53 protein-coding genes, 3 tRNA genes and 2 pseudogenes (1 of these 58 running past the window's edge) are annotated in these 57,497 nt (G+C 69.5%); 22 read left to right on the forward strand and 36 right to left on the reverse strand.

What is annotated here, in order from left to right; all coding sequences use genetic code 11:
- Positions 1–136 precede the first annotated feature (136 nt).
- Entirely contained in the window at positions 137–550 is a 414-nt protein-coding gene (locus GEV10_09405) for an acyl-CoA thioesterase (GenBank protein ID MQA78679.1), read from the reverse strand.
- Between the two features lie 3 nt (positions 551–553).
- Positions 554–2,230: an energy-dependent translational throttle protein EttA gene (ettA, locus tag GEV10_09410; GenBank protein ID MQA78680.1), complete on the reverse strand. Its 1,677-nt coding sequence runs from the start codon at positions 2,228–2,230 to the stop codon at positions 554–556.
- Between the two features lie 60 nt (positions 2,231–2,290).
- Here ettA and GEV10_09415 point away from each other — a divergent pair, with 60 nt between their 5' ends.
- Complete coding sequence (locus GEV10_09415; GenBank protein MQA78681.1) at positions 2,291–3,418, forward strand: isomerase; 1,128 nt, start codon at positions 2,291–2,293, stop codon at positions 3,416–3,418.
- Between the two features lie 71 nt (positions 3,419–3,489).
- Here the strand turns inward: GEV10_09415 and GEV10_09420 are convergent, their stop codons facing one another.
- The 6 genes from GEV10_09420 to GEV10_09445 form a co-directional block, all read right to left on the reverse strand.
- On the reverse strand, positions 3,490–5,763 hold the full coding sequence (locus GEV10_09420; GenBank protein ID MQA78682.1) for a M6 family metalloprotease domain-containing protein: 2,274 nt from the start codon (positions 5,761–5,763) through the stop codon (positions 3,490–3,492).
- Between the two features lie 179 nt (positions 5,764–5,942).
- Positions 5,943–7,601, reverse strand: a complete 1,659-nt coding sequence (locus tag GEV10_09425; protein MQA78683.1) for an ABC transporter — start codon at positions 7,599–7,601, stop codon at positions 5,943–5,945.
- Positions 7,598–9,268, reverse strand: a complete 1,671-nt coding sequence (locus GEV10_09430; GenBank protein MQA78684.1) for an ABC transporter — start codon at positions 9,266–9,268, stop codon at positions 7,598–7,600. The genes GEV10_09425 and GEV10_09430 overlap by 4 nt, the downstream gene beginning before the upstream one ends.
- Before the next feature lie 86 nt (positions 9,269–9,354).
- Positions 9,355–10,908, reverse strand: coding sequence for an ATP-dependent DNA ligase (locus GEV10_09435; GenBank protein MQA78685.1), 1,554 nt, complete (start codon positions 10,906–10,908; stop codon positions 9,355–9,357).
- A 145-nt stretch (positions 10,909–11,053) separates the two neighbouring features.
- Positions 11,054–12,082, reverse strand: coding sequence for a gfo/Idh/MocA family oxidoreductase (locus GEV10_09440; GenBank protein ID MQA78686.1), 1,029 nt, complete (start codon positions 12,080–12,082; stop codon positions 11,054–11,056).
- Between the two features lie 22 nt (positions 12,083–12,104).
- Positions 12,105–13,217 carry a gfo/Idh/MocA family oxidoreductase gene (locus GEV10_09445; protein ID MQA78687.1) on the reverse strand — a complete coding sequence of 371 codons (1,113 nt, stop codon included), beginning with the start codon at positions 13,215–13,217 and terminating at the stop codon, positions 12,105–12,107.
- Between the two features lie 64 nt (positions 13,218–13,281).
- Here GEV10_09445 and GEV10_09450 point away from each other — a divergent pair, with 64 nt between their 5' ends.
- Positions 13,282–14,439 (forward strand): transporter substrate-binding domain-containing protein, encoded by a 1,158-nt coding sequence (locus tag GEV10_09450; GenBank protein MQA78688.1) that lies wholly within the window; start codon positions 13,282–13,284, stop codon positions 14,437–14,439.
- 203 nt (positions 14,440–14,642) lie between these two features.
- Here GEV10_09450 and GEV10_09455 read toward each other — a convergent pair whose 3' ends face one another.
- The 12 genes and pseudogenes from GEV10_09455 to GEV10_09510 form a co-directional block, all read right to left on the reverse strand.
- The gene (locus GEV10_09455; GenBank protein ID MQA78689.1) at positions 14,643–15,974 is read right to left on the reverse strand and encodes a hypothetical protein; all 1,332 of its coding nucleotides are present in this window, start codon (positions 15,972–15,974) and stop codon (positions 14,643–14,645) included.
- Positions 15,974–17,029 carry an amidohydrolase family protein gene (locus GEV10_09460; GenBank protein ID MQA78690.1) on the reverse strand — a complete coding sequence of 352 codons (1,056 nt, stop codon included), beginning with the start codon at positions 17,027–17,029 and terminating at the stop codon, positions 15,974–15,976. The genes GEV10_09455 and GEV10_09460 overlap by 1 nt, the downstream gene beginning before the upstream one ends.
- A 114-nt stretch (positions 17,030–17,143) precedes the next feature.
- The gene (locus GEV10_09465) at positions 17,144–17,863 is read right to left on the reverse strand and encodes an FCD domain-containing protein (GenBank protein MQA78691.1); all 720 of its coding nucleotides are present in this window, start codon (positions 17,861–17,863) and stop codon (positions 17,144–17,146) included.
- Between the two features lie 147 nt (positions 17,864–18,010).
- On the reverse strand, positions 18,011–19,720 hold the full coding sequence (locus GEV10_09470; GenBank protein MQA78692.1) for a CocE/NonD family hydrolase: 1,710 nt from the start codon (positions 19,718–19,720) through the stop codon (positions 18,011–18,013).
- A gap of 28 nt (positions 19,721–19,748) precedes the next feature.
- The gene (locus GEV10_09475) at positions 19,749–21,125 is read right to left on the reverse strand and encodes an amidohydrolase family protein (protein MQA78693.1); all 1,377 of its coding nucleotides are present in this window, start codon (positions 21,123–21,125) and stop codon (positions 19,749–19,751) included.
- Positions 21,122–22,402, reverse strand: coding sequence for an ABC transporter substrate-binding protein (locus GEV10_09480; protein ID MQA78694.1), 1,281 nt, complete (start codon positions 22,400–22,402; stop codon positions 21,122–21,124). The genes GEV10_09475 and GEV10_09480 overlap by 4 nt, the downstream gene beginning before the upstream one ends.
- Before the next feature lie 14 nt (positions 22,403–22,416).
- Positions 22,417–23,897: pseudogene (locus GEV10_09485) on the reverse strand (ATP-binding cassette domain-containing protein).
- A gap of 27 nt (positions 23,898–23,924) precedes the next feature.
- Positions 23,925–25,205 carry an ABC transporter substrate-binding protein gene (locus GEV10_09490; protein ID MQA78695.1) on the reverse strand — a complete coding sequence of 427 codons (1,281 nt, stop codon included), beginning with the start codon at positions 25,203–25,205 and terminating at the stop codon, positions 23,925–23,927.
- Positions 25,202–26,314, reverse strand: a complete 1,113-nt coding sequence (locus GEV10_09495) for a branched-chain amino acid ABC transporter permease (GenBank protein MQA78696.1) — start codon at positions 26,312–26,314, stop codon at positions 25,202–25,204. The genes GEV10_09490 and GEV10_09495 overlap by 4 nt, the downstream gene beginning before the upstream one ends.
- Positions 26,311–27,174 carry a branched-chain amino acid ABC transporter permease gene (locus GEV10_09500; protein MQA78697.1) on the reverse strand — a complete coding sequence of 288 codons (864 nt, stop codon included), beginning with the start codon at positions 27,172–27,174 and terminating at the stop codon, positions 26,311–26,313. Before GEV10_09500 ends, GEV10_09495 begins: the two co-directional genes overlap by 4 nt.
- Before the next feature lie 36 nt (positions 27,175–27,210).
- Positions 27,211–28,215: an alcohol dehydrogenase catalytic domain-containing protein gene (locus GEV10_09505; GenBank protein MQA78698.1), complete on the reverse strand. Its 1,005-nt coding sequence runs from the start codon at positions 28,213–28,215 to the stop codon at positions 27,211–27,213.
- 193 nt (positions 28,216–28,408) lie between these two features.
- Positions 28,409–29,359 (reverse strand): acyl-CoA desaturase, encoded by a 951-nt coding sequence (locus GEV10_09510; protein MQA78699.1) that lies wholly within the window; start codon positions 29,357–29,359, stop codon positions 28,409–28,411.
- Between the two features lie 399 nt (positions 29,360–29,758).
- Here GEV10_09510 and GEV10_09515 point away from each other — a divergent pair, with 399 nt between their 5' ends.
- Complete coding sequence (locus tag GEV10_09515; protein ID MQA78700.1) at positions 29,759–30,154, forward strand: STAS domain-containing protein; 396 nt, start codon at positions 29,759–29,761, stop codon at positions 30,152–30,154.
- 25 nt (positions 30,155–30,179) lie between these two features.
- Here the strand turns inward: GEV10_09515 and GEV10_09520 are convergent, their stop codons facing one another.
- The 11 genes from GEV10_09520 to GEV10_09570 form a co-directional block, all read right to left on the reverse strand.
- On the reverse strand, positions 30,180–30,518 hold the full coding sequence (locus GEV10_09520; GenBank protein ID MQA78701.1) for a hypothetical protein: 339 nt from the start codon (positions 30,516–30,518) through the stop codon (positions 30,180–30,182).
- A gap of 16 nt (positions 30,519–30,534) precedes the next feature.
- A complete protein-coding gene (locus GEV10_09525; protein ID MQA78702.1) occupies positions 30,535–31,356 on the reverse strand; it encodes an ABC transporter permease subunit in 822 nt (273 codons plus the stop codon).
- 133 nt (positions 31,357–31,489) lie between these two features.
- On the reverse strand, positions 31,490–32,314 hold the full coding sequence (locus GEV10_09530; GenBank protein ID MQA78703.1) for an ABC transporter permease subunit: 825 nt from the start codon (positions 32,312–32,314) through the stop codon (positions 31,490–31,492).
- 1 nt (position 32,315) lies between these two features.
- Complete coding sequence (locus tag GEV10_09535) at positions 32,316–33,146, reverse strand: ATP-binding cassette domain-containing protein (protein MQA78704.1); 831 nt, start codon at positions 33,144–33,146, stop codon at positions 32,316–32,318.
- On the reverse strand, positions 33,101–34,168 hold the full coding sequence (locus GEV10_09540) for a transporter substrate-binding domain-containing protein (GenBank protein MQA78705.1): 1,068 nt from the start codon (positions 34,166–34,168) through the stop codon (positions 33,101–33,103). Before GEV10_09540 ends, GEV10_09535 begins: the two co-directional genes overlap by 46 nt.
- 19 nt (positions 34,169–34,187) lie before the next feature.
- Complete coding sequence (locus GEV10_09545; protein MQA78706.1) at positions 34,188–34,565, reverse strand: cupin domain-containing protein; 378 nt, start codon at positions 34,563–34,565, stop codon at positions 34,188–34,190.
- A 13-nt stretch (positions 34,566–34,578) separates the two neighbouring features.
- Positions 34,579–34,932, reverse strand: coding sequence for a cupin domain-containing protein (locus GEV10_09550; GenBank protein MQA78707.1), 354 nt, complete (start codon positions 34,930–34,932; stop codon positions 34,579–34,581).
- A gap of 21 nt (positions 34,933–34,953) precedes the next feature.
- A complete protein-coding gene (locus tag GEV10_09555) occupies positions 34,954–35,694 on the reverse strand; it encodes an ATP-binding cassette domain-containing protein (GenBank protein ID MQA78708.1) in 741 nt (246 codons plus the stop codon).
- A gap of 1 nt (position 35,695) precedes the next feature.
- Positions 35,696–36,577, reverse strand: coding sequence for an ABC transporter permease subunit (locus tag GEV10_09560; GenBank protein ID MQA78709.1), 882 nt, complete (start codon positions 36,575–36,577; stop codon positions 35,696–35,698).
- Positions 36,574–37,383, reverse strand: a complete 810-nt coding sequence (locus GEV10_09565) for an ABC transporter permease subunit (protein MQA78710.1) — start codon at positions 37,381–37,383, stop codon at positions 36,574–36,576. The genes GEV10_09560 and GEV10_09565 overlap by 4 nt, the downstream gene beginning before the upstream one ends.
- Positions 37,384–37,415: 32 nt before the next feature.
- Entirely contained in the window at positions 37,416–38,507 is a 1,092-nt protein-coding gene (locus GEV10_09570; protein MQA78711.1) for an ABC transporter substrate-binding protein, read from the reverse strand.
- Positions 38,508–38,699: 192 nt separating this feature from the next.
- Here GEV10_09570 and GEV10_09575 point away from each other — a divergent pair.
- The 7 genes from GEV10_09575 (at position 38,700) to GEV10_09605 (ending at position 44,985) form a co-directional block, all read left to right on the forward strand.
- Positions 38,700–38,776: transfer RNA gene (locus GEV10_09575), tRNA-Arg, on the forward strand.
- Between the two features lie 144 nt (positions 38,777–38,920).
- Positions 38,921–39,307: a hypothetical protein gene (locus GEV10_09580; protein ID MQA78712.1), complete on the forward strand. Its 387-nt coding sequence runs from the start codon at positions 38,921–38,923 to the stop codon at positions 39,305–39,307.
- A gap of 11 nt (positions 39,308–39,318) precedes the next feature.
- Positions 39,319–40,548: a sigma-70 family RNA polymerase sigma factor gene (locus tag GEV10_09585; GenBank protein MQA78713.1), complete on the forward strand. Its 1,230-nt coding sequence runs from the start codon at positions 39,319–39,321 to the stop codon at positions 40,546–40,548.
- 166 nt (positions 40,549–40,714) lie between these two features.
- Positions 40,715–42,196, forward strand: coding sequence for a sulfatase-like hydrolase/transferase (locus tag GEV10_09590; protein MQA78714.1), 1,482 nt, complete (start codon positions 40,715–40,717; stop codon positions 42,194–42,196).
- Between the two features lie 163 nt (positions 42,197–42,359).
- Entirely contained in the window at positions 42,360–43,628 is a 1,269-nt protein-coding gene (locus GEV10_09595) for an MFS transporter (protein MQA78715.1), read from the forward strand.
- A 67-nt stretch (positions 43,629–43,695) separates the two neighbouring features.
- The gene (locus GEV10_09600) at positions 43,696–44,271 is read left to right on the forward strand and encodes a riboflavin biosynthesis protein RibD (protein MQA78716.1); all 576 of its coding nucleotides are present in this window, start codon (positions 43,696–43,698) and stop codon (positions 44,269–44,271) included.
- A 132-nt stretch (positions 44,272–44,403) separates the two neighbouring features.
- On the forward strand, positions 44,404–44,985 hold the full coding sequence (locus tag GEV10_09605) for a dihydrofolate reductase (GenBank protein ID MQA78717.1): 582 nt from the start codon (positions 44,404–44,406) through the stop codon (positions 44,983–44,985).
- A 19-nt stretch (positions 44,986–45,004) separates the two neighbouring features.
- Here GEV10_09605 and GEV10_09610 read toward each other — a convergent pair whose 3' ends face one another.
- The gene (locus tag GEV10_09610; protein MQA78718.1) at positions 45,005–45,874 is read right to left on the reverse strand and encodes an aldo/keto reductase; all 870 of its coding nucleotides are present in this window, start codon (positions 45,872–45,874) and stop codon (positions 45,005–45,007) included.
- Between the two features lie 110 nt (positions 45,875–45,984).
- On the opposite strand from GEV10_09610, the gene GEV10_09615 reads away from it, so the two are divergent.
- From GEV10_09615 to GEV10_09625, 3 genes are read left to right on the forward strand one after another with little or no spacing between them, the layout of a single operon-like run.
- Entirely contained in the window at positions 45,985–46,329 is a 345-nt protein-coding gene (locus GEV10_09615; protein MQA78719.1) for a metalloregulator ArsR/SmtB family transcription factor, read from the forward strand.
- Complete coding sequence (locus tag GEV10_09620; GenBank protein MQA78720.1) at positions 46,326–46,820, forward strand: ATPase; 495 nt, start codon at positions 46,326–46,328, stop codon at positions 46,818–46,820. Before GEV10_09615 ends, GEV10_09620 begins: the two co-directional genes overlap by 4 nt.
- Complete coding sequence (locus GEV10_09625) at positions 46,820–47,413, forward strand: hypothetical protein (GenBank protein ID MQA78721.1); 594 nt, start codon at positions 46,820–46,822, stop codon at positions 47,411–47,413. The genes GEV10_09620 and GEV10_09625 overlap by 1 nt, the downstream gene beginning before the upstream one ends.
- Positions 47,414–47,501: 88 nt before the next feature.
- On the opposite strand, the gene GEV10_09630 is transcribed toward GEV10_09625, so the two are convergent.
- The gene (locus GEV10_09630) at positions 47,502–48,440 is read right to left on the reverse strand and encodes a sigma-70 family RNA polymerase sigma factor (protein MQA78722.1); all 939 of its coding nucleotides are present in this window, start codon (positions 48,438–48,440) and stop codon (positions 47,502–47,504) included.
- Positions 48,441–48,773: 333 nt separating this feature from the next.
- Between GEV10_09630 and sppA the strand changes: the two genes are divergently transcribed.
- The 9 genes from sppA (at position 48,774) to GEV10_09675 (ending at position 55,717) form a co-directional block, all read left to right on the forward strand.
- Positions 48,774–50,495: a signal peptide peptidase SppA gene (sppA, locus tag GEV10_09635; protein ID MQA78723.1), complete on the forward strand. Its 1,722-nt coding sequence runs from the start codon at positions 48,774–48,776 to the stop codon at positions 50,493–50,495.
- A gap of 70 nt (positions 50,496–50,565) precedes the next feature.
- Positions 50,566–51,894 carry a DUF2510 domain-containing protein gene (locus tag GEV10_09640; protein MQA78724.1) on the forward strand — a complete coding sequence of 443 codons (1,329 nt, stop codon included), beginning with the start codon at positions 50,566–50,568 and terminating at the stop codon, positions 51,892–51,894.
- A gap of 32 nt (positions 51,895–51,926) precedes the next feature.
- On the forward strand, positions 51,927–52,583 hold the full coding sequence (locus GEV10_09645) for an oligoribonuclease (GenBank protein ID MQA78725.1): 657 nt from the start codon (positions 51,927–51,929) through the stop codon (positions 52,581–52,583).
- 47 nt (positions 52,584–52,630) lie between these two features.
- Positions 52,631–52,703: transfer RNA gene (locus GEV10_09650), tRNA-His, on the forward strand.
- A 75-nt stretch (positions 52,704–52,778) separates the two neighbouring features.
- Positions 52,779–53,255 carry a nitroreductase family deazaflavin-dependent oxidoreductase gene (locus GEV10_09655; protein ID MQA78726.1) on the forward strand — a complete coding sequence of 159 codons (477 nt, stop codon included), beginning with the start codon at positions 52,779–52,781 and terminating at the stop codon, positions 53,253–53,255.
- 163 nt (positions 53,256–53,418) lie between these two features.
- Entirely contained in the window at positions 53,419–54,027 is a 609-nt protein-coding gene (locus GEV10_09660) for a hypothetical protein (GenBank protein MQA78727.1), read from the forward strand.
- A 114-nt stretch (positions 54,028–54,141) separates the two neighbouring features.
- On the forward strand, positions 54,142–54,546 hold the full coding sequence (locus GEV10_09665) for an OmpA family protein (protein MQA78728.1): 405 nt from the start codon (positions 54,142–54,144) through the stop codon (positions 54,544–54,546).
- 172 nt (positions 54,547–54,718) lie between these two features.
- Complete coding sequence (locus GEV10_09670) at positions 54,719–55,570, forward strand: hydrolase (GenBank protein ID MQA78729.1); 852 nt, start codon at positions 54,719–54,721, stop codon at positions 55,568–55,570.
- 71 nt (positions 55,571–55,641) lie between these two features.
- Positions 55,642–55,717: transfer RNA gene (locus GEV10_09675), tRNA-Lys, on the forward strand.
- A gap of 46 nt (positions 55,718–55,763) precedes the next feature.
- On the opposite strand, the pseudogene GEV10_09680 reads toward GEV10_09675, so the two are convergent.
- The 3 genes and pseudogenes from GEV10_09680 to GEV10_09690 all read right to left on the reverse strand — a co-directional run.
- Positions 55,764–56,964: pseudogene (locus GEV10_09680) on the reverse strand (tyrosine-type recombinase/integrase).
- Positions 56,965–56,979: 15 nt separating this feature from the next.
- Positions 56,980–57,156 (reverse strand): helix-turn-helix domain-containing protein, encoded by a 177-nt coding sequence (locus GEV10_09685; protein ID MQA78730.1) that lies wholly within the window; start codon positions 57,154–57,156, stop codon positions 56,980–56,982.
- 47 nt (positions 57,157–57,203) lie between these two features.
- Positions 57,204–57,497, reverse strand: the 3' portion of a protein-coding gene (locus GEV10_09690) for a plasmid replication initiator protein (protein ID MQA78731.1). It continues 1,278 nt past the right edge of the window; the window shows 294 of its 1,572 coding nt (coding positions 1,279–1,572); the start codon falls outside the window, past its right edge — the gene reads right to left on this strand; the stop codon is at positions 57,204–57,206.

A 57,497-nucleotide genomic window follows, 5' to 3' on the forward strand; every position in this document is an offset into this window, starting at 1 on the left:
AGGACTTCGCCCGCCGAGACCAGCCGATCAGTTGCTCCCGCTCGGCACCGGTCAACACCAACTCCGCCTTCGGACGCCCAGTTCTCGGCATGCCACCACCATACCGACTTAACCTACGAATTAACGACGGGACACACTAGCTCTCCGCGCCAAACGCGCCGAGGCGGGCCTTCTCGTCCGCGGTCAGCCGGCGGGGGCGGGCGGCGGCGAAGTCGTACGGCACCAGCGTCGTGGAGGCGGTCGCGTAGACCGCATGGTCGCCGTCGTGGATCTCGTACGCCACGTCGAACGCCGCCGCGCCGATCCTGGTCACCCACACGTCGATCGGGACCGGCGCGGACCGGTGCTCCAGCGGCCGCCGGTACCTGATCTCGTGGCCCGCGACCAGGACGCCTGTGGTGAGCATGTCCCACGGGCCGTCCTGCGCGAGGCGCTCGAAGAGGTCGACGCGCGCCTCCTCGAGGTACTGCACGAACACCACGTTGTTGACGTGCCCGTACCTGTCCATGTCTCCCCAGCGGAGTGGACAGCGGAACCGGTGCCGCGCCACGCGTCAGTCGCGGGTGAGCTTGCGGTACGTCACCCGGTGCGGGCGCGCCGCCTCGGCACCCAGACGCTCGACCTTGTTGCGCTCGTAGTCGTCGAAGTTGCCCTCGAACCAGAACCAGCGGGACGGGTCGTCGGCGTCGCCCTCCCACGCGAGGATGTGGGTCGCGACACGGTCGAGGAACCACCGGTCGTGGCTCGTGATCACCGCGCAGCCGGGGAACTCGAGCAGGGCGTTCTCGAGCGACTGGAGCGTCTCGACGTCGAGGTCGTTCGTCGGCTCGTCGAGCAGCAGCAGGTTGCCGCCGATCTTGAGCGTGAGCGCGAGGTTGAGCCGGTTACGCTCGCCGCCGGACAGGATGCCGGCCGGCTTCTGCTGCTCCGGACCCTTGAACCCGAAGCCGGCGACGTACGCCCGGCTCGGGATCTCGACCTGGCCCACCTTGATGTGGTCGAGGCCGTCGGAGACCACCTGCCACACCGTCTTGCTGCCGTCGATGCCGGCGCGGTTCTGGTCGACGTACGAGAGCTTCACCGTGTCGCCGAGCCTCAGCTTGCCGCTGTCGGGCTGCTCGTCGCCCACGATCATCTTGAACAGCGTGGTCTTGCCGACGCCGTTCGGCCCGATGACGCCGACGATGCCGTTCGGCGGCAGGGTGAAGTTGACGTCGCCAAGCAGCGTGCGATCGTCGAAGCCCTTGGTGAGCCCCTGCGCCTCCACCACCACCGAGCCCAGGCGGGGACCCGGCGGGATCTGGATCTCCTCGAAGTTGAGCCGCCGGGTCGACTCGGCCTCGCGGGCCATCTCGTCGTAGCGCTGCAGGCGTGCCTTCTGCTTGGTCTGCCGCGCCTTGGCACCCGACCGCACCCACTCGAGCTCGGAGGTCAGGCGGCGCTTGAGCTTGGCGTCGCGCTGGCCCTCGACCTTGAGACGTGCGGACTTCTTCTCCAGGTAGGTCTGGTAGTTCCCCTCGTACACGTGCGTGCGGCCGCGGTCGAGCTCGAGGATCCAGCCGGCCACGTGGTCGAGGAAGTACCTGTCGTGGGTGACGGCGACGACGGTGCCGGGGTACTTCTCCAGGTGCTGCTCGAGCCACTGCACGCTCTCGGCGTCGAGGTGGTTCGTCGGCTCGTCGAGCAGCAACAGGTCGGGCTGTTCGAGCAGCAGCTTGCACAGCGCCACGCGGCGCCGTTCACCGCCGGACAGGGTGCTGACGTCGGCGTCGCCCGGCGGGCAGCGCAGCGCGTCCATCGCCATGTCGAGCTGCGAGTCGAGGTCCCACGCGTCGCGGTGGTCGAGCTGCTCCTGCAGCTTGCCCATCTGCGCGAGCAGCTCGTCGGAGTAGTCGGTGGCCATCTTCTCGGCGATCGCGTTGTACTCGTCGAGCAGGCGCCTGGTCTCCCGGACGCTCTGCTGGACGTTGCCCAGCACGTCCTCGGTCTCGTCGAGCTGCGGCTCCTGCGACAGCATGCCGACAGACGAGCCCGGGCTCAGGGTGGCCTCGCCGTTGCTGACGTCCTCCACGCCGGCCATGACCTTGAGGAGCGTCGACTTGCCGGCGCCGTTGGGACCGACGACGCCGATCTTGGCGCCAGGGAGGAACGCGAGCGTCACCTCGTCGAGGATGACCTTCTCGCCGTGCGCCTTGCGGGCGCGCTTGAAGACGTAGATGTACTCGGGCATGTCTCCAGGCTACAGGGCATGCCTCGCACCTGAGTCGTCAGCGCGGCATAGGCTTCCTCCGTGCGGGTCACCGATGTCGAGGTCCACGTCGTCAACGTTCCCTTGCGCAACCCGTTCGCCAGCTCCTTCGAGACCAAGACCGGCAACACCAGGACGGTGGTGCGGCTGCGCACCGACGACGGCCTGGAGGGCTGGGGCGAGACGATGGCCGGCCGGCCGGTTGCCGCGCTCGTCGGGGAGCTCGCGGCCGAGCTGCTCGACCGGAGCCCGTTCGACCTCGAGGCGTTCCACCGGCGCGTGCACATGGTGCCGTTCTTCCACGGGTACCTGGGCTACGCGGCGATCGCGGCGCTCGACGTCGCCTGCTGGGACCTCATCGGCAAGGCCACCGGCCGGCCGCTCGTCGACCTGCTCGGCGGACGGTTCCGCGAGACCGTGCCGCTCACCGCACTGGTCACCCGCGCCGACACCGGCGACGCCGCCCCCGAGCGGCTGCCGGAGACCCTCGCACAGCACGCGGCGCGCGTCGTGGAGTCCACCGGGTTCCGCGCGGTCAAGCTGAAGGGCACGTCCGACGTACGCGGCGACGTCGCGATCCTGCGGGCGCTGCGCACCGCCCTCCCCGACATCGCGCTGCGCGTCGACCCCAACGCCGCGTGGTCGGTGCAGGACACCGTCAGCGCGGCCGCGGCCATCGAGGAGCTCGACCTGGAGTACCTCGAAGACCCGTGTGCGGGCATCGAGGGCATGAGCGCCGTCCACGAACGCGTGCGGGTGCCCCTCTGCACGAACATGTGCGTGGTGCGGTTCGAGGACTTCGCGCCCGCGGTCCGCGCCCGTGCGGTCGACATCGTGCACGGCGACGTCTTCAAGTGGGGCGGCGTTGCCGTCACCAAGGCGCTCGCTGCCCACTGCGAGACGTTCTCCCTCGGCATGAACATGCACAGCGGCGGCGAGCTCGGCGTCGCGACCGCGGCCCATCTCGCCCTGGTCGGCAGCACGCCGGTGCTCGACCGGTCCATCGACAGCATGTACTACCTGCACAGCGACGACATCGTCACCGAGCCGTTCACCGTCGCCGGCGGCGCGCTCGCGGTGCCGCACGCGCCGGGCCTCGGGGTCACCGTCGACGAGGACAAGCTGGGTCACTACGCCGAGCTCAACCGCACCCAGGGCGACCTCGCCTGACGCCGGACGACGAAGAAGGGCGCCCGCCCCGCCGACCGGCGGGTGCGAGCGCCCTCTCCTCGGGCTGATACCTACTTCGCGGGCACGACCCGCACCTTCATGGTGTTGCCACCACCGGTCTGCCCCGTGACCTGGATCTTGACGCCGACGCCGGCGACCTTCACCGAGTGCTGCGGGTTCTTGCCCGACCAGTAGGCGTTCGGCTTGCTGTCGTCGAACGTCCTGACGGCCGGCTGCGCCTTGACGTTGGCCACGACCACCTGCCAGTGCTCGCCCTTCTGGACCTCGTTGCTCAGCCTGATCGGGTCGGTGCGCTCGACGCCGAAGGTCGCGTCGAACGGCTGCCTGCGGTTGCTCAGCAGCGACCCGTCGCTGAAGGTGATCGGCTTGTAGTGCGCGTCGACCGGGAGGACCAGGCCCTTGCCCGGATGGACGCTGGTGTTGTTGTCGGCCTGGGTCTCGTCCCAGTAGGTGATCAGCAGGCCGTTCTGGTACGGGAACTGCTGCACCCAGTCGGGCTTGGAGTTCGCGTGACCGTACAGGTACGGACCGGTCTTCAGGGTCCTGTCGTAGTCGACGTACTGCCGGTTCTCGGCGAGGTAGTAGCGACCCTTCATCTCGGTGTTCGTCCCGGTCATCCGGGTGAATCCCCGAGCCGTCCAGCCGTTGGTGCCGCTCTCGACGTCGTCGGAGAAGACCGTCTCGTCACCGGCCTTGACCGCGAAGTCGTCGAGGAAGATGCCCGCGCCGTGGGTGTTGGCGTCGGAGGCGTAGCGGAACCTGACCTCGACCTCCTTGCCGGCGTACGCCGAGAGGTCGTACGAGAGGTCGGTCCACTTCTCGTCGGACGAGCCGTCGATCGGGTCGCCGACCTTCTCCCACGAGGCGCCGCCGTCGGTGGACGCCTCGACGTAGCCGAAGTCGTAACCCTCCTCGGTGTCGTACCAGGCCTTGGCCGACAGCGTCGCCCCGGTGGCACCGGTCAGGTCGACGGACCTGGCGAGCGTGTTGTTCAGCTCGTCGCCCTCACCGCTCCACCACTCGTACTCGCCCGAGGCTGGTTTGTTGTAGTCGGTGACGACCTTCTTCTCCGGCAGCACCACCACGAGGGCCTGCGGGTTGGCTGTCGTGCGTTCGGCCACGCCGAGCGTGTGCTTCGACGTGTCGTCGTGCACCGCGACCTCGTAGTCGAGCCAGCCGAGCTGCAGCTTCTCCCACGCGCCCATGTAGCCCGGCGTCGTGCCGATGGTGCCCTTTCCGTGGCCCAGCCACGAGCCCGCCGACATCAGCGACCAGAACCCGGTGCCGTTCTCGCCGCCCTGGGTGTCGTACAGGTCGGGCAGGCCGAGGTCGTGGCCGTACTCGTGCGCGAACACGCCGAGACCGCCGTTCTCCGGCTCGGTCGTGTAGTCGCGGACGAAGATGCCGCTGTCGCCGATCGGCGTGCCGCCGCTCTGGTTGAACTCGGGGCCGGTCGCGTCGTTGGGGAACGCGGACCAGCGGTGCGACCAGATCGCGTCCTCACCCTGGGCGCCGCCGCCTGCCTCCTCGCCCTCACCCGCGTGGATCAGCTGGATGTGGTCGATGTAGCCGTCGGCCTCGTCGAAGTTGCCGTCGGCGTCGAAGTCGAAGCGGTCCCACTTGTCGAACGTGGCGAGGTACTGCTTGATCTCCTCGTCGGTCTTGCCCTGGGCCTTCTCGTTGTCGAACCAGGCGGTGCTGCAGTCCTTGACGAAGTTCCAGTAGGCGTCGGACTCGGGGATCTCGTTGGAGCCGTAGCGGGCCTCGTTGTACGGCACCTTCACCCAGGCGCTCACGTCGCCGTCGACGGTGTACTTGCCCGAGGACTGCTTGAGGTAGAAGTCGGCGAAGGACTCGCCGGTCTTGCCGAAGAACATCTTCTTGAAGTGGTCCTGGCTGAAGTCCTTCTCCCAGTACGTCGAGTTGTCGACCTTCTGGTCGGGCGCCGGGATCTCGTTACGCACCGGGCCGGCCTCGCCACCGGTACGCGGGTCGGTCTGGTCGCCGAACTCGCACAGGATGGTGAAGAGCTGGTCGGTCTTCGGTGCGGACATCTGGGCGTACCGGCCCTTGCCCAGCTTGACGACGTTGGACTCGCCGCGGCGTTCGGTCTTCACCTCGCCGCGCAGCACCTTCTCCAGTGCCTCCCGCTTGTTAGCGCGGCGCTTCGACTCCTTGGGGTCCGGGAGGTCGTCGTGCCGATGTTTGGCCGACGTGCCCTGGTTGCCGTCGTGCGCGGGCGGCGGCGACGCGGACGCCGTCCCCTGCAGCAACGCACCGCCGAGCGTGGCGACGGCCGCAGCGGCCACCACACCCCTCGTCAGGTTCCTCACCCGGGAACTCCTTCTCTGCCGGACATGTCGTCACGCGTTCGTGCGCGCGACGCTACAGCGAGACCAACGGCACGGTAGAACCCCCCGAGCGGGTTGTCACGCCACCACGCAACGTACCGACCGACGGTGACCGTCGCCACGCGGCCACGGGTGACGGGAGCGTGAGGGGGTCACGCCCGGACGGCGACGGCGAGCTCGCGACGGATCTCGGCGTGGGCGTCGAGCTCGTTCTCGACGGGCCCGACGACGTGCTCTCGCACACTGCGTGAGACCTCGTCACGCAGTGACGTGACGAGGCCTTCGCGGCGGTGCCGCGCGGTCGAGCGCACGCCCAGCCGGGAGAGCAGGTCGATGCCCAGGCCAAGGACGATCGCCCCGCCCGCGAGCACGGCGGCCACCAGCGACCAGGCGCCGTTGCCGAGGACGAGGCCGGCGACGGCCACCACCGGTGCGGCGCAGAGCGCGCACAGCAGCAGCAGCAGCTGGGCCAGCCACGCCAGCCGCCACCAGACCGGGATGCGCCCGATACCGACGTCGGCGTCGGCGAGCACCCGGTCGACGACGTCGACGAGCTCGTCGGCGCGCGAGCGGCTCGCGTCGCGCAGCAGGCCCGGCCACGGGACCGGCAGGCCGGCCGAGGCCGACGCCGAGACCACGCGCAGCGCCCCGTCGACCTGCGCCAGCTGGATCGGCGCGCCGGACGGCGTGTGGTCGCCGGAGAGGCCGGTGAGCGCCTCGCCGCCCGGCAGCCGCAGCGTCGGCGTGCGGCGGAGCCTGCGGGCGAGGCGGAACGGCGGCCAGCCCGTGACGCGAAGGCCGTGCCGGCGGGTGCCCTCGGCGACCGCGGTCGCCAGGGTGCCGACGCCGGCGGCGTCGCTGATCGTCGTCACGAGCTCGTCGCGTGCCCGCGACCCGACGGTCTCGGTCCCGGAGAACACGGACTCGGTCACCCCGAGCCCGTCCGGCTCCTGCTCCTCGTCGGGCTCGACGGGGCGTTCGGAGTCGCAGTACGCGTCGAGGCGGCTGCCGATGCTCGCGATGTCGGCGGTGAGCCGGTCGGCGGCGGCCCGCTTCTCGCGGACGGTCTGCTCGAGCAGGGTCCGCAGCCCCTCCGCTCCCGCCTCGGCCGTGGCGGACGTCGGGACGACGCGGACCCCCTCGAGCCCGTCCTCCTCGACGAGCAGCCGGCGCAGGTCGGCCTCGCAGGCGGCGACCTCGTCGGCCTCGAGCCGGTCGACCTGGTTGAGCGCGACGATGACGACGTTGCCGTGTCCCGCCATCGGCTGGAGGAACTCCTCGTGGACGACGCGGTCGGCGTACTTCTGCGGGTCCATCACCCAGACGAGGGCGTCGACGAGGTCGACGAGGCGCTTGACCTCGTGCAGGTGCGACGGGTCGTCGGAGTCGTGGTCGGGCAGGTCGAGCAGGACCAGCCCCGCCAGCGGGGACGGTGCGGTGTCGAGCACGGTGTCTCTCGCGACCCGGTGCTGCGCGGGGACGCCGAGCCAGTCGAGGAGGGCGGCGGCGCCGTCGAGTCCCCAGACGCAGGCGTGGACCGCGCCGGTGGTCGGGCGGCGGACGCCCACCGCCGAGAGGTCGATGCCGGACAGGGCGTTGAACAGCGACGACTTGCCGCTGCCCGTCGACCCCGCGAGCGCGACGACGGTGTGGTCGGCGGAGAGCCGCTGCCGGTCCCTGGCCCGCTCGAGGACGCGGACGGCGGCCGCCAGCTCGGCGGCGGGCAGGCGCCCCTCGCCGAGGTCGACCGCGCGAGTAAGGGCGTCTATCCGCTCCGCCAGCTCGCCCGACGGCGGCGGGTGCTCAGTCACCGGCGAGCCGCGTCGAGGCCGAACTGCACCTCGCGCAGGCGATCGGCACCGTTGTCCGGCACCTGGGTACGGCGGAGTAGATCCCGGTATCGCTCCGCTTCGGCCTCGAGTAGCCCATGCGTCTCCCCCTGCAGGTCCCTTCGGACGGTCGCCGCGTGCCGGCGTACCGCCTCCCCCCCGAAGATCGACTCGAGCAGCTTCCTTGACGCCCGGGTCGCACTGCGCGCCACCGCGACCTCGGTGCCCGTGGCGGCACCCACCGGTGTCACGGTGACAAGCACGAGGATAAGGCCAAGGACCACCGCGTCGTAGTCCGGAGTGGGCGAACCGTCGTCGGACGACGCCTCGTGCACGAGCTGTGTCACTCGGTCCTGCCAGCCATTCACGACGTCACGGACAGAAGCAGTCAGCTCGGCGGATACGCGACGCGGGTCATCCGGCGCGCCCGCCAGCACGGCCTCGCCGGCGGATCCCTGTGCCCACCGCCCGCTCACGTGTTCGACGAGTTGCGCGGCGTGAGCGAGCAGCATCGCCTGGACACCCTCGGCGAACGCGGCACGGAGCTCGGTGACCTGGGTCGAGGTGGCACCAGCGTGCACCGCCCGCACCATCTCGCCGGAGCCGACGAGCTCGCGCCACCGGGTGAGCACGTCACCGCGGACCAGCGAGCCGTCGAGCGTCGCGTTGTCGACGCCCTGGCCCGCCACCGCGGACGCCTCGTCGACGACAGACAGGAGCTCGGCGACGATCTCGTCCTGCTGCTCGGCGACCCGCGTCACCGGGATGAGCCGTTCGCCGAAGCTGTCGATCGCGCCGTCGAGCGTCTCGCGGACGAGGGTCTGCCTGGCCTCGTCGTCCGAGGCGACGTGCGCGAGCCAGCCGCGCAATGACGCGATGGCCTCCTCACCGAGCAGCTCGCCCCGCTCGACCTCGGGGAGGACGAAGAACGGCGCGTCACCGAGCCCCCGCGCGTGGAGCAACTGCGCCAGGTGCTCGCTCGCCTCCTGCCTGCTGCCCTCGGGACAGCGGTCGATGACGACGGCGACCGCCACGCCGCGGTCGCGGGCGGTGTGGAGGAACGACCACGGCACCGCATCGGCGTAGCGTGCTGCGGTGGTGACGAACAACCACAGGTCGGCCGCGGCGAGCAGCTGGACGGCGAGCTCGCGGTTGGGTTCGACGACGGAGTCGAAGTCGGGCGCGTCGACGACCGCGAGGCCGACCGGCAAGGTGTCGCACCTGACGAGGTGCAGGATCCCCTCGTCCTCGGTGGCGTCGGTCACCTCGCCCCTCGACCTGGGCAGGGACGGCAGCACCCGGTCGTCGGCGAACCACGCCTCGTCACCCTCGCCGCAGATCAGCACCGGCGACCTGGTGGTCGGGCGGAGCACGCCCGCCGGGCTCACGGTGCGGCCGGCCAGCGCGTTGACGAGGGTGGACTTGCCCGAGCCGGTCGACCCGCCCACGACGGCGAGCAGCGGGGCGTCGAGCCGGGCGAGGCGGGGGAGCACGTAGTCGTCGATCTGCCGCGAGATCTCCGAACAGGCGCGCTGGGCGTCGTCGGCGCCCGGGATGCGGAGCGGGAACAGAGGTTCGGCGAGCCGATCGCGGAGGCGCCTCAACGCCTCCCCCATCTTGGCCCCGCCATGATCCACGCTGGGTAGCATGCCCGGTTCGCGTGGCCTGCGGCACGCCGGGGGCGGGTAAAGGGCAGGAAAACGCACGGTTGCTCGGACGGAGGGTGCGCGCGCGCCTACTCGTCCGCCGCGGCGGAGGCGTGGGCGGCCGTGTAGATGGCACGGACCGTGTCGACCGTGTCCGCTTCCGTAGCGGGCTTGTCCTCGCGATAGCGGAGCACCCGTGCGAAGCGCAGTGCCATGCCACCGGGATACCTGGTGCTGTGCTGCACGCCGTCGAACGCGATCTCGACCACCAGCTCCGGGCGGACGTGGACGACCCAGTCGCCCCGCTCGGTGGCGAGGGCGAGCAGTCGCTCGGTCTGCCAGGCGAGCATCTCGTCGGTGAGCCCCTTGAACGTCTTGCCGAGCATCACCCAGCCGCCGTCGGGGTCGCGGGCGCCGAGATGAAGGTTGGACAGCCTGCCCCTGCGGCGGCCGTGTCCCCACTCCACCGCGAGCACCACGAGGTCGAGGGTGTGGCGCGGCTTCACCTTCAGCCACGCCGCGCCGCGCCGGCCGGCGTCGTACGGCGAGGCGGGCGACTTGACCACGACGCCCTCGTGCCCTGCGGCGATCGCGGACTCGAAGAACGCCGCCGCCTCGTCCGCGGACCCGGTGACGGTGCGCGGCACGAGGAAGCGCTCGGGCACACGTTCGCGCAGCGCCGCCCACCTCGTCTCCGCCGGCTCGTCGAGGAGGTCGGTGCCGTCGACGTGGAGGACGTCGAAGAAGAACACGGTCACCGGGAGCTCGGCGCGCAACGTGTCGGCGTCGCCCCGTGACCCGGTGCGGCTCGCCGTGACCCCGAACGGCTCCGGCGTGCGGTCGGGCCGCAGCACGATCGCCTCACCGTCGAGCACGACCTCGGAGACCGGGAACCGCGCCACGGCCTCGACGATCTCGGGCAGCCGCGCAGTGACGTCGTCGAGGCTGCGGGTGTAGACGCCGATCCGGTCGCCGGACTTGTGCACCTGCACCCTGATGCCGTCGAGCTTCCACTCGAGCGCGGGCACGGGCACCCGCACCTTGGCCAGCGCGTCGGTCAGGTCGGTCGCGGGCTGCGCCAGCATCGGCGCGAGCGGCCTGCCGACCTCCAGGCGGAACGCGGCGAGCCCGTCGGCGCCCTCGGTCAACGCGACCGCGCCGACGACGCGCAGGTCGCCGCGGAGCAGCAGCGCCCGGCGCACCTCGCCGACCGGGATGCCGGCCGCCTTGCCGATCGCGTCGGCGGCGATCCCGGCCAGCGCGCCCTGACGTACCTCGCCGGTCAGCAGGCCGCGCAGGTAGTCCTGCTCCTGCGCCGTGGCGCGGGCGAACAGGTCGCCGAGCAGTGCGGCACGGCGCGCCTTCGACCCCGGCCCGCTCGTGCCGCCGACGGTCTCCAGGAGGGCGTCGACCTCGGCGACGGTGAGGCTCGCCGTGCCGGCGGGCGCCGGTATCTCGCGCAGGCTCGCCCACCCGACGCCGATCTGCCGCTGCCTGAGCATGCCGGCGAGGTACGCCACGGCCGCCTCCGCCTCGTCCGCCTCGGCGGTGCCCAGGCACGCGGCGATGAGGTCGATCTTGGCGCGGCGTGACGACGTGGCGGCGACCGCCGCCGACGTCCGCGCGATCTCTGCGAAGAGCACGGGAGCAGCATGCCACCGGTCGCCGACACCCAACCCTCGTTGGGGTCCCCGGCGGGGGTGCCCACCACGACCGGGGTCCCCAACGGGTGCGGGCACCACGACCGGGGACCCCAGCGGGTGTGGCCGGCGGCGAGGCGACGCGGTGTCAGGTGGTCAGGTCGACGGGAAGGCCGGTCTCGGCCGACGCGTCGGCGGCCTGGTAGACGCGCATCACCGTGCGGGCCTGCCGTGCCGTGGCGAGCACGGGACGGTCGTACGCCACCGCCTCCAGGAAGTGCACGGTCTCGGCGGCCATCGGGCCGGCGTACACGTGGCCGACCCGCTCGCCCGGCATCGTCGACAGCGGCAGCGAGATGCCGCCGTCCATCCGGTTGAGCAGGACGTCGCGGTGGCTGTCGTCGACGAGCAGCGCCGCGTCGGAGCCGACGAGCTCGATGGTCGTCGTCGAGAAGTTGGGGTACCCGGGCGGCAGGATCCAGCCGGCGCCGATGACGACCACGACGCCGTCGTCCATCGTGATCGTGATCCAGGTGCAGTCGGCGACGTCGTGGGCGTCGCGCATGACCTGGTAGACCGACTGCGCGTAGACCCGCACCGGACGCGCCGGCTCGAGGCACCACAGCACGAAGTCGATGTCGTGCGTGGCCTCCATCGCCGCGGGCGACAGCTTGATCCTGCCGCCGATCTTGTTGCCGAGGCTCCGCGTGACGTGACGGCTGACGAGCGCGCTCACCGGACGACCGATCGTGCCGTCGTCGACGCACTGCTTCACGTACGCCTGTTTCGGGTTGAACCGCTGCGAGTACCCGATGGCCAGCTTGAGGCCGGACGCCTCGGCGAGCGCGATGAGCTCGTCGGCCTCGTCGAGGGTGAGCGCCAGCGGCTTCTCCAGCAGGACGTGCTTGCCGGCGTGCAGGGCGTCGCGCGTCATCGGGAAGTGCGTCGTCTCCGGCGTCGCGGAGATGATGACCGCGTCGACGCCCTCGTCGGCGAGGATCTCGTGGTAGTCGTCGGTCAGCAGCTTGGCGTCGGTCTGGTCCGCCACCTCGCTGAGCCGGTCGGGGCGGATCTCGGCGAGGTGCACCCGGTCGACCAGCGGGCTCGCCGCGCAGACGTTCGCCCTGATGCCGCCACACCAGCCGGGGCCGATGATCCCTACGTCGATCGTTCGCATCCGGTCTCCTGGAAGGTCGGTGTCACAGGTCCACGGAGATCTCTGCGCCCTTCGCGGCCGCCTCGTCCATCGCCAGGCACATCAGCAGCGCGCGGTGTCCGTCGGCGGCCGTGGCGTGCGGCGTGACCGCGCCGGACGCGACGCGCACGAACCACGCGTTGGTCTCCTCGCGCATCGGGCCCCACAACTGGCCCTGGTACTCGTCTCCCGGCGGGTAGCTGGTGAGGAAGTCGACGTGGCGTGGCGCCTCCGGCGCGAACCCCTCCGGTTGGTAACCCGCCCCCTGCGGCGCCTCAGATGCGAGAACGAGGTCGCGGTGCGTGTCCTCGATGTCGAGCACGCCTGTCGTCCCGACGATGCCGATCTCGAGGCCGTACACCGATCCCGGCCAGATCGTCGGCAGCGCCCAACTGATGTTCATGCTCCACACGGTGCCGTCGGCCATCGTGACGATGGCCAGCGTCGCGTCCTTCGTGCCGAGTGCGCCGAGCACCTTGTCGACGGACCGCGCGTAGACGTGCGCGGGGGTCTTGTCGCTCATCAGCCACAGGCAGAGGTCGACGGAGTGGGTGCCGGAGACCACGATCGGCGTGAGCGCCTCGCGATCCTCCGCACGAGGTAGCGTCGCCAGCGGCACCATCCGGTTCATGAAGGCCCGGGTGACGACCGTGGTGACGTCACCCACCGCCCCGGCCTCGAGCCGGGCCTTCGCTGCGAGGAAGCGGCGCCGGAACCGTTGCGTGTAGCCGACGACGGCGTCCACGCCCGCAGCGTCGATCGCGTCGAGCACCCGGCGCGACGCGTCCTTCCGGGTGGCGAGCGGCTTCTCGATGAACAGGTCCCTGCCCGCGTTCGCGGCCTCGACGACGGGACGCTCGTGCTCGTTCTCGTCGGTGGCGACGATCACCGCGGCGACCTCGGGGCGCCGCACCAGCTCCGCCGCGTCGGTCGTGAAGAAGTCCGCGCCGACGTCCGCCGCGAGCCGCCTGCCGACGGCCTCGTCGCGGTCGCAGAGCCCGAGCCAGCCCACGGCCGGATGCTGTCGCGCCAGGACCGCGCGGATCCTGCCGATCGTCCCGCATCCCACGACGGCGAGGCCGAAGCCGCCGCCCTTCTCCCGACTCGAGTCCGGCATGAGCAGCCGCCTTCCGCCCGCAACGTTGACAGTGGGTAAAACGACAGTACATGATACATGATCGATGATGCCTCCAGACGCTTCATCGTCACCGACCGCCACCGGGGGTCACGACAGGAGGCGAAGACCGATGCGCCAGGTCCTCCGAAACAGGGTTCTCGCCAGCACCGTCCTCGCCGGGTTCGCGGCGACGACCGTCGCCGCGTGCGGCGCCGGGCCGCAGGACACCCCGACCGAGGCGACGGGCAGTTCGTCGATCCGCACCGTGCACCTCGCGACGGTGCAGAACATGCTGCACGTGCCGGAGTTCGTCGCCGCGCAACGCGGCATCTACGTCAAGCACGGGCTCGACGTGAAGCTCGACATCCTGCAGGGAGGTGCCGACGTCGGCAAGGCGCTGGAGTCGGGCACCGCCCAGTTCGGCAGCATCGGCTCGTCGACGGTACCGACCCAGCGCGCGTCCGGGCTGATGGTCAAGGTCGTCGCGCCGGTCATGAACGACGCGACGACCGACACGTACGCGGGACCGCTCGGCATCGTCGGCCGCAAGGACAGCGGGGTGAAGGCGAACGACGTCGGCTCGCTGGTCGGCAAGCGCGTCGGCTTCCAGGAGGCCAGTACCAACCACGACTACCTGCTGTTCCTGCTGAAGGAGAAGGGCATCGACCCCAAGCGGCTCGACCTGGTGCCGCTGACGACGACCGACCATCCCGTCAGCCTGAAGCAGGGAGACATCGACGCCGTGGCCTCCTGGGAACCGTTCGTCTCCCAGGAGATCCGCGACCTCGGCGACAACGCGGTCGTGGTCTCCCGGGGCGAGCCCACGCTGGGCTACGTCATCGGCGTCGTGGCCACCGACGAGGAGATCGAGAAGGATCCGGAGCTGATGACCCGCTTCGCCAGCGCGACCGCCGAGGCCATGCAGTGGACGCGGAAGAACCGGGACGGGGCCGCGAAGATCAGCACCAACTACATCAACGGCCTCGAGCTCCCCGTCGCGAAGGACGCGATGAAGCACCTGCGGTTCGACCCGCGGCTGAGCAGGTGCACCCAGGACGCGCTGGACAAGACCGGCGTCGACCTCGTCCGCTCCGGCCAGCTCAAGAAGTCGGCCAAAGGCCCGGCGATGGTGGCGCCGGACCACATGACCGAGGTCGAGAAGAAGCACCCCGAGTGGTTCTCAGACCTCCCCGAGCTGCCCGAGAAGTGCCGCTTCTCCTGAACCGGCCGCGGGTACGCCATAGCGTCCAGCAGCGAACCCGTGAGGGGCACCCTCACCGTGCCAGAGCACGGTGAGGGTGCCCCTCACGGGTTCAGCGGCGGTAGCCTCCGCCGGCGAGGACCGCGGCCGCGGGTACGCCGTTGCGTCCGAGGTACTGGTGGCCATGGCCACCAGTACCTCGGACGCAACAGTAAGCGTGCCGGCTACCGGTCCTGCGTCACCGGGGAACGCATGACGTACAGGCCGCCGGCGAACCTGTCGACACTGAAGATCAGGCCGCGGTCGTCGACGTAGACGTCGTTGATCTGCACCGAGCCCGCGGGCGAGCCCTCGGGCGCCGGCGGGATGTTGTATGCCACCTCGCGCGGGTTCCGGGGATCGCTGATGTCGTACGCGCGCACACCTCCGTTGAAGAAGCTGGTGAAGATGACGTCGTCGGAACGGAACGTCGGCTCGTCGGCGGCGTGCTCGAACACGTTGTGCGCGCCGAACCGTCCGCCCCGCTGGCACAGCTCCGCGGCGTTCTCCGGCAACGGGATCACCGACACCTGACGGAGGCCGGAGGCACGGTTGGACCAGATGGTGTTGCGCTTCGGGTAGTCCTCGCACGAGTCCATGTTGCTCTCGTGGGTCGCGACGAGGTAGCGCCCGCCGCGCACCGGCCACAGCGTGTGCAGGAAGCCGACCTCGGGGGGCGAGTCGTCCATGCTCGCGACCAGACGCGGGCTCTTCTTGTTCGCGATGTCGAGCACCACGCCGCCGCAGTCCATGTAGCCGAGGTAGGCGCGATTCGGCGTCGCCTGGTCGAAGTCGACGTTGTGCAGCCGGCAGCCCTCGTCGAAGCCCTCGTTGGGCGGCGGCAAGGGTTCCTGGTCGCCCTCACGGGTGCCCGGGTACCACCATCGGCCCGCCTCCTTCGGCTTCGTCGCGTCGAGCAGGTCGACGATGACGTAGATCTGGTCGTCGTTGCCGGGCCGCCGGGGGACGAAGTCCGGCATGCCCGAGGAGATGTGCGCGTACCGGCCGTCGGTGATCCAGACGTAGTGCACGCCCCTCGAGTAGCCCCCCGAGGTGTCGAAGAAGCCGATCTCGCGCGGGGCGGTCGGCTCCGCGATGTCGAACACACGCAGGCCGGCGTTCGGCTGCCCGGCCTCGAGCACCTGGTTGGCCACGGTGAGCAGGTGGCCGGAGACGTCGAGGGAGTTGCACCTGGTGTTCTCGTCGGGCACATCGGTCTGCGACAGCAGGACCGGGTCGGTCGCCTTGGTGACGTCGAGGACGCTGAAGCAGGTCGGCCCGCTCTCGTGCGCGACGTAGAGGATCCGCCTGCCGTCGGGCGTCTTCACCTCCCCGAAGCCCTCGCCGCCGTTACCGTTGCCGCCGAGGTCGTTCTGCGCGATGACGCGCATCGCCTTCTGTTCCGGCATCGCGCCGCGCGCGTCGTCGCCCGCGTCCGCCGACGCCGAGCCGGCGAGCCCGAGCGTCATGAGCGTGGCCGCCGCGATCGCCAGCGACCGTCCGCCTGTGGTCCTCATCACGCCTCCTCGATCTTGAGGCCGAACAGATCGGCCGCGTTGCCGCCGCGGATGGCGGCGTCGTCTGCTGGGTCGAGCTCGATGCCGGCCAGCTGCTCCGCGTACGGACCGCCGGCCATGTCGAACGGGAAGTCGCTGCCGTAGACCACCCGGCTCGCGCCGACGAGCCCGATCAGGTAGCGCAGCGGCTCGGTCGCGTGGGTGATGGTGTCGTACCAGAACCTCGTCAGGTAGCTGGACGGGTCGTGCGCGCAGTCACGCGCCTCGGGACGCACGTGGTGCCCGTGGTCGAGCCGACCGAACTGGTACGGCAGGTAGCCGCCGCCGTGCATGAGCACGATGCGCAGGCCGGGCAGCTCGTCGAGCACGCCGCCGAAGATGAGGCGCGCGGCGCAGATCGTCGACTCCAACGGGTTGCCGACGAGGTTGGTGAGGTAGAAGTCGCCGAGCCCTCGCCGGACGCCGACATTCGACGGATGGACGATGAGCGGCACGTCGAGCTCCGCCGCCGCAGCGAGGAGCGGACGGAAGCTCGAGTCGTCGAGCGACAGGTCCCCGACGACGGGACCGATCTGGGCGCCGCACATGCCGAGGTCGGCCACCGCGCGGCGCAGCTCGGCGACCGCCGCGTCGGGGTCCTGCATCGCGAGGTTCGCGACGGGCCGGATGCGACCGTCCGCCTCGGCGGCGAAGGCGGCCAGCGCGTCGTTGGTCCGGCGCGCGAAGTCGGCGGCGCCGCTCGCCTCGGTCCAGTACATGAAGAGCGTGGGAGCGATCGAGAGCACGCCGACGTCGACGCCTCGCTCGTCCATCGCCGCGAGCCTGGTCTCGTGGTCGTGGAACGCGGGCAGGAGCGGGTACCGGTAGCCCTGCCGGTGCACCACCCACTCCTGACCGTCGACGACCTCCGTCCGCATCCCGTCGAACCCGTCACCCCGTCGCGCGTCGTCGGCGACCTCCGGAGGGACGTAGTGGTTGTGCACGTCGATGGTCAGCACGGGGCGCCTCCAAGGGTCAGCGGGCAGTGCAGCAGCAGAATATATTGCAACCTGCATTGTGCGCACTAAGAAAGAGACGCCGTCTCACAACGTGACGACGGGAACTGGTGCGTGAAGGGCGCCGCGATGTCACCCTGACCGCGTCAAGGTGCCCATCACGGGGTCGAGGCGCTAGCGGCGGGAGGACCTCGTGCGCTTGGTCGCCTGCTCCGGCTCAGCTTGGTCCTCGGTGCTGTTGGCCGTCACGATGGTCTCGAGCGTGGCGTCGAGGTGCGACTCCAGAATGGTGGCGGCCTTCTCGCCGTCACGCTTGCGCAGGGCCTGGATCAGGCTGCGGTGCTCGCGGTTGCCCTCCTTGATACGCCCCGGCGACACCGCGAGCGAGTGCGCGACGTAGATGGTCGCGGCGTCCTGCACGCTCTCGACGAGCGAGAAGAGCCGCGGCGACACGGCGGCGCGGTAGAGGAGCGAGTGGAACTCGCTGTTGAGCTGGACCCAGAGACCCACGTCGGACTCGCGGTCCATGCGGTCCTGCAGCTCGGTCGCCGACTTCAGCTGCGCCTCGGTGATCTCGCCCGCGGCCTTGCGGACGGCGAGCGACTCGAGGGCCTTGCGGATGTCGTAGAGCTCGACGAGCTCGGTCATGTCGAGCTCGCGGACGATCGCACCGCGGTGCGGGTCGAAGTGGATCAGGCCGTCGGCGGCGAGGTCACGCAGTGCCTCGCGTACCGGGGTGGTACTCACCTCGAGCTGCGCCGCGATGTCGGCCTGCACGAGACGGGTGCCACCGTCGAGCGCACCGGTGAGGATGGCACGCCGAAGCGTCTCGCGGACGAACTGATGGGCGGTCCGTCGTGGCTGCGAGAACTCGAGGAGAGCGCTGTCCGGCATGGCCCCTTCCGCTCATCTGAGTCGATCGTTGCTAGCTGATATAATGCAAAGTCGTTGCTATCCTATCGTACTTTCCCGGAGGCACGAATACTGCGCCAGCCGCCGGAGGCAGCACATACTGTACGACTCGCCGGCCGGGCGCACGCCTCAGACCGGGGGGATCACGGGGAGCACCAGGTACGACGCGTGCGCGCCGCCCGTGTGCACCGTGGTCGTGCCCGCGAACGGGTCGGCCGGACGGTCGCGCGGGTCGTCGTGCAGGAACGGACCGCAGCCGGTGAGCTCGTTCTTGAAGTTCGAGAGATGTCCCCCACCACCACCTGGATACACGTAGTCCACGCCGCGGACGCTGAGCGACAGCCGGTAGCCGGCCGGCATCACCAGGCAGGTCGGCCAGATCTCGACGTCGACCTCGTACACGGTGCCGGGAGTCAGCGGCTGCGGGGAGTCGTGGCGGTGGTACGGCCGGTACGGCTCCGACAGCTCCTCGTCGAGCGCGCGGTGCGACGCGCGCAGCCATCCCTGGGCCACCGGCGTGTGCGGGTCGATCGCGCCCTGGAAGGTGACCTCCTCGCCGTCCGGCGCGAACACGCGGACGACGAGGAACAGGTCGGCGTCGGCCGTGGTCGAGCTGACGAACAGCCTGGCCGCGACCGGTCCGGTCACCTCGGTCTCGGTCGTGAACGCCGGGGCGTCGAACGTCACGCCCTCCCCCGCGGCGTCGAACGCGACGGAGCCCACGCCCGGTGCCTCGGAGGTCAGCGAGCCCGACCCCGCGTCGAGGTACGCACGGGTCCACCGCGTGCGCGGGATCGGCCAGGCCGTCTCCATCCGTTGTGTGAAGGCGCCGTCGACGTGCCGGATCTGCAGCTGCAGCGCGGGCTGGTCGGCCCAGCCGTTGTCCTCGCCCTTCAGGAAATGGTCGAAGAACCGCTTCTGCAGCGCGACCCCGTAGTCGGTGTAGAACGGTGTCCAGTGCGAGTGGCCGTGCATCTCCAGCCACTTCTGCGGCGTCGCGGCACGCACGTACCCCTCGACGTTGCCGCGCAGGTGCAGCCCCTGGCCGCCCCAGTTGCCCGCCGACAGCAGCGGGACCGTCAGCCTGCTCCAGTCCGGAGAACGTTCCCTGTGGTACGTGTCGTCGAGCGGGTGCGCGAGGATCTCGGCGCCGAAGTCGACCCTGGACTTCGCGAGCTCGTCGTCGTCGCGGGTCTCGTCGCCGCAGACGAGCTGCCCCGTGTTCGGGTTGCGCGCGCCGCGCTCCCCCAGGCCGTACTGCACGGTCTTGACCTGCATGTCGTACCAGTTGGCCCAGAACGTCGACACCATGCCGCCGTGGTGCGTCGCGTCGCGGTACCAGTCCGACGAGCCCTCCCACGGGCAGATGGCGGCGAGGTGCGGCGGCTGGCGCGACGCCACCTGCCACTGGTTCATCGCGTAGTACGAGATGCCGGTGAGACCGACCCTGCCGTTGCTCCAGTCCCGCGTGCCCGCCCACTCGATCGACTCGTAGAGGTCCCGCGTCTCGCGGTCGGAGAAGTGGTCGATCAGGCCAGGCGAACGCCCGCAGCCCCGCGAGTCGACCCGGACGCACACGTAGCCGTCGGGAATCCACTTCTCCGGGTCGACGACCTCCCAGTTCTGGTACTTGTTCGTCGTGCCCGCGACCGTGTCGGGGTGGCTCGCCGCCATCGACTCCCACGCGCTCGGGTAACCCTCCTCGAACGGCAGGCCCTTCGCGTAGGGGCCGTAGCTCACCAGAACGGGGTACCGCCCGTCCCCCGGCGGCCGGAAGACGTCGGCACGCAGGACGGCGCCGTCGTCCATCAGGACGGGCACATCCCAGTCGATCCGCATGCCGTCGGCGATCTCGCTGCGGTACGGCTCACCGGTCGCCATCGTCGCTCACCTCCGTGTGTCCCTGGCCGGGCAGGAACCGCCCCGGCAGCTCCTCGGTCGGGCGTCCGTCCTCGGCGACCAGGTCGCCACGCAGGTACGTCGCGACGACCCGTCCGCGCACCGTGCGTCCGGCGTACGGTGTCCAGCCGGCACGGGAGATCACGACGTCGTCTGAGAGCGTCCACGACGCCTCGGGGTCGACGAGCGCGAGGTCGGCGTCGCCGCCCGGTTGGAGGGAACCCTTGCGCGGGTGGAGCCCGTACCTCTTCGCCGGGGCCTCGGCGTAGACCCGGACGACGTCCTCGACCGACAGCAGTCCGGCGGCCGCGGCGTCGAGCATCAGGGGCAGCGTCGTGTCGAGGCCGGGCAGGCCGAAGTGGACGTCCCAGAATCCGCCGGACTCCTTCTGCTCCCTGGTAGCGGGCGCGTGGTCGGTCGACAGGTGGTGGAACACGCCGGTACGCAGTAGTCGCCACATCTCCGCCTGGTCCGCATCGCTGCGCGCCCTGGCGGGCGGGGTGAACTTGCGCAGCGCGCCGTGCTCGATCACCTCGTCCTCGCGCAGCAGGAAGTACTGCGGGCACGCCTCGGCGACCACGTCGGCCCCGTCGAGCCGCGCACGGCGGACGACCTCGGCGACGTGCGGGTCGCTCACGTGTGCGACGTTCACGCGTGCGCCCGTCAGGCGGGCGAGCAGGCACACCGTCTGTACCGCGACGAGCTCGGCCTCGCGCGACCGCCAGCGCGGCAGCAGCGACCCGTCGCGCCATCCCTCCGCGCGCAGGTCGCGCTCGGCGGCGGCCGTGATGCTCTCGTCCTCGCCGTGTACGAGGCAGACGCCGCCGAACGACGCCAACGCCGTCATCGCCGCACGGAGGTCGGCGGGTGTCAGGCCGGGCACGCCGTGCGTGGTGCAGGTGAACGCCTTGAAGTACGTGATGCCCGCCCGCCACAACGCGGCGAGCTCACCGATGCGGTCCGGCCAGACGTGCGCCGCCAGGCCGTAGTCGACCCGCGAGCGTCCGCGCAGGTGAGCCCGCTTGGCGTCGAGCTCCTCGACCGTGCGCACCGGGTGGGCATGGGTGTGCTCGACGATCGTGGTGACGCCGCGGGCGGCCGCCGCCGCGGTGCCGGTCGGGAAGTCCTCCCGCATCGGATCACCCGGGTCCATCAGGTGCACGTGGGTGTCGACCATGCCGGGCAGCACGAGGAGCCCTGAGGCGTCGACCGTCCGGTCGGCATCATGGCGCTCGTCGCCGACGTGCACCACGCGTCCGCCGCGGACGTGGACGTTGGCGCGGGCACGACCGCGCGCGGTGACGACGGTGCCGCCGTGGACGGCCAGGTCGAAGCGATCCGTCACTTCTTGGGCTCCGGCCACACACCCTCGCCCTGGTAGCTCTTGCTGTAGACGGGATGCTTCAGGAACTCCTCGGGGTCGTAGGTCCAGAACTGGCTGACGTCCTCGTACGTCTTGATCGGCACGTTCATCGAGCCGTTCAGGCCCTTCCTGACCTCGCGAATGTAGACGTTGAGCACCGGGTTGCCGCGCGAGTCGAGGTGTTCGGGACCGAACGGCGTCTTCTCCAGCTTCACGCCCTTGAGCGTGTCGACGAACTTCTTGGCGTCCGAGGTGTCGCCCTTCAACTCTTCGAGCGCCGAGACGATCCCCCCGGCCGCCGTGTACGTCGCGGCCGAGTAGTACGACGGGTACTCGTCGTACCGCTCGTGGTACGCGTCCACGAACTTCTTCGTGTCCTGTGCGTCACTGCCGTCGGCGAAGTGGCCCACCGAGACGATGCCGTCGGCACTGCTCCCGAGGCTCCGCAACGCGGCCTGGTCGACGACAGTCTCGTTGGTCAGCAGCTTGATCCCCGTCGCCTCCATGCCGAAGTCGTTCCACGCCTTGACGAACCGGACGCTGTCGGCTCCGACCTGTTCGGTGAAGACGACGTCTGGCTTCACCTGCTTGATCTGCGCCATGTAGGTGCTGAAGTCCTGCGTTCCCAACGGGTTCCACAGCTTCTTGCGGACCTTGCCACCCTTGTCGGTGAACGTGTTCGTGAAGCCGCCGCAGCTCTCGTGGCCGAACGCGTAGTCGTTGCAGATCGTCACCGCGGTCTTGTACTTGCGGTCGACGGCGGCGTACTCGCCGAGCGGATGGGTGGTCTGGCTGCTCGTCCATCCCGCGAGGCGCACGACGTACGGCAGCGGCTTGCGCTGGGTGAGGTCGTCGGCCGAGACCACAGGCACGACCATCGGCACCTTGCGCCGGTTGACGGCGTCGGACACCGCGAGCCCGACGTTGGCGAGCATCGGACCGACGATCATGTCCGCCTCGGAGTTCGTCATCAGCTCGCGGGCCTTGTTGAGTCCGATCGACGGGTTGCCCGCGTCGTCCTCCATCACGGTCTTCACCTGCTTGCCCGCGACCTTGCTCCCGTTCTCCTCCCAGAACAGCTTCCAGCCGCGCTCCATGTCCCTGCCCGGAGCGGCGTTCGGCCCCGTCGCGGGTCGGAGGAAGCCGACGGTCACCGTGTCGTCGCCCCCACCGCCCGACTCGTTCTGGTCCGGTGGCGCGCAGGCCGCCGCCACGAGTGCGGCGAGGGCGACGCCAACGAGGGCTGTGCGGTGTCTCATCTGGATTCCGCCTCCTAGACGCCGAGGTGCGTCTTCTTGGTCGTGCTGTCGTCGTCGAGCTCGGCGGGCGTGCCGTGCCAGACGATCCGTCCGTGCTCGCCGAGGATGTAGATGCGGTCGGCCACCCGCATGGCGAGACCGAGATTCTGCTCCACGAGCAGAATCGTGAGTTCGCCGCCCTTGAGCGACTCGATCCGTTCCCTGATCTGGCCGACGACGATGGGGGCGAGTCCCTCCGACGGCTCGTCCATCAGGACGAGCCGCGGGTTGGTCATCAGCGCCCGCCCGATCGCGAGCATCTGCTGCTCGCCTCCGGACAGGTTGCCGCCGGAGTTGTCGAGACGCTCGCGGAGGCGGGGGAAGAACTCCAGGACGCGGTCCATCGTCCAGCACGAGCCGTTACGCGCCGGCCGTGCCGCGACGGTCAGGTTCTCCCGCACGCTCAGGCTGCCGAAGACGTGGCGTCCCTGCGGCACGATGCTGATGCCCTTCCGGGCGATGACGTGGCTCGGCGACCGCGAGATGTCGATGCCGTCCCACGTCACTGTGCCGCCGGCGAGGTCGGGCGGCCGCATGCCGACGATGCTGCGGACGAGGCTCGTCTTGCCCATGCCGTTGCGGCCGAGGAGCGCGACGACCTCGCCCTCGGCCACCTCCAGGTCGACGCCGCGGAGAATCTCGGCGGCACCGTACCGGCACCGCACGCCCTCGGCACTCAACACGGCCACGTCGGTCACTCGCTCCTCAGGTAGACGGCCTGCACCTGCTCGTCGGCACGGATCTCGTCCGGCGTGCCCTCGGCGATCGGGGTGCCGTTCTCCATGCACAGCACGCGTTCGACGAGGTCGAGCGCCAGCGTCATGTCGTGCTCGATCAGGACGATGGAGAGATCGGCCGGCAGCCGTTCGATGAGTCCGCGCATGAGCACCCGCTCCGACGCGGACAGCCCGGCTGCCGGCTCGTCGAGCAGGAGCAGCCGCGGCGAGCCGGCCAGGCCGAGGGCGAGCTCGAGCTGACGCTGCTCGCCGTGCGACAGCTCGCCGGCCGGGTGGTCGGCACGACGCGCGAGGTCGACCTGGCTCAGCGCGTGGTCGACCCGGTCGGCGAGCGCGCCCGTCATCCGCAGCGGCCACCAGCAGCGCAGCCGGGATCGGTCGAGCGCCTGCGCCGCGACCGCGACGTTCTCGCGCACGGTCAGCCCGGGCATGATGTTGGTGATCTGGTAAGTGCGACCGAGACCGGCCCTGGCCCTGCGGTTGGGCGGCAACCTGGTCACGTCGCGGCCGAACAGGCGCACGTGCCCCGACGACGCGATGCACTCACCCGTGATGGTCTTGAACAACGTCGTCTTGCCCGCGCCGTTCGGCCCGATGACCGCCCACCGCTCCCCCGCGCCGACGCGCAGGGAGACGCCGGAGACCGCGGTGACGCCGCCGAAGCGCATCGTCACCGCGTCGAGTACCAGCGTCTCGTCAGGCGTGGCGCCCGCGGTCATCCGACCTCCCTTCTCGCATGCACGCCGTCACTTCCGCGGGTTCGGCCAGACGCCGGCGCCCTGGTAGCTCTTGCTGTAGACGGGATGGCGGAGGAACTCCTTCGGGTCGTAGTGCCAGAACTGGCCGACCCGGTCGTAGGTCTTGGTCGGGACGTTCCACAGGCCGTGCGGCCCCTTGGCGACCTTGCGGATCGAGACGTCGAAGACCGGGTTGCCGTGCGAGTCGAGCTTCTGGGGTCCCATCGGTGTCTGTGTCAACGACACGCCCTTCAACGCCTTGACGACGGCCGCGGCGTCGGAGACGTCCCCGTTCAATGCCTCGAGCGCCTTGGCCACGCCACTCGCCGCCGCGTATGTGTTGGCCGAGTAGTACGACGGGTACTTCTTGTACTTCGCATAGAAGTCCTCGACGAACTGCTGGGTCTCCGGCGCGTCGGCGCCCTCGACGAAGTGCCCCGAGGAGACGAGCCCCTCGGCACCGTCGCCGAGGCTCTTCAGCACGGACTGGTCCGTCAGCGTCTCCCCGCCCAGGAGCGGGATCGTCTTGCGCAGGCCGAAGTCGTTGTAGGCCTTGAAGAAACGCGACGCGTCCGCACCGGACAGCATCGCGAAGACGGCGTCGGGCTTGCTGTTCTTGATCTGCGCGACGTACGTGCTGTAGTCCTGGGTGTTCGTCGGTGACCACAGCTGCTTCACCACGCGTCCACCCTTGTCGGTGAACGTGTTGACGAACCCGCCGACGCCCTCGTAGCCGAAGGCGAAGTCGTAGCCGATCGTCACGATCTTGCGGTAGCCCCTGGAGTGCGCGTACTCACCGAGCGGATGCGTGGTCTGGCTGCTCGTCCAGCCGGCCAGCCGGACGACGTTCTGGACCGGCTTGCGTTGCGTGAGGTCGTCGGCCGACACGATCGGCATGACGATCGGGACGTCCTTGCGGCCCATGGCATCGGCCACGGCCAACCCTTCGTTGGCTGCCAATGGTCCGACGAGCATGTCGACGTGGCGGTTGTCGAACAGCAGGTTGGCCTTGTTGATCGCGACGGACGGATTGCCCGCGGTGTCCTCCACCGTCGTCTCGACCGTCTTGCCCGCGGCGCGGTTGCCGTGCTGCGACCAGTACAGCTCCCAGCCGTGTTCCATGTCGAGACCGTTGGCCGCGAACGGGCCGGTCGAGGGTCGCAGGAAACCGATCTTCACGCTGGAGCCCGTCTCGCGTTCCTGTTGCGCCTGCGGCGGGCTGCACGCGACGATCACGGTGGCGATCACGGCGATCGACACCGCGAGCCTCAGCTGCCGGGAGAGTGTCATGTCGTTTCCCGCCCTTCCTGGGCGTCGATGGGTTGCGCATCGTCGTCGGACGCGTCGTCATCCGCGCCCTTCGGGGTCTTGACGGTCGCCGGCCCGCCGGAGCCGAGCGCGGCGCCGACGTCGGAGGTGACCACCGCGCGTCCGGTGCGCCTGGCGACCAGCCGCGCCCAGAGCTTCGTCACCGCGCCGACGAACCCGGTGCGGGCGAAGAGGACCATCGCGATGAAGATGAGCCCCATGACGGTGGGCCACCTGTCGATCTCGATGCTCAGCACGTTTTGGATGAACACGATCACGAACGCGCCGAATAGCGGGCCCGACAGCGTGCCGATGCCGCCGAGGATGATCATCAGGATCGCCTGCGCCGAGGTGTTGAACTCCGCGACCGACGGGCTGACGAACTCGTTGTTGTATGCGAAGAGCACCCCGGCGACGCCGGCGAAGAAGCCGGACAGCATGAACCCGTACAACCGGTACGCGGTCACGTTGTAGCCGAGCATCCGCAGCCTGCTGCTGCTCTCCCGCAGCCCTCTGAGCGCGAGGCCGAACGGCGACCTGACGACGATCCACATGAGTACGCCGGAGATCAGGACGACCGCGAGGCACATGTAGTAGAATTGCCAGTCCTCGGTGAGGAACTCGGGACGGTAGATGCCGGTGAGTCCGTTCTCGGCGCCGGTGACGGGCGCGAGGCTGTGGGCGAGGCCGTAGACGATCATCCCCTGCGCGAGGGTGACCATGAGGAAGTACACGCGGCTCGTACGCATCGCCATCAGGCCGAAGAGCAGGCTCGCGACGAGAGCCGCGGCCATCCCCGTCACGATCTGCTGGAGGTAGCCGCCCTCCAGGCGCGAGGCGACGTAGCCGACGCCGTACGCGGACATCGCCATGATGCCGGCCTGGCCGAGCGAGAGCAGGCCGCTGTAGCCGGCGAGCAGGTTGATGCTCATCGCGAACAGCCCATAGATCAGCGCGAGCGTCGCGGTGCCGAGGATGAACGGGCCGACGACGTACGGCACGGCGCACCCGAGGGCGACCGCGACGGCGAGCAGCCCGAGCTGCACCCACTGCGTCAGCGTCACGCCTCTGACCGACGGGAGCGCCTTCATTCCGACCGTCCCAACAGGCCGGCGGGCCGCAGGATCAGCACCAGGGCCATCGGCAGGAAGATCATCACCGAGGCCAGCTGCGGCACCTCGGACGTGCCGAAGACGTTGATGAGCCCGACGATCAGGCTGCCGAGCGCCGCGCCAGGCAGGCTGCCCAGCCCACCGATGATGACCACGACGAGGCTCAGCAGCAGGATCTCGGTGTCGGCGCCGGGCAACAGGCTGAGGAACGCGCCGCCGATCACCCCCGCCGCGCCCGCGAGCAGCGCACCGAAGATGAAGACGCCCGTGAACACCCGGTTGATGTTGATGCCGAGCGCCGCGATCGTCTCCCTGTCGTCGACGCCGGCGCGGACGATCGCACCGATGCGCGTACGCCGCTGCAGCAGGTACATCGCGACGCCGACGACGATCGCGAGCACCGTCACGAAGATGCGGAACCGCGGATACGTGAACGAGCCGATGCTGATGGCGCCGTCGAGGTACGACGGCGGGGTGACCGTCTTCGGGTCACCGCCCCACACCGCGAGCGCGACGTCCGCGAGGACGGTCGCGATGCCCACCGTCAGCAGGACCTCGGGCAGCTCCTGCCCGCGCAGGCGTCGCAGCAGCACGCGTTCGGTGAGCACGCCGACGACACCGATGGCCAGCGCTGCCGCGAGGATCGCCAACCAGAAGCTGCGCGTGGCGACGGCGGTGGTGAACCCGATGTACCCGCCGATGAGGTAGAAGCCACCGTGGGCGAGGTTGACGATCCGCATCAGCCCGAAGATGAGGGTCAGCCCGCTCGCCAGGAAGAACAGCAGCCCGCCGAGGCTGATCCCGTTGAGGATCTGGGTGAGGAGGAACTGGCCGCTCACGTGCACCTGACCTCTCCGTCGATGTCGCAAACACGCTCACTCGGTCGTCAATGCCACCTTGAGCTGGGCCGGGTCACGACAGGCCGCGAACGCCTTGTCGGCGTCGGCCAGCGGATACGTGCCGGTGACCAGGCGACCGAGCTCGAGCGAGCCGCCCGCGGCGAGTCGCACGGCCCGGGCGTAGTCGCGAGGACGCGCCGCGCGCGGGTTCCGGATGGTGAGCTCCTTGTAGTACCACTGGTACGTCGGCATGTCGTCGGCCGACGGTGACGTGGTGCCGAAGACGAGCACCGTGCCACCGATGCCGGCCAGCAGCATCGCCTGCCGCAACGTGTGCGCGGTGCCCGCGCACTCCACCGCGAGCTCCACGCCGAGCCCGTCGGTCATGTCGGCCGTCGCGGCCGGTGCGTCGTCCGGGGTCACCACGGCGGTCGCACCGAGCTCGAGCGCGAGGTCGCGCTTCCACCCGGCGCGGGTGACCGCGAGGATCGGGTCGGCGCCGCGGAGGCGGAGCAGCTGCAGGTGCAGGAACCCCGCCACTCCCAGGCCGAGCACCGCGGCCGACTGCCCCGCGGTCACCGTCACGCTCTCCTGCGCGTGCACACAGGTCGCGAGCACCTGCATCATCGTCGCGTCGTCCTCGCCGATCCCGTCGGCAACCGGATGCAGCTGCGTCTCGTGCACCGCGACGAACTCGGCCGCGCCACCGTCGGAGTCTCGTCCCATCAACGCGCCGTGCGGGCACAGGTGCACCCGATCGGCACGACATGTCGGGCACCGGCCGCAGGACGCGCTCGGGTCGACGAGCACGCGCGTGCCCACCGCGGGCGAGCCGGTGGACCCCGCGACGGCCACGCGACCGATCACCTCGTGCCCGATCACCCGCGGCAGCTGTACGGGGATCTTGCCGCTCAGGATCTTCAGGTCGGTCCCGCACAACCCGGACCGCTCGACCCGCACCACCGCACGCTCGTCCGCGATCGGGGCCGCCATGTCGCGTACGGCGACGGCGTTCTCACCCTCGACGAAGACGGCCCTCATGGACGACTCCCGAGCGGAGCTCGACGCGGGTCACAGCCCCTGACCTACGACATTGCACAATGGAGAATGCCGGGTGTCAAGCGTCGCCGTCCGCGCCGCTCCACGTGGGTGGTGAGACGGCGAGGCATCGAAACCCGTGAGGGGCACCCTCACCGCGCCAGGACGGTGAGGGTGCCCCTCACGGGTTCAGCTCTTAGGCCGGCGCGCGGAGCTGCGCGGCCAGGGGACAGCCGAACGGGTCGCGCGCCGCGAGTCCGACGTTGTTCAGGTAGCGGACGACGATCGCGTACGAGGCGAGCAGGCTCTTCTCGGTGTACGCGACACCGTGTTCCTCGCAGAACCTGCGGACCAGGGGCTGCACGTGCCGCAGGTTCGGCCGCGGCATGCTCGGGAAGAGGTGATGCTCGATCTGGTAGTTGAGTCCGCCGAGCGCGAAGTGGACGAACCATCCGCCTGTCACGTTGCGGGACATCAGCACCTGGCGGCGCAGGAAGTCGACCTTCTGGTTCGGCGGGACGATCGGCATCCCGACGTGGTTCGGCGTGAACGCGCCGCCCATGTACAGGCCGTAGAGCCCGAGCTGGACACCGAGGAACGCCGCCGCCTTGCCCGGCGACATGACCAGCAGCAGCGCCGCCACGTACCCGCCGAGACGCACCGCGAGGAACGCGATCTCCCACCCGCGCCTCTTCATCGGAGCCCTGCTGGCGAGCCGCACGACGCTCTGGACGTGCAGCTGCAGTCCCTCGAGCAGCATCAGCGGGAAGAAGAACCAGCCCTGCCGATCAGCCAGGAACGCGGCCAGTCCGCGCTTCTTCGCCCGCGCGTACGGGGTGAAGGCGACGACGCCCGCGGCGATGTCGGGATCCTTGCCCTCCTTGTTCGGGTTCGCGTGATGCCTGCCGTGCTTGCTCTGCCACCAGCCGACGCTCAACCCGCCGAGCAGCGTGCCCTGGAGCAGCCCAGCCCAGTCGTTCGCCCGGCCGGACCGGAAGATCTGCCGGTGCGCCGCATCGTGTCCGATGAACGCGAGCTGCGCGAACACCACCGCCAGGGCACCGGCCATCAGCAGCTGGAACCACGAGTCGCCCAGCAGCACGAACCCGACGACCACCCCGCCAAGGGCGAGGACCGTCAGCGACATCTTGGCCCAGTAGTACCCGTAGCGCCGATGCAGCAGGCCGGACTCCCTCACCTGCTCGGCCAGCCGCGTGTAATGGTGTGCGTACTGCTCCTGCACACCGCCACGCCGGCGGACACCGTCGCGTGGCTCGGAAGAATGGACAGGTGTCTGGGTGGTCACGGCGACCGTCCTCGGCTCGGCGGAACGACGGATGCCAGGGTCCAGGACACCAGAAGAAGCTGACTCTGCCCTGCCGACTATACGCACCCGCGCACGTCCAGGGCAGTGCCGCTGCGTGTGCGGTACGCGACAGTCGCTCGTCGTCCACGTTCGCCGGGTAGGGTGGGGGAGTCCGAGGACATCTCGTGCGTCAGCATCCAGGCCGGCGTCGCCCTAGGGCGATCGACAGGTCAGGTGACCATGCGTCGTAGACCTTCCGCCTCCCTCGTGACCTACCCCGTGACCGCAGGCTCGCGTGCCGATCCCATCGTCATCGCGTTGCACGGCGAGCTCGGCGTGGCCACCAACTCGGCCCTGCGCGAGCAGTTGCTGCGTGCGCTGCACCGGACCGACCGGCTGATCCTCGACCTGGCCGCCGTGACCCGCTGCGACATCTCCACCCTGGCCGTCCTCGTCGGCACGCAACGTCGTGCCCGGCTGCTCGGCACGACCTTCCACCTGGCTGCGCCCGGACCGGAGCTCGCCGCCCTGCTGAACGTCACCGGTCTGGACCGGAGCCTCACGATCCTTCCCACCCTCGCGCGGGCGCTCGGCCAGGCGCGCGCCGACGGGCTGCGACCCGTCCAAGCCGCCTGAGACGCGCCCGCCGCCGGGACGTTCACTACATGGGCTCGATCGAGCTGATCCAGTAGACGTAGCTGAGGGCGCGGACGTTGGCCGGGCTGACGTTCACGAGGATCACCTTGTCGTCGCTCGGAGTCCCGCCGAAGACCCCGTACTCCGACAGCTGCCGTACGTGGAACGTCTGCGCGGGGAACGACAGGTTCACCTCGATGCCGGTCGGGCCGGAGACGTTCGCCAGCTGCGGCGAGAGCTTGCTGCCCGCGGTCACCATGCCGTACAGCGTGGGACCCTCGATCAGCGCGGCGATGAGGAACACCCCCGCCAGCATCGACGCCAGTGGCGCGAGCATGGCGCGCCTGATCCGCGGTCTCGCCATCGGCCTCACCTTCCTCTCATACCTTCGACGCGGCCGACACCAGGCCCCACCGCTGCACGGTCCTGCGTTCGATCGGTACGAGGATCAGCAGGTCGATGGCGAGGCCGAGCAGGCCGATCACCAGGTTGCCGCCGATGATCGTGTCGGACCGCAGGTACTCCGCCGCCCGGTAGATCATCGCGCCGAGACCCGCCGTCGCGCCGATGATCTCGGCGGCGATCAGCGCACGCCACGCGAAGCCGATGCCGGAACGCAGCCCGGACACGATGTGCGGCAGGGCACCGGGCACGATCACCTGGCGGACCACGTGCCACCAGCCGCCGCCGAGCGTGCGAACGGCGGCCTCGAGGACGGGCGGCACCGACCGGACGCCGAGCACGGTGTTGGCGAAGACGATGAAGAAGATCGAGTTCCAGATGATGAAGACGACGGTCTCCGTGCCGATGCCGAACCAGACGATGGCGAGCGGCAGCCACACGATGCCGGAGATCGCGGTGAAGAACGTCGCGAGCGGCTCCACCATCCGCGCGACCACGCGGTTGAGACCGACGACCAGTCCGAGTGCCACGCCCGTGACGACGCCGACGGTGACGGCGAGCGCCATCCGGCCCATGCTGGCTCCGACGTGTGCGAGCAGCTCGCCCGACGTCGCCAGCTCGGCGAGCCGTCCGGCGACGGCGGCGACGCTCGGCAGCGTCGCGGGACTCGGCCGCACGATCGCCCACCCGACGAGCCAGGCGACGACCAGCACCGCGAACGGCACAACGGGCAGCAACCGCTGCCAGCGCGCTGCCTGTCGCGCGCGGGTGAGCGCTTCGGGGCTGCGTAGGGAGGTCATGAGCCATCCTCCAGTGCTGATTGCCTCCGGCGGTCTTGCGACAGAGCGAGCATCGCAGTGGCTCGGAGCACGCACCGCTCCCACGCACCCACCGAACGAGGAGCGGAACGACGGAGGACGGCAGGACACACGGTCATCGCACCACCCCCCAGCGCTGGATGGTCAGCCGTTCCACCGAGGCGAGGATGAGCCGGTCCACGACGAGGTAGAGGGCGCCGATCATGACCATGCCGGCCATGATGGTGTCGAGGACGTGGAAGCGCCGCGCGTCGAAGATGAGGAAGCCGAGACCCGACTTGCCGACCAGCATCTCGCCGGCGATCAGCGCGCGCCAGCCGTACCCGATGCCGAGCCGCACCCCGACGACGATGCTCGGCAGCGCACCGGGCAGGAAGACGTTCCACGCGACACGTGCCCGCCCGCCGCCCATCGTGGCGACCGCCTGCCGGTAGACGTCGGGGATCGTCCGCACGCCGACCATCGTGTTGAAGACGATCGGGATGACGGCGGTGTAGACGATGACCGCGAGGATCGTCTGGTTGGTGAAGCCGAACCAGATGATCGCCAGCGGCAACCACGCGATGCCCGACACGGCCTGGAAGAACCGCAGGAACGGCTCGAACATCACCGCGCCGTACCTGGTGAAACCGAGCAGCAGCCCGAGCGGCACGCCCACGGCCACGGCGAGCAGCGCGCCGAGGGCGAGGCGTCCGATGCTCGCCGAGACGTATGCGGGCAGCACCCCCGTGCGGACCAGCTCCCAGGCCGCGGCGGCCGACGCCCCGGGCGAGGCGATGACGTCGTCGTCGAGGCTGAGACCACCCTTGAGCATCCCCCACACGACGACGAGCAGCACGAGCGGCAGCAGGAACGAGCCAGTGTCGAGGACCGCACGCCACGACCGCACGGCGGCCGACCACGGCTTCGGCGCCGTCGCCCGTACGGTCTCGCTCGACACGTCAGGTCACCTCCTCGCGCACGAGGCGGAGCACGTGCTCGTTCTGCTCGCGCACCGCGGGATCGCTGAGCATGACGCCGATCTCGCGGTCCGCCCGCGGCGTGGCGACCTCGACGATCTCCTTGACCCTGCCCGGTCGTCTGCTCATCACGACGACGCGGTCGCCGAGGAACACCGCCTCCTCCGTGTTGTGGGTGATGAACAGCAGCGTCCTGTCGGTCACCTGCGAGACCTTGAGCAGCTCCTCCTGCAGCGTGAGGCGGGTCTGCGCGTCGACGGCCGCGAACGGCTCGTCCATCAGGATCGCGTCGGCGTCGGACGCCCACGTCCGCGCGACCGCGACGCGCTGCTTCATGCCACCCGACAGCTCGTGCGGGTACTTGTCCTCGAACCCGCCGAGCTTCATCAGGTCGACGTAGTACGCGACCCGCTCGTCGCGTTCGCGGCGCGGCACCCCCTGGATCTCGAGGCCGTGACCGATGTTGCGACGCACCGTGCGCCACGGCATGATCGCCAGCTCCTGGAAGACGACACCGCGGTCGCGGCCGGGGCCGGTGACCTTCGTCCCGTCGCAGGTGATGGTCCCCGAGGTCGGCGTCAGCAGACCCGCGATCGCCTTCAACAGCGTCGACTTGCCGCACCCGCTCGGGCCGACGACGGTGACGAACTCGCCCGAGCCGATGGTGAGGTCGAGCTCGTGCACGGCCTCCACGCTCTCCCCCGTGTGCGGGGAGCGGAAGACGTGTGAGAGCCGATCGACGGTGATCTCCACACTGGTCCCCCGATTCAGTCGCGACAGGTCTCGGGCAACGGCGGGAGATCCGCGAACCATTCGGGGTTCTCCTTCTCCACCTTCTCCATGAACGACGTGTCGACCATGTCCTCGCCGGGAACCTTCTTCTCGATCTGCCCGGCACGGAGGTACTCGGCACTGACCTCGTCGAACGCCTTGACCGTGCACTTCGTGATCCGCGGGTCGAACTTCAGGTGCGGCATCGCGGCCTTGGCGTCGGCGAGCTTGAGTCCGTTGATGAAGTTCACCGCCTGTGCCGCGGCCTCCTCGGGGTGCTGCCGCATCCAGTGCATGGTCTCGGCCATCCCGGCGGCGAACTTCGCCATCACGTCACCGCGCTTCCCGATGGTGTCCCGAAGAGCGCCGACGCCGAGGAAGTAGCCGATGAGCGGGTCACCGCGCGAGACGACGGCGGCGTTGTTGCCGAGCTCGCTGATCTCCTGGGAGACGTACGGCTCCCAGGACGACACGGCGTCGACGTCGCCCTGCTTCAGGCTCACCGGGTGGTCCTCGGTCGTGAGCGGCACGATCGACACGTCGTCCAACGCGATGTCGTGCTTCTCCAGGTACCGCTTCAGGTACTCCTCGTTCGTGCTGCCGGAAAGCGCTGCGATCTTCTTCCCGACGAGACTGCTCGGGTCGTTCGGCCTCACTCCGCGGTCCTTGCGCCCGATGATGCCGAGCGGCCCCGCGTACCTGACGGTCGTCGCGTCGTTCATCGCCGGCGCCACGAGCTGGGCGTCGATGCCGCCGTTGCGGGCCAGCGGGATGCTCGTCGACCCCGTGCCGGTGAACTCGGCGTTTCCGCTCTGCAGCGCCTTGTTGAGCGCGGAGCCACTCGACAGCACGTCGAGCCTGACGTCGAGACCGTGCTTGGTGAAGAAGCCCTTCTGCACCGCGACGAAGTCGGCGAGGTGCATCATGTTGTTGACGCTCGCGAGCGTGACCTTGGTGTACTTCGTCGCCGCCGTCCCGTCACCCTTGCCGCCGTCGTCGACGGGTCCCGCACAGCCGACGAGTGCCGCACACAGCATGGCGGCGCCTAGTGTCCTGGCGCGCATGATGGAATCCCCTCGGTCGTCAGCTCTTGCCGAGCTCGTCGAGTCGGTCGGTCTCCCCCGGCGCGAGCTTGTGGCCCACACCGTCGATGACGTTCTTGCAGCTGATGACCACCGTCGGCTCGAGTGCCGTGACGCCGTGCAGGACGTTCGGCGGCGCGAGGAAGCCCTCGCCGGGACCGACCTCGCCGCTCTCGTCGGGGAACGTCACGCGCAGCCGCCCGGAGATGACGTACAACACCTGTTCCTGCGGATGTGCGTGCTCGACCGCTCCCTCACCAGGATCGAAGGACAGCCGTCCCACCTCGATCCGTTCGCCGGTGACGAGCTCACCGAACGCCGTCGAGTACTTCGGCGTGACGTACTGCTTCTCCATGCGGTCCATGGTGATGATCGGCATCGCTGGGTCCTCCTCAGGTAAGCCGGCCGGTCTGCTCGTAGCCGGTGGGGTCGACGACGTTCTTGAAGCTGATGCCCAGGGTGTCCTCCATCGCCTCGACGCCGTGCGGGACGTTCGACGGGTGGAAGCTCGCCTCGTCGGGTCCGACGTCGTACGGCTCGTCGTCACCGAGCCACACCCGCAGCCGGCCGTACACGACGTAGAAGGTCTGCTCCTCCGGGTGCTGGTGCCGCTGCGCGCCCGAGCCCTTGGCGAAGAACACGCGCGTGACCTCCTGCTTGTCGCTGCGCAGGACGGGACCACGGGCCTGCGAGTAGTGTCCGGCGACGACGTTGTCCTGGTCCTTGTCGAACGTCACGTGCCCCATGGGTCTCCCTCCAGTCGGTGGTCAGGTCGCGATGAGATCGAGCGTCTCGAAGGTGCGGAGGATCTCTGCCTTCGCCAGCGCGACGCGGTCCGATGACGCATCGCGCGGGAACGGCAGATCGACGCGCATGTCGTCACGCAGGTGCCCGCCCTTGGCGAACATCAGGATCCGTGTCGACAGCTCGACCGCCTCGCTGACGTCGTGGGTGACGAAGAGGATCGTCTTCTTCGTCGCCGCCCACAGGTCATGCAGCTCACTGCGCAGCGAGCGTCCGGTGATGGCGTCGAGGTGGCTGAACGGCTCGTCCATCAGCAGCAGGTCGGGCTCGATGGAGAACGCGCGCGCGATGCCGACGCGTTGCTGCATGCCGCCCGACAGCTGCCCCGGGTACTGCTTGGCCGTCTGTCCGAGCCCGACGAGCTCGAGGTACTTCGTGCAGCGTTCGCGGGCGGCCGCGTCGTGACCGTCCTGGACGAACATCAGGTTGTCGTGGACCGAACGCCAGGGCAGTAGTCGCGCAGCCTGGAAGACGTACCCGAGCCGCGCCCGCCGGTCGCCCTCGGTGATGGTCAGCTGTCCCGACGTCGCCGTCTCGATCCCGGAGAGGATGTTCAGGAGCGTCGACTTGCCGCAACCGGATGGTCCGACGATGCTCACGAACTCGTGCCCGGAGACGGAGAACGTGACGTCATCGAGCGCGACCATGGTCGAGTCGGGCCCGACGAACTCCTTGCGCATGTTCACCACGTCGACGGATGCCATCTCACGCTCCCTGCACCTTGCTGGGGGGACCCACGGACGACTCCGACGGCGCCGACTGGATCGCGGGACGCCAGCGGAACACGTACGCGGACAGCCGGCCGAAGACGCCGCGCTCGATCAGCAGCGCGACGACGATGAAGAACAGCGCGTACCCGACGATGCCCTGCGCCCGGTGCGCGTCGTACCAGAACTTGATGACCCAACCCGCGCCCGCGGTCGAGGCGTAGACCTCGGCGAGCACCAGGCCCTTCCACGCGTTCGCCAGGCCGTACCTCAGTGCCGCGAAGAAGAACGGCATGAGCGACGGGAAGATGAGCTGCCGGACGACCCGGCTCCGCGGCACCCCGTACGCCTGCGCCATGTCGAGGAGGTCCTTCGGCACGTTGCGCACGCCCTCGGAGATGTTGAGGATGACGAACGTCACCGCCGCGAGCGTGACCGTCACGATCGGAGCGGTGCTGCTGAACCCGAACCACATCGCGGCGATCAGCGCCCAGACCAGCGACGGCATGGCCAGCCCCACCACGACGAAGTCGTGCAGGAACCACTCGGCACGCTTGGACATCCCCATCAGCAGCCCGATGGGGATGCCTATCGCGAACGCGAGAGCGAGCCCGGCTGCCAGCCGCAGGAAGCTCAGCCCGAACGACGCGTAGACCGTCTGCGGGGTAAGCGTGTCGCCGACCAGCTCGCTCAGCATGAACCTGCCGACCTCGAGCGGCATCGGCACGAGCTCGGTGGGCAGCACGGGGACCACGAGCTGCCAGGCGACGAGTGCGAGGACCAGGGACAGCACCCGCGCGAACCGGGGATGCGACAGCACCTGCCGAACCCGCGGCAGCGGGAGGACGGGTCGACCGGCGTGCCCGGCCTGGACCGTCACCGCGCCACCTCCGGCCGCCACCGGAACATGTGCCTCATCTGGCGCTGCAGGACGACACGTTCGAGGAAGAGGGCGAAGGCGAAGAACAGCAGGACCCAGGCCAGGAACCCGGCCATCGAGAACTGCTGGAACTCGCTGCGCATCATGAACCCGATGCCCGCGGTGCCGACGATGATCTCGGTCAGCGTCGCGATCTTCCACGCGATGGAGAAGCCGTACCTGAGCGCGGTGACCAGGTACGGCGCGAGCGCCGGGATGTAGACGTGCCTGAGCAGCTGCCACCGCGACCGGTCGAACGCATTGGCCATGTCGACCAGGTCCTTGGGGACCGCGCGCACGCCTTCGGTCACGTTGACCGCGACGTACGAGAAAGACGTGATGACGACGGCGACGATCGGACCCTCGCGACCGAGCCCGAACACCATCGCCGACACCAGCGCGAAGACGAGGCCGGGGGTCGTCATCGTGCTGACGACCCAGTCGCCGAGGAACCCGTCCCACCAACGGCTCCGGCCCATCGTCAGGCCGATCGCCGTGCCGAGGAAGAAGGAGATGCCGAACCCGATGGCGATGGTGCTCAGGGTCGCGACGAAGTGCTTGACCAGGAGGTTGGAGGCGGCGATCTCGCCGATCTCGGTGACGATCGCCGCGGGGGGCGGCACGATGAAATCGGCCACCAGGAACGTCGACGTCAGCTGCCAGACGGTGAGGAACGTGACGTAGCCCGCGATCCGCCAGAACCACTTGCGTGCCCGCTCCCGTGCCGCGGGCGACCTCTCCTTGCGCAATGCCACCTGGGCGCTCACCGTTCGCTCACCTCCGTTCGCCGCGAAAGTCCCTACTTGTCGGCGTCGGCGGCCGTCAACGTCTCGAAGCGTGGCGTCGGCGCGTCCTTCTCCATGAACTCGGTCTCCTTCATTGACGAGTAGAGACCGGTCTCGGTCTTGATCCACTCGTCGTCGAGGTACACGGAGTCGACGAACCAGTCGTGCTTCTTGATGTAGTCCTGCATGGCCTTGATGTCCGCGTCCTCCTCGACCGAGAAGTGCTGCGGGAAGGTCCTGATGATCTCGGCCTGGTTCTTCCGCCAGAGCTTGATGCCCTCCTCCCACATCGCCAGGAACGCGGCCGCCTCCTTGCGGTGGGAGTCGAACCAATCGGCGGTGGCCGTGAAGTTGTTGCCCATCACCCCGGCGTGCTCGTGCTTGGTGATGCCCTCGTAGACCTCGAACGGAAGCTTGCCGTCGTACATCACCACGAGCTTCTTCTGCCGCATCAGACCGATCGCGGCCTCGGGGATGACCAGCGCGGCCTCGAGCTCGCCGCGCTCGACGTGCTCGCCCATGACGAAGTGGTCCTCGACGACGAGCTCGAAGTCACCGCCACCGACCCGGAAGTCGAGGTCGTGCAGCTTCCGCGCGAACATGCCCCATACGAGGGTGGACGAGACAGCGCTCGGAACCCCGATCTTGGAGCCCTTGGGGATGTCGGCGAGCGTCTTGTAACCGGTGTCGGACCTGGTGACCGGCGTGATGCGGAGCAGGTTGTACTTGCCGAACGTCACCGTCTTCTTGCCGGTCTTCTCCTCCAGCAGCGGCAGCTCGTACGTCGCCGTCGACACGATCTCGCCGTGCCCACCGGCGAAGTACGCGAACTCGTCCCACGTGGAAGAGGTCACGACCTTGATGCCGTACTGCTGCTCGAACTTCGCGATGGTGTTCCGGCGCTTCATGAAGTCCCACACCGGATCGGGCGCGAAGGCGAAGCGCACGCGGGACACGCCGCCCTCCTCGTCCCCGCCCCCGCCGCACGCGGCCACCAGTGGCGCGCTCGTCGCCACGGCGGCACCGAGAGCGGCCGTCCGCAGGAACCCGCGTCGTGTCGTCAGTCGTGTCTCGGGTGAGATCGTTCGGAAGGCGTCATTGCCCATGGTCAGCCCCGCTCCAGGCTCCCCCGGTAGCACCGCATGTCGGTCTGGACGATGTCCGATCATGCAAGATGCATCATCGAATTGTCAACGTCGGCGAGTGGGCCCTACACACGGATCACGAGGTCGGGCGCGCCCGCTCCGGCGACGCATTACGCTTGCGTCCTGGGTCGGGTCAGGCCGCGACCCGGGCACGCGCCCGTAGCTCAGTTGGATAGAGCGGCTGCCTTCTAAGCAGCGGGCCGGGGGTTCGAGTCCCTCCGGGCGCGCCACTCCCCCACGCGCAGGACCCGCCGTCGGCACCCGAGAGAAAAGGTTCTCGAGAAAGTTCGCCGGGGTGTCGTATCGGGACGACGGTGTTCGTGGAGAGAGTGAAAGGCAGCCACTCGGGCGGCCCGTGATCAAGGAGAACCATCATGACGCAGTACTTCCTGTCCCTGCCGCACGACTCGGCCGAGGAGCCCACGATGGAGTCGATGCAGGAGATGGACCCGGCAGCCCTCCAGGAGATCTTCGCCGCGGTCGACGGGTTCAACACCAAGCTCAAGAACGACGGCGCCTGGGTCTTCGCCGGTGGCCTGCACCCGCCCTCGGCCGCCACCACGGTCGACGCCACCGGCGACACGCCGATCCTCACCGACGGACCGTTCGTCGAGGCGAAGGAGTACCTGGGAGGCTTCTGGATCATCGAGGCCCCGGACCTGGACGCCGCGCTCGAGTACGCGAAGCTCGGCTCGAAGGCGCTGCAGAGCCGGATCGAGGTGCGACCCCTCCAGGAAGAGCGGCCGCAGGACGAGTCCTAGGCCGAGCCTGAGTGTCGACCCCCGCCGCGCCCGCTGCCCATGCCGCGATCGAACAGATCTTCCGCGAGGAGTACGGCCGGGTGATCGCCTCGCTGGTACGCCGCTTCGGTGACATCGACGTCGCCGAGGAGGCGGCCGGCGAGGCGCTCGTCGTCGCCCTCGAACGCTGGCCGGTCGACGGCACGCCGCCCAACCCGGGCGGCTGGCTGACGACGACCGCCGGACGCCGGGCACTCGACCGGCTCCGCCGGGAGCAGCGGCGCGACGCCAAACATCAGGCGGCCCAGATGATCCACGACGACACCCCCCACGAGTCGACCGGTCCCGTGGAGGACGACCGGCTACGGCTTGTCTTCACCTGCTGCCACCCGGCCCTGTCCCCGGAGGCGAGAGTGGCCCTGACCCTGCGACTACTCGGCGGTCTGACCGTCGCCGAGGTGGCCCAGGCCTTCCTGGTCCCCGAGACGACGATGGCCCAGCGGATCACCCGCGCCAAGGCGAAGATCCGCGACGCCAGGATCCCCTACCGCGTGCCGGCCGAGACCGACCTGACCGACCGGCTCTCCGCCGTCCTGGCCGTGCTGTTCCTGATCTTCAACGAGGGCTACCTTGCCAGCGGAGGCGACGAGCCGCTCCGCGACGAGCTCACCGGCGAGGCCATCCGGTTGACCCGGGCCCTGCATACCCAACTGCCTCGGGCGGTCGAGGTGACGGGGCTGCTCGCGCTGATGCTCCTCATCGAGGCCCGCCGCGCGACCCGGGTCTCCCGTGGCGAGCTGGTCCCGCTCGACGAGCAGGACCGCGGACGGTGGGACCGCGCGCTGATCGCCGAGGGTCACGCACTGGTGCGCGCCTGCCTCGCCGCCAACCGGCCGGGTCGCTACCAGCTCCTCGCCGCGGTCAACGCGGTGCACACCGACGCACCCACCGCGGCCGACACCGACTGGTCCCAGATCGCCACCCTCTACGACCAGCTCGCCGCGATCGACCCGTCGCCGATCGTCGCTCTCAACCGCGCTGTCGCGGTGGCCGAGCTCGACGGCCCGAAGGTCGCCCTCGCCCTCGTCGACCGACTCCCGTTGACGACGTATCACGCCTGGCACGCCACCCGCGCCGACCTGCTGCGCCGGCTCGGCCGCAGCGACGAGGCGCGTGCCGCATACGACGCCGCGATCGCCGCCACGGAGAACGACGCCGAGCGCGGCTACCTCGGACGGCGTCGGGACCAGCTCGGCCCCTGACGCCGGGCCGGAGGCGCCGGTGCTGCTTGGGCGGCTCGGTCGACCGCTGCCGTCGAGCGGTTCGGTGCACGTCCAGGGCGGCGTAGACGGCCCGTTATTGTCTGGGGCCACGTCTCTCGTGGTGTGGTGAGCGAAAGGGAGGGCCCGGGTGTTGGCGAGGCTGTCGATGAGTACCGCGCTGACGGCGGCGGCGGTGACGGCGGTCTTGTTCGTCGCGGCCGGGCTCGTGGTCACGTCGGTCCGCGCGGAGCCGATGTCCGGGGGGAAGCCGAACATCGTCTTCGTGCTGACCGATGACCTGGATTCCGAGCTGCTGACCTACATGCCGGAGGTGAAGAGGCTCCGCGCCGACGGCGTGAGCTTTACGAACTACTCGGTGACGGACTCGTTGTGCTGCCCGTCCCGGGCGTCCATCTTCACCGGAAGGTTCCCGCACAACACCGGGGTGTTCACCAACGACCCGGAGGACGGCGGGTATGCGGCGTTCCAGCGGAAGAACCTGGAGGAGGTCACCTTCGGCGTCGCGCTGCAGAAGCAGGGCTACCGCACCGCGATGATGGGCAAGTACCTCAACTCCTACGAGCCGGTCGGCACGCTGCCGGGCAAGGCCTACGTGCCCCCAGGCTGGGACGACTGGGCCGTCAGCGGCAAGGAGGGGTACCGCGGGTTCGACTACACGCTGAACGAGAACGGCTGGTTGATCCGGTACGGCCACCAGCCGTCCGACTACCTGACCGACGTCCTCTCCGCCAAGGGCAGCAGGTTCATCAGGGAATCCGCCCGTTCCGGAGACCCGTTCATGCTGGAGATCGCCACCTACGCGCCGCACAGTCCGTACACCCCCGCGCCGCGGGACCGGCACAAGTTCCCCGGGCTCGAAATGCCACGCGATCCGTCGTTCGACGAGCGTGACGTCTCCGACAAACCGACCTGGGTGCACGAGATGCCGCGGCTGTCGCGGGCCGACATCGCGCAGATCAACAGAGACCACCGCAAGCGGGCGCGGTCGGTGCTGGCGGTCGACCGGATGCTCGGGAAGCTGCGCGCCACACTGGAAAAGACCGGCCAGGCGGACAACACCTACGTCGTGTTCAGCTCCGACAACGGCTACCACCTCGGCCAGCACCGGCTGCTCACCGGCAAGAAGACGGCGTTCAGCACCGACGTCAGCGTGCCGCTCATCGCCGCCGGTCCGGGCCTGCTGGCGGGCCAGACCAGGCGACAGGTCGCCGAGAACATCGACCTCAACCCCACGTTCACCGACATCGGCGGTGCGCCGGGCAGGGACGTCGACGGGGTCAGCCTGCTGCCGATCATGCAGGGCCGGAAGGTCCCCGCCTGGAAGACCGCCGCGCTGGTCGAGCACCACGGGCCGAACAACGACAAGTCCGACCCCGATTTCCAGCAGACCCGCAATGCGAACCCGCCGACCTACGCAGCGCTGCGCACCGCGATGACCACCTACGTCGAGTACGACACCGGCGAACGGGAGTACTACGACCGCAGGCGCGACCCGTACGAGCTCACCAACACCTACCCAACCCTGCCCACGGCGAAACGCAGGTCGCTGCATCGCCAGCTGACTGCGCTCCGTCGGTGCCAAGGCAGCACCTCCTGTACCACAGCCGCCGGCGGCCGCATCGGTTAGGACGTCGACGGCCGCACCGACCCGTTCGAGCAGACTGGACCATCTTCGAGGTGTCCCGGCAGTGGTCCTGTGGGTCTGCTCCACCGGGGAGCACGAGTCAGGGAGGACACGAATGACAGCCACACGGGCCCCGACGGCACGGCGCACCCGCGTGCGCTATGCCGTGCTCGCCTCGGACTTCGCCATCCTCGCGCTCAGCCACGCTGACCGCGCAGTGATGGGCGTGGCCGCGCCGCTGATCATCGCGGATCTCGGGTTCGGCAGGCCGACGTTCGGTTGGATCCTGGCCGCGGTCGCGTTCACCTCCTCGCCGTTCGCGTTCCTCGGCGGGCTGCTCGCCGACAAGGTAGGGCCGCGCAAGGTGATGGGTTGGGCGACCCTCGTCTGGTCTGTCTTCACGGCGCTGACCGCCGCGGGCATCGGCTTCGTCACCCTGCTGCTCATCAGGCTGTTCTTCGGCGCGGGCGAGGGACCGCAGACGACGGCGACCGCCAAGATCCTGCACAACTGGTTCCCGAAACATGAGCTCGGCACCGCGGTCGGCATTGCCAACGCCGCCACCCCGCTCGGCGGTGTGATCGCCACGCCTCTCGTCGTGGCGATCCTCTCCGCGACACACAACAACTGGCGGGTGGCGTTCGTCATCTTCGGCGCGCTGGGCGTCCTGTTCACGATCGGCTGGTTCGTCGTCGTCAGGGACCGGCCGGGGAACCACCCGCGGGTCTCGCCCGCGGAGCTCGAGCACATCCACGCCGACACCGCCCCCGCCGCGGAGGTGCGCGGACGAAGGCGGGAGGGCGATCACCGCTGGTGGCGGTTCCTGGCCGTGCCGGCCGTCTGGGCGACCGCGGTCGCGTTCTTCGGATACGCCTGGATCCTCTGGACGTTCGTCAACTGGTTCCCCATGTACCTGGTGCAGGAGCGTGACGTCGACATCACCGGGCTCGCCGTCAGTGGTGCGATCCCATGGGTCGGTGGCTGCGTCGGGCTCGTGCTCGGCGGCCTGTTCACCGACGCGGTGGCGCGCAGGACCGGCGCGTCGTACGCCTCCCGTCGCTGGACCGTCGTCGCCGGCCTGCTGCTGACGGGCCTGCTGTTCGCGCTGATCGGTGTCGTCGACGGCGCGGCCGGCGCGGTCGCGCTGATGTCGGCCGTCGTGTTCCTGCTGTACTTCACCGGCGCGCAGTACTGGCTGATCGTGGGCGAGGCGGTGCCCGGCGCAAGCTACGGCGCGGTGTCCGGAGCCGTGCAGATGGTCGCCACCACCGCCGCGATCATCGCGCCGGCGACGACCGGCTACCTCGTCGAGTCCGCGGTCGGTTGGGGCGGCACCTTCGCGATCGCGAGCGGCATCGCGGTCGTCGGCTCGGTCCTGCTCGCCGCCTTCGGCCGGCTCCCCATACAACCAGCTGGAGACGCAAGCGCCCGATAGCGCGCCGATAGCCCGGTTCTGTACAAGGAGGTGACATCAGTTCGGATCGAGATCACGGGAGGTGGAAGTGTCTGCATCAGTGCTCTACATGTCGATGTCTCTCGACGGGTACATCGCCGACCTCAACGATTACCTCGGCGGCGACGATGACCACCGGCTGCACAACTGGTTCGCTCCGGGCGGGGAGTTCGTCGAGCTGTCCGGGCCGGTCAAGGAGTTGATGGACGAACTGAATAGCGCATCGGGTGCTGTCGTTGCGGGGCGGCGGACTGCCGAGCTCATGGATCACTGGGGCGGTGACCACAACGGTCTCCCGATCTTCGTGCCCAGTCACCGCCCGCCCGGCCCTGCCGCCCGTTGGGGCTATCCGCTGGTGACGTACGTGACCGACGGGATCGCCAGCGCGATGGAACAGGCGAAGGCCGCCGCCGGGGACAAGAACGTGCACGTGGTTGGCGGGTACACGGCGCAACGGGCGCTCGAAGCCGGGGTCCTGGATGAAGTGCAGATCCATCAGATCCCGGTGCTGCTCGGTCGTGGCCGTCGGCTGTTCGACGAGTTGCCGTCGCTCATCGAGCTCGACATCGTCCGGGTGATCGACACGCCAGAAGCCACCCACATCCGCTACCGCGTCCGTCGCTGAGCCGGTCGACCGGCGGACTCTCGAGACCGATGAGTCTGCCGGTTGCCTGAGGTCTTGCCATGTGACATTCCCGCCGCGACGGGACCAGGAGACGGCGCATTCCCATGTCGTCGAGGAACGACGGAGGCCACGATGGACAATCCGATTCGGCTGTACATGTCGATGTCGCTCGACGGCTACATCACCGGTCCGGACGACCGAAAGGGTCAGGAGCTCGGACGCGGCGGTGGACGACTCTTCAACTGGCTCGACGATCGGGAGTCCGACGGCCCGAACGGGCAGGTCTACCGCGAAGCGCTCGCGACCGGCGCGGTGATCTCCGGCCGGCGGACCTTCGAGCTCGCCGGGCGTTGGCAGGGCGACCATCACGACGGCGTGCCGATCCTCGTCCTCACCCACCACGTCGACGACGGGGACGTGCCACCCGGCCAGGCGCGATTCGTCACCGACGTCGAGGCCTGCGCCCGTGAGGCTCGCGCGGCCGCCGGAGACCGCGCGGTCATGGTCCACGGGGCGGGCGCGGCCCAGGCGCTTCTCCGAGCGGGGCTGATGGACGAGATGGAGATCCACCTGGTCCAGGTCCTCCTCGGCGACGGCCGACGGCTGTTCGACCACCTCGGTGGCGACCGCACCGAGCTCGAGCTCGTCCGACAGCTCGAGGATCGCGACGTCACGCACCTCCGCTACCGCATACGCCGAGAGACCCATGACTGAGGGGGCCGCGAGGAGACTCCTAGAACGGCATGCTGACGAACGGCGACGAGTACTCGGCGTCGCGGTCGAGCACCGCCTCGGCGTCCGCCATGGTCCAGCGTTCCCGCTCTCGTTCGGCGCGGACGAAGGGGGCGAGCAGCCGCACGTCGGACGGTGTCGCGATGCCGGTGATCACCTCGTGGGCGAGCACCCAGGCGACCGTCGCGTCGATGTGCTCCTGCTCCCGCAGTGGCTCGTACCAGGTGGTGAACGACCTCTCGTCGCCCGGCCAGTTGCGCCGCGAACCGGACTTGATCACCATCAGGCCGGCGTCCTGCCTACGGATCTCGGCGACGAGCGCGTCGTACGCCGCGCGGTAGTCGGGCCGTCCGGCCAGGGCGTGGTTCAGCGGGGTCAGGACGGTGTCGAACGGGAAGCGGTGCAACGCCTCCAGGTGCGTGGCCGGTGCCTCGTGCCCGTGCCCGGTGATGCCGATGGCCCCGGCGAGTCCCTCGTCCCTGGCGCGCAGCGCTGCCTCGAGCGAACCGTCCTTCCCGGTGACGCGGTCGAGGTCGGCGACGTCGCACACGGCGTGCATCTGGATGAGGTCGACGTGGTCGGTGCCCAACCGTTCGAGCGACCGGTTGATCTCGGCCCAGGCCTCCTCCCGGCCGCGCCTGCCGGTCTTGGTCGCGAGAAAGATGCGGTCGCGCATCGCGGGGACGAGAGGACCGAGCCGGAGCTCGGCGTCGCCGTAGTCGGCGGCGACGTCGAAGTGGTTGATGCCCGCGTCCAGCGCCTCCTGCACGGACCGGTCGGCGACGTCCTGGCTGACGTCGGACAGCGCGGCCGCGCCGTAGATGAGGACCGTGCTCTGGTGAGTGAGACGCCCAAGCCTTCGGGTCTCCATGAGGTCTCCTCCACTCGTCGGGTGCGACCACATCGTAGGTCGCCCTTGACGGCAGCATCGGCCTTGCGCATACTCAACCTATTAGTTGATTAACCACGGAGTTGATTACGATGCCGACGGACGAGCTGAGCGTCACCTTCGCCGCTCTCGCCGACCCGACCAGGCGAGCGATCCTCGCCCGCCTGGCCGACGGCGAGGCGACGGTGAACGAGCTCGCCGAGCCCTTCGAGATCAGCCTCCAGGCGATCTCCAAGCACCTGAAGGTGCTCGAGCGCGCGGGCCTGATCAGCCGGGGCAGGGACGCCCAGTGGCGGCCGTGCCGGCTGGAGACCGCACCACTCGATTCGGCGACCAACTGGATCCAGCAGCACGCACGACTCCAGTCGGAGCGGCTCGACCGGCTGGACCAGCACCTCACCACGATCCAACGCAGACGCAGAGAGGCACGACCATGACCAGCACCGACGGCAACCTGCACGTCACCGCCGAACCCGGCCGCCACGACATCGTCATCACCCGCGAGTTCGACGCTCACCGCGACCTCGTCTTCGACACCTTCACCGACCCCGAGGCCGTCCCGCTCTGGTGGGGCCAGACCGGCAGCAACACCGTCGTCGACGTGATGGATGTCCGTCCCGGCGGCCGCTGGCGCTACGTGGAGAAGAGTGACGACGGCGCAGAGTACGCCTTCAACGGCGTCTACCACCAGGTCAAGCCGCATGAGCGACTCGTCTACACCTTCGAGTTCGAGGGCATGCCGGGCCACGTCCTGCTCGAGACCATCGACTTCGTCGACCTGGGCGACGGCAGGACGCGTCTCGTCGACACCTCCGTCTTCCAGGCGATCGAGGACCGCGACGGCATGCTCCAGTCGGGCATGGAGAGCGGTGCGCGCGAGAGCATGGACCAGCTGGCCGCGCTGCTCGCCGAACGTCTGGCCAGCTGATGTGCGCCGTCTTCTCCAGCTTCTCGACATCCCTCGACGGCTTCATCGCCGATCCGCACGACCAGGTGGGTCCGCTGTTCGACTGGTACTGGAACGGGGACGTCGAGGTGAAGCCGGCGGGTTACCCGATCACCTTCAGGATGTCCGAGGTGAGTGCCAGGTACTGGGACGGGCTCGACAAGGAGGGCGCGTTCGTCACCGGCAGGCGGCTGTTCGACTTCACCAAGGGGTGGGGCGGCAACCCGCCGAACGGCGCCCCCACGTTCGTGGTGACCCACCGGCCACCGCCGGAGGACTGGCCACCTCGTCCCGACGCGCCGTTCACCTTCGTCCCCGACGGGCTGGAGAGCGCCCTGGACCAGGCGAAGGCCACGGCCGACGGCCACGACGTCGGTGTCGCGGGAGCCGACCTCGCCCAGCAGTGCCTGAACGCGGGACTGCTCGACGAGGTGCGGATCGACCTGGTGCCGGTGCTGCTGGGCAAGGGAATCCGCTACTTCGACAACCTCGACGCCGGGGTCATGCTCGAGGACCCGACGGTGGTCGAGGGCACGCGTGTCACCCACCTGCGCTACCGCGTGCGGAAGGGCTGAACCCGGCCCGGGAGCATGTGAAGGGCACCTCGCCACGTCATCGCGTGGCGGAGGTGCCCTTCACCGCGTCGTCGTCGAGCCGGTCGCGTCAGGCCGCGTCGCGGCCGTCGAACCCCTCGAGACTCGCGTACTTCTTCAGCTTCGCGAGCGCCTCGCGCTCCAGCTGCCTGATCCGCTCGCGGGTGAGGCCGAGGTTGCGACCGATCTCCGACAGCGAGTGCTGCCGGCCGTCGGAGAAGCCGAAGCGCGCCCGCACGATCGTGGCGGACCGCGGGTCGAGCCGTTCGATGAGCTCGTCGAGGTTCTCCCGCTGCGACGCCGCGAGCACGATCGCCTCGGGGGACGGGGCGTCGTCCTCCTCGACGAGCTCGCCGAGACTGGTGTCCTCGTCGTCGCCGACCTTGGCGTCGAGGCTCAGCGGCTCGCGCGCCCAGGCGACGAGCTCCTCGACCCGGTCGAGCGGCATCTCGAGGGCGACGGCGAGCTCTTCGATCTCCGGGTCGCGACCCAGCTGCCTGGTCAGTGCACGCCGGGCCGAGCCCATGCGGTTGAGTTCCTCCACGACGTGGACGGGCAGCCGCACCGTACGCGCCGTCTGCGCGATGGCACGGGAGATGGCCTGCCTGATCCACCAGGTGGCGTAGGTCGAGAACTTGAAGCCGCGCATGTAGTCGAACTTCTCGACTGCGCGGACGAGACCGGTGTTGCCCTCCTGCACGAGGTCGAGCAGGGGCATCTGGTGACCGCCGTAGCGGCGGGCGACCGAGACCACGAGACGCAGGTTGGCCTGGATGAACCGCTGCTTGGCGGCCCGGCCGGTCCTGGCGATCTCCTCGAGCTCGGCCCTCTTCAGACCGCGCCTGCGGACACGCTCCTCGAGGAGGTGCTCGGCGTAGAGTCCGGCCTCGACGGCCTTGGACAGCTCGACTTCCTGGACGGCGTCGAGCAACGGAGTGCGGCTGATCTCGTCGAGATAGGTACCGACGAGGTCGCGCTCCGGAATCTGCTCATCGTACTGAATCGTCACTGGCCGAACTTTCCCCTCGTTCTAGCCCCACCGGCGTCACAGGTGAGAACGCACGACGGGCACCGGAGATTCCGCTCGACGGTCCCCGTCTCGCAGCGTGATTTCCTCGATACGAGGGCAGTCCCCGGGCTGGCGTGGCCAACGTCACAGACGAACATTTGTTCGATCCTATCGATGGGTTCCCCGCTCTCCCGTGCCGGGCCCCTTCGCGTCGTAGGGTGACGCCATGACCGCGCTCCCCGCCGATCTCCTCCGCTCCGCTCCTCGCTCCGCGGTCAACCGGGCGCGCAGAGCGCTCCGAACCGCTGCGATGCTCACTTCGGAGGACGGCTCATGACCGGACAGGCCTCCCTCCTCCTCGACCAGCTCCGCGCGGCACGGCGCAAGCGCACCGCGCCCCTCGTCCTCGAGGTCGACCTCACCCAGCCGCTGGTGGAGGGTGTGCCGCACGATCCCCTCACCGCTGCCCTGTCGTTCCGGAAGCAGACCCTGCGCGGCACCGTCGACGCGCTGCACCGGGCGGGACGCGACCCGCGGGTGCGCGCCTTGGTCGCCAAGGTGGGCGGCAACGACGCGATGGGGCTCGCCAGGGCGCAGGAGCTGCGCGAGGCCGTCACCGCGTTCCGCTCCGGCGGGAAGCCGGCCCTGGCCTGGGCCGAGTCGTTCGCCGAGTTCGGTCCCGGCAACGGCGCGTACCTGCTGGCCACCGGCTTCGACGAGATCTGGCTGCAGCCCTCGGGCAACGTCGGGCTCACCGGCATCGCGGCCGTGCAGCTGTTCCTGCGCGGCGCGCTCGACCAGGTCAACGCCAAGGCACGGTTCGGTCAGCGCCACGAGTACAAGAACGCGGTCAACGCCCTCACCGAGTCCGGGTTCACCGAGGCCCACCGGGAGTCCGTCCAGGCCGTCGTCACGGCGGGCACCGGTCAGCTCGTCACCAGGATCGCCGAGTCCCGGGGGCTCGGCGCCGACGAGGTCCGCGCACTCGTCGACCGCGGCCCGTTCCTCGCCGCGGAGGCGCTGGAGGCCCGGCTCGTGGACCGTCTCGGCTACCGCGACGAGGTCTACGACGAGGTCAGGCACCGCGCCGGCGATGACGCGGAGCTGCTCTTCCTCGGGCGTTACGGCAGGTCAGGGCTCGAACAGCTCACCCGAAGGGTCGGCAGCGGCTCCCGCGACGTCATCGGGCTCGTGCACGTGACCGGCGGCATCCATCTCGGTCGCAGCGGCGGTGCCCGGCCACTCTCGCGGCAGAGCGCCGGCTCCGACACGGTCGCGGCGGCCGTCCGCGCCGCGACCCTCACGCCCGAGGTGCGGGCGATCGTCTTGCGGGTCGACAGCCCCGGCGGGTCCTACACCGCGTCCGACACCATCTGGCGCGCGGTCGGCCGGGCACGCGCCGCGGGCAAGACCGTCGTCACCTCGATGGGCGAGGTCGCGGCGTCCGGCGGCTACTTCGTCTCGATGGGCACCCACGCCATCGTCGCCGAGCCCGCGACACTGACCGGCTCGATCGGCGTCCTCGGCGGCAAGGTCGTCCTCGACGACCTGGTCGGGCGGTTCGGGGTGACCCGCGACGCCGTCAGCTCCGGCGAGCACGCGCTCCTCCAGTCGTCGCTGTACGACTACACCGACGCCGACAGGGAGCGCCTCGACGCGTTCCTCGACCACGTTTACGACGACTTCACGGCGAAGGTCGCCGAGGGCAGGCGACTGTCCCGAGACCGCGCCCACGAGCTCGCCCGCGGCCGCGTGTGGACGGGCGAGGACGCGCACACGCACGGACTCGTCGACGAGCTGGGTGGCCTCACCCACGCGATCGAGGTCGCCAAGCGCTACGCCGGCATCCCCGCCACGGTCGAGACCGAGGTCAGGCTGTTCCCCCGCAGCTCGCCGATCGCCCAGCTGATGCCCGCGCAGTCGAGCGAGGACCCCGCCGCACACGCCGCACGGGTCATGGCGTCGGGGTGGGGAACGTTCGCCGGCCTCGCCGCCCAGCTCGGCCTGCCCGCGTACGGGCCGCTCAGCCTTCCCGGTGACTGGCGGTTGCGCTGACGGTGCTCGCACAGACGCCGATGCGGCGACCGCACCGCGGGGGCAGCGACCACCGGTACCCTCGGGTCCCATGAACGACGTCCCCCCCGGCTGGTACCCCGACCCGTACGGCATGCAGGGGCTGCTGCGGTGGTGGGACGGCGCACAATGGAGCGCCGACACCGCGCCGGTGCCGGCCGATGTTCCCGGATCGCCCTACGACCAGGGTTCCTACCAGCAGGGCTCCTACGACCAGGGCCAGCAGGCGCCGTACGAGCAACAGCAGGCGGAACAGCTCGGGTGGGAACCGCAGAGCTCGCCGCCGCCGTGGGACACCCAGCAGGGCCCGCCGGTGGCCGACTGGCAGGCCGACCCCTCCCCCTCGGCGCCGACGACGTCGTGGGCACCGCAGGAGACGGTCGACCTGTCCGCGGACCCAGGCCCGGCGCCGACACCGGGCGGCCCCACCGACGGGTGGCAGAACCCCCCGGGGGCGTTCGACGACTGGCGGGCGCAGGACTCCGATGCGTCCGCGCCGTTCCCCCCGGCCGGCGGACCGGGACCCGCGGACTGGCAGCAGCAGCCTCCCGACGCGTGGGGATATGAGCAGCAGGCGAGCGGGTACGCCGGTCCCGACACCGGCTGGCCGGCGCCTGACCATCTCAGCAGCGAGCCGGGGGGCGCGCCGCCTGTACCGCCGAAGAAGCGACGCGGCGCACTGGTCGGCGGGATCGCGGGCGGACTCGCGCTCATCCTCGTGGTCGGCGTGATCGTCGGCGTGGCCTTCGCCAGACGGGGCGACGAGCCGGTGACGAAGCCGAGCTCGTCGGCGACGTCGCAGTCGTCCCCCGCCTCGTCGGCGTCGAGCACCTCCCAGAGCACGCCGGCCGCGACCGGACCACGGGTGACCTCGGGCCCGGTCTCGTACACGAAGTTGGCAGAACCGTGGATGGACAACCCCGAGCCCGGCAACGTGTCGGAACTCGACCCGGCGGCCGGTCAGCTCCTGATCACCCAGCGCGAGGCGCCGGGGACCGACGGCGGCGACTGGATCGCCAACGTCACCGTCGGCACCATGGCGGACGAGTTCAGCTACATCGGGACGGAAGACCTCGAGACCACGGCGGTGGTCTTCGCGGACAACGTCCAGAAGAACTACTACAAGCCCTGGCAGCTGACCCGCAAGGACCAGCTGAAGGAGCCGTTCAAGGTGGGCGACAAAGAGGGGTACAGGATCAAGTACCACCTCGACTTCAAGAACGCTCCTGACGGCTTCACGGCGAAGGGCGAGACGGTCTACATCGCGGTGATCCACGACGATCCCCGGCCGGTGGGGGTGTACATCTCGATCCCGGACAGCCATCCCAAGCTGCTCCCTACCATCGACCAGGTGATGGCCGGGCTGCAGGTCGGGTCCTGAGCCGCAGTGGGACAGCCCCTAGAGTGGCGCACATGAACGATCGCCTCGTGTGGGTCGACTGCGAGATGACCGGCCTCGACCTCGAGCACGACGCGCTCGTCGAGATCGCCGCGCTGGTCACCGATCAGGACCTCAACGTGCTCGGTGACGGCGTCGACGTCGTCATCAAACCGCCCGACGACGCGATCACGGCCATGACCGAGCTCGTGCGCGACATGCACACGACGTCGGGGTTGCTCGACGAGCTGGCCGACGGCGTCACGATCGACGAGGCCCAGAGCCTCGTCCTCGACTACATCCGCGCGCACGTCGCGGAGCCCGGCAAGAGCCCGCTGTGCGGCAACACGATCGCCACCGACCGCGCGTTCATCGCCCGCGACATGCGCGACCTCGACGGCTACCTGCACTACCGCATGATCGACGTGTCGTCGCTGAAGGAGCTCGCCCGCCGGTGGTACCCACGGGTGTACTTCGCCAGCCCCGACAAGCACGGCGGGCACCGTGCCCTGGCGGACATCCGCGAGTCGATCGACGAGCTGCGCTACTACCGCGAGGCGCTGTTCGTCCCGCCACCCGGCCCGGACAGCGAGACCGCCCGTGGCATCGCCGCCGGCGTGATGGCGCACCCGACCGGCGGCGCCGGAGAGACCGCGGTTCGCGACGCACCTTCCGCCACCACGGCGGACTGAGAGAGTCGATTGGTAGGCTGTCGGTCGCTCGTGTGAAACGAGCCATGGTGGGCGTAGCTCAGCCGGTAGAGCACCAGGTTGTGGTCCTGGGGGCCGCGGGTTCAAGTCCCGTCGCTCACCCGCAGATCAGAGCCCTCTCCGACACTCGGAGAGGGCTTTCTGCTGCTGTACTGCAGCGAACATCTGGGAGGGAACATGGTGTCCGGCGAGCGCGAGAGAGGTCCGCGCACTCCCCCTCGCTGGTTCATCCGCGCCTTCTGGTCGGCGCACCGCGCGGTGTGCCGGGTCAGCGCCGGCCGGGTGGGGCTGTGGCGTCCGAAGCCGGGACGATGGGGCGCTGCGCGTCTCACGACAACCGGACGCCGCACCGGTCAGCAGCGCAGGGTGATCGTCGGCTACGTCGAGGATGGCGCGAACCTGGTCGTCCTGGCCATGAACGGCTGGGGCGCGGGGAAGCCGGCCTGGTGGCTCAACCTGGAGGCGCATCCCGACGCGACCGTGGATCTGGTCAAGGAGTCCCGACCGGTGCGGGCGCACGCTGCCGAGGGAGAGGAACGGTCGCGCCTCTGGGCCAGGTGGCGCGACATCGACGACCAGCTCGACGCCTATGCGTCGCTGCGGTCGTCCGAGACTGCCGTCGTGATCCTCGAACCGCGGACCCTGCCCTCCTGACGACCCAGGTGCTCTGAGGGCCGCCAGGAGACGTCCGATCCTCTCTGCACCCCCATGGTTGACTACGTGCTCGGCGAACCAGGTGCACTCCGCAGACATCAACACTCTGCAAGTCGCACGCTCGGGTACCGAACCCGTTGGCGGGAGAGGGCGGGTGTAGGGAATGAGAAGGTTCAGGGGATCCACCGGCGGCCGGACACGCCGGGCGGGCGTCGTCCTGGTCGCGTTGGCTCTTGCCGTCGTCGGTTGCACCGAGGACCCGAACCCACGGGACCAGAGCAGCTCGCCACCCGGCAAGGCGATGAAGTTCGCGCTGGGCGCCACCGACTACAACACCACCCTCGACGTGCCGACGGAGCCGGCCGAGGTGGTCAAGACGAACACACCCGGCATCGAGTTCGAGCTCTACGCGTTGCAGCGGTCGGACAACGTCGTCAGCATCATCTTCGCCCTGCACAACACGGGCGACTCGAAGCTCGACCTAAACGGTCCGTCCGAGGACCTCGCCGAGAACACCGGGGCCGCCGCCTCGCGCTACGCCGACAACGTCGGGCTGATCGACACCGAAGGGCTGAAGGAGTACAAGGTCTTCGAGGCCGACGACCAGTGCCTGTGCACCGCGACGTACGCGACCATCGACCGGGAGGACATCGGCCCGGACGAGCGTCACTACCACGTCGTCCAGGTGGCCGCCCCTCCCGCGGACGTCACGAAGGTCACGGTGATGGCCGGCACGATGGCCTCCGTCCACGACGCGACGATCACGGGGTGAGCTGATGCGCCGCGCCGGAAGGCTGCTCACGATCGTGGTCGCCGCAACGTTTCTCGCCGGCGGTGCCCCGTCGACGGCCTCGGCCGTGGCGGACGCGTCGCCTCGTCCGATCCGATTGAAGCCACACATCTACGATCTTCGCCCGAACATCGTCGACCTCAAGCCGAAGAAGGAACGGAACACCTACACCGTCGACTCCGACGTGCTCTTCGCGTTCGACAGCGCGCAGCTGACACCCGACGCTGCAGCCGTCCTCGACGAGGTGGTCGACGGCCTGGAAGAGGCCGGTGCGACGCGGGTGGCATCGTCGGCCACACGGATGCCACGGGTACCGACAGCTACAACCAGGACCTGTCCGAGCGCCGCGCCAGGTCTGTTAGCGGCTACCTGGAGAAGCAGGTGAGCGTCAGCCCGCGGTACTCCTCGACCGGCAAGGGCGAGACGGACCCGGTCGCCGACAACGAGACCGCAGACGGCCGCCGCAAGAACCGCCGCGTCACCATCACGTACGACAAGTAGCCGACACGACCTGCCCCTGGTCGGCATCGCTGACCGGGGGCACGTCGCCCGGCGCGGCCTGTCGCCGTTGTGCACCGCGCGGTCGCCCTGCCGCTCCCTCGGCGTAACCTCGCGCCGGGATCATGACGTGTCGGCCCGGCGAGTCGGAGGTCATACGGTGAGGACGAGGACGATCCCGCGAGTGGCGGCGGCAGCCCTGGTCGCGTGCGCGACGGCGTTCGTACCGGTCGCGGCGGGGAACGCCAGCCCACCCGGCGGGGAGGACGTCGACGTGATCGCCCACCGCGGCTCGTCCGGCGTGACCCCGGAGAACACCGCGGTCGCGATCGCGAAGGCCATCAAGCAGCGCGCGGACTTCGTCGAGATCGACGTCCAGCGCACCAAGGACGGCCGGCTGGTGAACTTCCACGACTGCACCATGGAGCGGACGACTGACGTCGAGCAGCGCTACCCCGACCGGCCCTCGTACCGGGTCTCCGACTTCACCTGGGCCGAGCTGCGCACCCTCGATGCCGGCTCGTGGTTCGACGAGCGCTACGAGGGCGAGCCGATCATCACCGTCCGCGACGTGATCCGCCGGGTCGACCGCACGAAGACCGGCCTGCTCGCCGAGATCAGCCCGTGCGGCCACTACCAGGGCACGGGCCTGCCGGAGGACCTCGTCCAGGAGCTCTGGTCCGTCCCCGGCTACGTCGACCGCGCGCTCGCCGACGGCGAGCTCGGCGTCCAGTCGTTCGAGCCGGGCGACGCCAAGGCGTTCAAGGACGTGATGCCCGAGATCCCCGTCGGCCTGCTCGACGCCGAACGCCCGTCCGACGCCGAGCTCGTCGAGCTCAGTGCGTGGGCCGACCAGGTCAACACGAGCACCGATGTCACCGACGCCGCGCTCATCGCGCGGATCCAGGAGCTCGGCATGACCTCCAACGTCTGGACCGTCAACGAACCGGGCCGGATGCGCCAGCTGATCGACATGGGCGTCGACGGCCTGATCACCGACTTCCCGCAGTCACTGACCCAGCGCTGATCCGGGCACCGACCACGGGTATCCGGTTGGCCGACGGGACCGGGCGGCTGGTAGCGTATTGGCGTTCTCACGCGCCGCTAGCTCAACTGGCAGAGCAACAGACTCTTAATCTGTGGGTTCGGGGTTCGAGTCCCTGGCGGCGCACCATCACTGCAGGTCAGCGCCATGATCGCCCCTGGTGATCATGGCTCGCTCACACTTTACTCACACTTTTGGGTTCCGACTCGGAATCCAGGGCGCCTTCAAGAGCAGCTGCAGCTCGGCCACTCATCACCTTGCGACCGAAGTAGACATCCTGGGTCATCGACGGCCGAGCGTGGCCGAGCTGGTCCGCTACCTCTCTCGCACTGAGCCCCGCGTCGTCGAGGATGGTGGCGGCCGTCTTACGGAAGTTGTGCGAGGTCACCCAAGCAAAGCCCTCGCTTCCGCGTGCTTCGCGTAGTTCGCGACGAGTGTTGGGAAGGGTCGCGGAGGCCATCTCGGCTATCTGGGAACACCGGCTCATCGAAACGCGGGTGAGCCAGGAACCTCTGTTGAAGCATCTCGGCCGCCCAACGAGGTAGGCGCAGCTTCCGCTCTCCGGCTCGGGTCTTGGTGCGCTTTCGTACCAGGCCAACGCCAGTAACGCGGATGACCGTCGAGGTGATCATGACCGTGTGTTCCTGGAGATCGACATCTCGCCACTGAACGGCGAGGGCCTCCCCGATCCGGACGCCGGTGGCCAGCATGAACCGACAGAGGTCCGGGAGGTCACGGTGCCTAGCCGTCTTGTCGACGTCGAGTTGGGCAAGCCAGGCCACCCGCTCGTCGTGGGTGAGGGCACGCGGCTCACGCTGAGTCTTGCCCTCGACACGATCGACCTCTCGGACCGGGTTGGCGACGATGGCGCCATAGCGGACGGCGAGGCCCAGGACACCGGAGAGGATGCTCCGGCAGCTCTTCGCAGTCGGCGAGCCGGTCTCCGCCGCGATCCGCCGGATGAACCGGTCAAGCAGCGGCGTAGTCATCTCCACTAGTCGAAGATCGCCGACTGCAGGATTGACGTGGTTCTTGAGGTGCCGTTGATAAGTCTCAGCACTTGCCGGCGACCGGGCTTCCTTGTCGACCAGCTCCTGAAATCGTGTCAGCCACAGATCAGCCGCCTCGTGGAACCTCGTCGAGGCGGACAACTCGCCTTGTTGAGCGAGCGTGGCTCGTTCCGTGAGCGCGGTACGAAGGTTCCTCCTCGCCACCGCAGGAGTCTTCCCCCACCGCTCGACACGCCGCGTGCGGCCGTCGAAGTCACGGTAGTTGGCGTTGGCCTTGTGTGCGGTCGGCTTGCCATCTTCGTCGTACCGACCTGGGTAGACACGAATCTCTCCCCAAGCACCCAAGGGCAACGGTTTTCGCGGCACTGTCGTCCCTCCTTCCTAAGCTGCGCTCTGCTGCACTTCAAACCAGGCCACGACGTCGGCAGGGTCGTAGCGGACGTATCGGCCGATCTTGGCGCCGGGCGGGCCGTACTTGCGGGTGCGCCATTGGTAAAGGGTGTTGACGGGTACTCGGAGGTATGCGGAGACCTCCTCGATGGTCCATAGCGGCGTCACGCGTTGTTCCTCTCGTATGTGGTCCTTCCTGTCGGTGTCTCGGGGCGTCAGACCGCGACGGTGGTGAGGTCCAGGTGCTCGTGGACGGAGTCGCGGGCGGTCTGTGCTCGGAGCCGGGCGAGTGCGGCAGCGGTGTTGGCGAGGGTGGCGTCGGCGGTGGTGTGCCAGCCGATTCCGGCGTAGGTGAGGTTGCTGACGATCACGGTGTCGTCGTCCCGGTCGTCGATGGCGCGGACCTCGACGGTGGTGTCGGGGGTTTGCGAGCGTCGCCAGGTGACGCGGAGGCTGCGCAGGTAGCCGAAGCTGACGGAGTAGGCGCGGGCTTTGGTGAGGAAGTGTCC

It is taken from the genome of Streptosporangiales bacterium, from assembly GCA_009379955.1.
Classification (GTDB): Bacteria; Actinomycetota; Actinomycetes; order Streptosporangiales; family WHST01; genus WHST01.

Excerpts from the sequence above, each read along its gene's own strand:
- GEV10_09590 (MQA78714.1), top strand. The coding sequence starts at position 40,715 with ATGAGTACCGCGCTGACGGCGGCGGCGGTGACGGCGGTCTTGTTCGTC.
- GEV10_09570 (MQA78711.1), bottom strand. The coding sequence starts at position 38,507 with ATGGGCAATGACGCCTTCCGAACGATCTCACCCGAGACACGACTGACG.
- GEV10_09520 (MQA78701.1), bottom strand. The coding sequence starts at position 30,518 with ATGGCGAGACCGCGGATCAGGCGCGCCATGCTCGCGCCACTGGCGTCG.
- GEV10_09645 (MQA78725.1), top strand. The coding sequence starts at position 51,927 with ATGAACGATCGCCTCGTGTGGGTCGACTGCGAGATGACCGGCCTCGAC.
- ettA (MQA78680.1), bottom strand. The coding sequence starts at position 2,230 with ATGCCCGAGTACATCTACGTCTTCAAGCGCGCCCGCAAGGCGCACGGC.
- GEV10_09615 (MQA78719.1), top strand. The coding sequence starts at position 45,985 with ATGCCGACGGACGAGCTGAGCGTCACCTTCGCCGCTCTCGCCGACCCG.
- sppA (MQA78723.1), top strand. The coding sequence starts at position 48,774 with ATGACCGGACAGGCCTCCCTCCTCCTCGACCAGCTCCGCGCGGCACGG.
- GEV10_09620 (MQA78720.1), top strand. The coding sequence starts at position 46,326 with ATGACCAGCACCGACGGCAACCTGCACGTCACCGCCGAACCCGGCCGC.
- GEV10_09660 (MQA78727.1), top strand. The coding sequence starts at position 53,419 with ATGAGAAGGTTCAGGGGATCCACCGGCGGCCGGACACGCCGGGCGGGC.
- GEV10_09480 (MQA78694.1), bottom strand. The coding sequence starts at position 22,402 with ATGAGACACCGCACAGCCCTCGTTGGCGTCGCCCTCGCCGCACTCGTG.
- GEV10_09655 (MQA78726.1), top strand. The coding sequence starts at position 52,779 with ATGGTGTCCGGCGAGCGCGAGAGAGGTCCGCGCACTCCCCCTCGCTGG.
- GEV10_09460 (MQA78690.1), bottom strand. The coding sequence starts at position 17,029 with ATGCAGGTTGCAATATATTCTGCTGCTGCACTGCCCGCTGACCCTTGG.
- GEV10_09625 (MQA78721.1), top strand. The coding sequence starts at position 46,820 with ATGTGCGCCGTCTTCTCCAGCTTCTCGACATCCCTCGACGGCTTCATC.
- GEV10_09455 (MQA78689.1), bottom strand. The coding sequence starts at position 15,974 with ATGAGGACCACAGGCGGACGGTCGCTGGCGATCGCGGCGGCCACGCTC.
- GEV10_09580 (MQA78712.1), top strand. The coding sequence starts at position 38,921 with ATGACGCAGTACTTCCTGTCCCTGCCGCACGACTCGGCCGAGGAGCCC.
- GEV10_09525 (MQA78702.1), bottom strand. The coding sequence starts at position 31,356 with ATGACCTCCCTACGCAGCCCCGAAGCGCTCACCCGCGCGCGACAGGCA.
- GEV10_09490 (MQA78695.1), bottom strand. The coding sequence starts at position 25,205 with ATGACACTCTCCCGGCAGCTGAGGCTCGCGGTGTCGATCGCCGTGATC.
- GEV10_09610 (MQA78718.1), bottom strand. The coding sequence starts at position 45,874 with ATGGAGACCCGAAGGCTTGGGCGTCTCACTCACCAGAGCACGGTCCTC.
- GEV10_09465 (MQA78691.1), bottom strand. The coding sequence starts at position 17,863 with ATGCCGGACAGCGCTCTCCTCGAGTTCTCGCAGCCACGACGGACCGCC.
- GEV10_09510 (MQA78699.1), bottom strand. The coding sequence starts at position 29,359 with ATGTCGCTGACGGTCCTCGCCCTTGGCGGGGTGGTCGTCGGGTTCGTG.
- GEV10_09445 (MQA78687.1), bottom strand. The coding sequence starts at position 13,217 with ATGCCGGACTCGAGTCGGGAGAAGGGCGGCGGCTTCGGCCTCGCCGTC.
- GEV10_09550 (MQA78707.1), bottom strand. The coding sequence starts at position 34,932 with ATGGGGCACGTGACGTTCGACAAGGACCAGGACAACGTCGTCGCCGGA.
- GEV10_09495 (MQA78696.1), bottom strand. The coding sequence starts at position 26,314 with ATGAAGGCGCTCCCGTCGGTCAGAGGCGTGACGCTGACGCAGTGGGTG.
- GEV10_09505 (MQA78698.1), bottom strand. The coding sequence starts at position 28,215 with ATGAGGGCCGTCTTCGTCGAGGGTGAGAACGCCGTCGCCGTACGCGAC.
- GEV10_09535 (MQA78704.1), bottom strand. The coding sequence starts at position 33,146 with ATGGTTCGCGGATCTCCCGCCGTTGCCCGAGACCTGTCGCGACTGAAT.
- GEV10_09640 (MQA78724.1), top strand. The coding sequence starts at position 50,566 with ATGAACGACGTCCCCCCCGGCTGGTACCCCGACCCGTACGGCATGCAG.
- GEV10_09470 (MQA78692.1), bottom strand. The coding sequence starts at position 19,720 with ATGCGGATCGACTGGGATGTGCCCGTCCTGATGGACGACGGCGCCGTC.
- GEV10_09545 (MQA78706.1), bottom strand. The coding sequence starts at position 34,565 with ATGCCGATCATCACCATGGACCGCATGGAGAAGCAGTACGTCACGCCG.
- GEV10_09450 (MQA78688.1), top strand. The coding sequence starts at position 13,282 with ATGATGCCTCCAGACGCTTCATCGTCACCGACCGCCACCGGGGGTCAC.
- GEV10_09440 (MQA78686.1), bottom strand. The coding sequence starts at position 12,082 with ATGCGAACGATCGACGTAGGGATCATCGGCCCCGGCTGGTGTGGCGGC.
- GEV10_09515 (MQA78700.1), top strand. The coding sequence starts at position 29,759 with ATGCGTCGTAGACCTTCCGCCTCCCTCGTGACCTACCCCGTGACCGCA.
- GEV10_09555 (MQA78708.1), bottom strand. The coding sequence starts at position 35,694 with ATGGCATCCGTCGACGTGGTGAACATGCGCAAGGAGTTCGTCGGGCCC.
- GEV10_09605 (MQA78717.1), top strand. The coding sequence starts at position 44,404 with ATGGACAATCCGATTCGGCTGTACATGTCGATGTCGCTCGACGGCTAC.
- GEV10_09540 (MQA78705.1), bottom strand. The coding sequence starts at position 34,168 with ATGCGCGCCAGGACACTAGGCGCCGCCATGCTGTGTGCGGCACTCGTC.
- GEV10_09430 (MQA78684.1), bottom strand. The coding sequence starts at position 9,268 with ATGCTACCCAGCGTGGATCATGGCGGGGCCAAGATGGGGGAGGCGTTG.